This window comes from Parabacteroides sp. merdae-related_45_40 (assembly GCF_001915675.1).
In genome coordinates this window covers 1-50,433 of the sequence record NZ_MNQY01000119.1, presented here as the reverse complement: position 1 = coordinate 50,433, position 50,433 = coordinate 1, and the positions used below count along the sequence as shown (strand labels likewise).

Below are 50,433 nucleotides of genomic sequence, written 5' to 3'. Positions count from 1 at the left end.
CTATCTTCGCGACCTAAACAATAAACAAGTACACTGATTCATGAAAAAGTTGCTATTTATCTTCTTTACAGCAGGTCTTATACAGGGATTTAGCTCTTGTTCCCACAAAGACACTCCAGATAATGCACTTGCATTGATCCCACAGCCCCAAGAAATGAAAGTCGGGACGGATCATTTCAAACTGACTCGCCGGGCAGCTATCACACTCGACACATCCAATCCTCAGTTAATAGGGATAGCTCGGTACTTCAACAATAAAGTTGCCCCCGCAACAGGTTTTGAAATTCCGGTTGAAAAGCACGGCAACATTGAATTTAAGCTGACCGACAATACCGCTTTCGGTGCAGAAGGATATCGCTTGCAGGTAAAACATGGCGATATCATCATCACCGCCCATCAACCGGCCGGGATCTTCTACGGGATACAGACTTTATTGCAGATGCTTCCCCCCGAAATAAAAAACAGCCAGAAACAAAAAGGCATCGACTGGACGGTTCCCTGTACCGACATCACCGACAAACCCCAGTTTGCCTGGCGCGGACTTATGCTTGACGTCAGCCGCCACTGGTTCACTAAAGAGGAAGTAAAGAAATACATCGACGAACTGGCAGAATACAAAATGAATGTATTCCACTGGCATTTGACCGACGATCAAGGATGGCGTCTGGAAATAAAATCCCTGCCACGCCTGACAGAGGTTGGCGCCTGGCGCGCTCCGCGCGTCGGGCAATGGTGGCAACGCGCACCACAGCAACCTGGAGAAGAAACGACCTACGGAGGCTTCTACACACAGGAAGATGTGAAGGAAGTATTGGCATACGCTGCAGAACGCTACGTACGCGTCATTCCTGAAATAGACGTGCCGGGACATAGCCTGGCAGCACTCGTCGCCTATCCTGATCTGGCGTGTATGAAAGCACCATCGGCTGTCGGGGTCGGCAACAAGTTTTACGGCGAAGACGAAAACACACTTTGTGTCGGCAAAGATGCCACTTTCGAGTTTATGGACAAGGTCTTGACAGAAGTTGCCGCCTTGTTTCCGGATGAATACATCCATATCGGAGGAGACGAATGTTTCAAAGGTTTTTGGCACAAATGTCCGCGTTGCCAAGCTCGCATGAAAGCGGAAAACCTGAAGAACGAAAACGAACTACAAAGTTACTTTATCCACCGTATGGAAAGCATCTTGAAAGAAAAAGGGAAAAAACTGATCGGCTGGGACGAGATTATCGACGGCGGGCTGGCTCCCGATGCTACCGTTATGAGCTGGCGCGGTATGGAGGGCGGAATCAAATCAGCAAAAGCCGGTCATCATGTGATCATGACACCGACCGAACATTGCTACATCGACCTCTGGCAAGGAGAACCATCTGTCGAACCGGACACCTACTCCATGTGCCGCCTGAAAGATTCCTACAGTTTCAACCCAGTTCCCGACAGCGTGCCGGCCGAAATGATACTAGGAGGACAAGGCAATCTCTGGGCTGAATCCGTCCCCACTTTCCGGCATGCCGAATATATGACCTGGCCACGTGGATGGGCACTTGCCGAAGTCCTTTGGACCGGACCTTCCAAGACGGATTGGGACCGGTTCTGGCCACGTGTCGAACGACATTTCGTTCGTGCAGACCAGGCACAGATCAACTATGCACGCAGCATGTACAATGCCATCGTCACTCCTTACTATACTGAAGATGGTGTTTTGGAAATCAAACTGGATAGCGAACCGGGCAATCTTGACATCTACTATACATTCGACAATACGGACCCCGACAACTTCACTCCGAAATATGAAGCTCCGCTCCGAATACCCAAGAATGCGACTTGGTTACGTATTGTCACTTATCGGGACAACAAGCCGATTGGCAAAGTTATAACATTGACAATCAAAGAACTTGAAAAGCGGGCGGATAACACTCGCCATGTCGTCGGCAACTTGTAACATAAATGTAACATATATGTCGTAAATGCGAAACAGTTTTCTCGTTCCTTTGTAAATAAAATCATAGAGTCCAAAAAGTTAGGAATGAAATCAGGAAAGATTATTGCGCTTGGCCTGTTGGCGCTGCTTCCAATTGCGATGAAGGCACAGGAAGCTCAGGAAATAGAAAAGCTGAATGCTCGTATCGATTCACTTTCGCAGGAGACGACAACCCTGGATAAAATCGTCCGGAAACTCAGCAAATTCAAAGTATCCGCTTATATCCAAGGACAATTCCAATATGGTCAGGAAGATGCCACCCTGAAAGTCGGTGACAAGAACGAACATGAAGACAAAGGTTTCAACCGTTTCGGCATCCGCCGCGGACGGTTGAAATTCGAATATAATGACGGTATCGGAACCGGTGCTGTACAGATCGAAGCCAACGACAAGGGTGTCAGTTTCCGTGACCTTTACATCGGTATAAAAGATCCCTGGACAAAACGCTGCCAACTGATGGCGGGTGTTTTCAATCGCCCTTTCGGTCACGAAATCGGCTATTCGACTAGCGGATTAGAATCTCCCGAACGTGCCACCATCATCCAATACTTCTTCCCCGACGAACGCGATTTAGGCGCCATGCTGACACTCCGGGCTAAAGAGACAAGCCCGATCGGTTTTCTCCGTCTCGATGCCGGACTGTTCGCCGGTAACAGCATCAATCGGGAAACAGACAGCCGCAAAGACTTCATCGGCCGCTTGGGAGCCGAAAAGAAAATCGGCAACTGGGGAAAATGGGGAGCAGGCGTCTCCTACTACAACGGCGGAGTTTACAACCCGACGACAACCGCCTACGAACTCCAGGATAAAAAATTCATCGCAGTCGACAAAGGAGAAACCGGTACATACATGAAACGTGAGTACATCGGCTTGGATGCTCAGTTCTCATTCAAAAACAGTTGGGGAACGACAAGCTTGCGCGGTGAAGGACTGTTAGGTACACAACCGGGTATCGCCGGCAGCAGCAAAAGCCCCAACACAGGGACACGCCCGGCCAATGAACCGGAGAACTCCCTGTTCAAGCGTCCTTTCATCGGCTACTTTTTCTATTTGGTGCACGACATCGGAACCACTCCTTTCTCTGCCGTCTTGAAATACGACGTTTATGATCCCAACACCAAGTTGAAAGGGAATGAGATCGGCGTTGAAAACAGCTTGACCTCCAAGACCGACCTCGCCCAGAGCACACTCGGCATCGGCGCTTTGTACCGTTTCAACAAGCATATCCGCGTGCAAGCCTATTACGAGTTCAACTTCAATGAAAAGAGCGATTTCGTAAAGGGATATGAAAAGGACAGGGAAGACGACGTATTCACCTTGCGTCTGCAATATAAGTTTTAATACAAACGTAACATCTGTTTCACACGCTTGCAACACTCCTGTATTTACTTTGCATACAGAAATTTAATTCAAAACAGAGTAATGAGAAAGACAATTGTTATGGCCGCAGTAGCCGCCTGTATGTTTGTATCGAACGTGTTTGCACAGAGAATTAAAGGGAGCGACACTTGCCTTCCCTTAAGCCAGACGGAAGCAGAAAACTTCATCAACAAAAATAAATCGGCAAAGATAACCGTGACGGGCGGCGGCTCCGGCGTTGGTATCTCAGCCTTGATGGAAGGGACAACCGATATCGCCATGTCTTCCCGTAAGATGAAATTCGATGAAAAAGTCAAATTGCAGGAAGCGAAGAAAAGCACCAAAGAAGTGGTGATCGCTTACGACGCACTGGCGGTAGTCGTACACCCGTCCAATAAAGTGTCCAACCTGACGCGTGAACAGCTGGAAGGCATTTTCACAGGAAAGATCAAGAACTGGAAAGAAGTGGGCGGTGCCGACATGAAGATCGTAGCCTATTCGCGCGAAACGTCTTCCGGAACATACGAATTCTTTAAGGAAAGTGTCCTGAAGAACAAGAACTATATGAACGGCATCCTTAGCATGCCCGCAACAGGAGCCATCATTCAGTCTGTCAGCCAGACAAAAGGAGCCATCGGCTATGTCGGTTTGGCTTACATAAACAAAGAAGTAAAACCGATTCATGTCTCTTACGATGCAGGCAAAACATTCACCGAGCCATCCTTCGAGAATGCAAAAAACAAAGCATATCCGATCGTCCGTCCGTTGTTCTATTACTACGATGTAAAGAATGAAGGCAAAGTGAAACCCTTTATCGATTATATCTTATCGGCTGAAGGACAAGCAACGGTTAAACAAGTCGGTTATATCCCGGTAAAATAAGTCAAAAACCATATAGCTCCCACGCTTGACGCGGGATCGCGTTAAAGCCGGCCATATCAATCAGATGTATATGGCCGGCTTGTTTGCGGCCCCGCGTCAAGCGCGGGGACAAGAGGGAATGCACAATTATTATTTATCTGTGCAATAATATTGATTAAACCTGCACATTTTTTGGTTTATTGTGCTACCTTTGCCACATATATATTTTTTATTTACACATTTTACTTACATGAAGACATTAACAATTGGGGATCTGAAAGCCCGCATTCCAATCATCCAGGGTGGAATGGGCGTAGGAATCTCTCTCTCCGGCTTAGCCTCAGCCGTTGCAAATGAAGGTGGGATTGGCGTTATCTCCGCCGCCGGTCTCGGTCTCTTATATAAGAAACTTTCTCCCAACTACACCGAAGCCGGCAATCTGGGCCTTGCAGCCGAGATCCGGAAAGCCCGCGAGAAGGCCAAAGGCATTATCGGCGTGAATGTGATGGTCGCACTTTCAGACTTCGCCGAACTGGTGAAAACCAGTATTGCGGAAAAGGTAGACATCATTTTCAGCGGTGCCGGACTACCTTTGGACCTGCCGTCTTTCCTGAAGAAAGACAGCGTGACGAAGCTCGTCCCCATCGTTTCCAGTGCACGTGCCGTCCGCATCATCTGCGAAAAATGGAAAAACAACTACGACTATCTTCCCGATGCCGTTGTGCTGGAAGGGCCAAAAGCAGGCGGCCACTTAGGATACAAGGAGAACCAGCTGGAAGACGAGCATTTTTCACTCGAAGAACTGCTGCCTCAGGTAGTGGAAGAAGTTTCCCACTTCGAAGAAAAATATAACAAGAGAATCCCGGTAATTGCAGCAGGAGGCATTTACACGGGTGAAGACATCAAACGCGTGATGGACCTGGGAGCATCGGGCGTTCAGTTAGGAACCCGTTTCGTCACCACTACCGAGTGCGACGCTTCCGACGCTTTCAAGGAAAGCTACGTCAAGGCACAGGAGAAGGATATCGAGATCATCAAAAGTCCGGTCGGAATGCCGGGCAGGGCAATCCACAGTCATTTTCTCGAAAAGGTAAAAGCCGGGATGAAACAGCCGAAGGTCTGTCCTTTCAACTGCATCAAGACATGCGATATCTCGCGGAGCCCCTACTGTATCGTAACAGCCCTGTACAATGCCTTCAAAGGAAACTTCGAGAACGGCTACGCTTTCGCAGGAAGCAATGCCTGGCGGACAACCCGCATCATGTCGGTGAAAGAAACGATAAGCGAGCTGATCAACGAGTGGAAACGCTCTGACCAACCGACTCTTTCCTCCCGATAAACAAAAAGTTTCATCGGCTTGGAACTTTTGTTTCCCGCCGATGAAACTTTTGTTGCTTGCTGATGAAAATTTATTCTCCTGCAAGTAAAAATAAACTTTCACCTTGAGAAAAAAGTGAAAACTTTATCATTTATCCTCTTTTTTCTTCATATTCGTCTCGATAACGAATGCGACAATCAATCCCAAACCTCCAAACAAAAGGACGGAGGCGCCATAAGCTGAACTGATAGCTTCATATTCATTACGAAAATCCAAAGAATGACTATTAGCAGCAACAATTAAATTACAGAAAAAGCCTACAAGTATCCCTAAGCCGATTCCCATCAACAGACATCCCGTTTTTAAAGAGCTAAACGAAAAACGAGGCAAACTATACGAAGGGAGGCTCAGCCTTTTTCCCAAATCAGCAATATCCATTCTTTCACTGATCTTCTCAATGATCAACAAACGTTCTTTACGACGAACGAACAGTTCAAACAAAGCGTAAATACCTAAACAAATGAATCCGACAACCAGCGGAGCTGTAATAAAATCCATCATAACTGTATTGTTTTAAATGATTACTTAATTTCTTTGCTACTTTTGACGCATCTCTTTCCGAAAGGTTACAGATCGGGGGAAAAAAATATATTGTATTTTTGCCGATGCAAGTTGTAACCTATTCGCCCGGCTTGCGTCCATTATAATACGATGGAGTTGTATACCGACACATATTATATACAAAGGATACAAGCGGGAGATACGGCATGCTTTGCCTGCCTTCTGGATAAATACAGCCGTCCTGTTCATTCGTTAATCCTAAAGGTGGTCAGAAACCGGGAAGATGCGGAGGAACTGGCACAGGATGTGTTTATGAAGGTGTTTAAGCACCTCTCGTCGTTCAAAGGGGAATGCAGTTTCTCCACGTGGATCTACCGGATCGCCTACAATACAGCCATCTCGGAAACACGGAAAAAGAGACACGAGTTTCTGGCGATCGAGGAATCGGTTATTAATAATGTATCGGAACAAGAAGTAGCCGAAGCACTAGACAGGACAGACAGCTCCGACCAGATACAGATGCTCGATGCCGCCCTCGCCCAATTGCCACCCGATGAGCGGGCGATCATCCTGCTCTTTTATATGAAAGAAAAAACGATCGACGAAGTGGCGACGATCACCGGATTGACTGCATCTAATATAAAAGTGAAATTGCACCGCATACGAAAGAAACTGTTTTTTGTATTAAAAGGAATGGAGGAACAATAAAATGACAGAGAAGAATGACATATTGAAAGACCTGTTCAGCCGGATGCCGGAAGAGGAGCTTCCGGCTTCGTTCCGAGCCAACGCGATGAGACAGATCATGGCCGAAGCCGAACGGATACGCAAACGCAACGAACGCTGGGGATGGATTGCCGTCATCGCCGCCTCGCTGCTTATGGTCGGTATCGCGATCGCTTCATTCCTTTATATGAATATTTCCCCAATATCCGTACAGATCCCCAATATGAGCACACTCCCCTTCTATGCCTATATCGGGATGCTTGCCCTCATCCTGCTGGGAGCCGATTACAAATTCAGGCAACTATTCAAAAGGAGGCAGATGTCTCAGAAAGAAAAGATGTAAGTAGCGGTATTACAAGCCCAAAAGATTGTTTTTTCCATACAAAAAGTCTTGCAAGTCAGAAAAAAGCATTACCTTTGCCCCGATTTTTGAGAGATGACAACATAATGTCTAACTTACTAATTAAAACAAACTTAAGTATTAACAATTAGAGAATGGAAAATTTAAAGAACATTCAGCCCATTGAAGATTTCAACTGGGATGCTCTTGAAAAGGGCGATTCTTACGGTGAAGTAAGCAAGGACGATCTTGTAAAAACGTATGACGAGACTTTGAACACAGTAAAGGACAAAGAAGTCGTTATGGGAACCGTAACTGCAATGAACAAACGTGAAGTTGTAGTAAACATCGGTTTCAAATCAGATGGCGTTGTATCTATGGCAGAATTCCGTTACAACCCGGATCTGAAAATTGGTGACGAAGTAGAAGTCTACATCGAAAACCAGGAAGACAAAAAAGGACAGCTGATCCTGTCTCACAAGAAAGCACGCGCTACACGTTCTTGGGATCGTGTAAACGAAGCTCTTGAAAAAGACGAAATCATCAAAGGTTACATTAAATGTCGTACGAAGGGCGGTATGATCGTTGACGTATTCGGTATCGAAGCATTCTTGCCGGGTTCTCAGATCGATGTCAAGCCGATCCGCGACTACGATGTATTTGTAGGTAAGACAATGGAATTCAAGATCGTTAAGATCAACCAGGAATTCAAGAACGTTGTTGTATCTCATAAAGCTCTTATCGAAGCTGAACTCGAACAGCAGAAGAAAGACATCATCTCCAAACTTGAAAAAGGCCAGGTACTGGAAGGTACAGTCAAGAATATCACTTCTTACGGTGTATTCATCGACCTGGGTGGCGTAGACGGTTTGATCCACATCACAGACCTGTCTTGGGGCCGCGTTTCTCATCCGGAAGAAATCGTTCAGCTGGATCAGAAGATCAACGTGGTTATCCTTGACTTCGATGATGAAAAGAAGCGTATCGCTCTCGGCTTGAAGCAGCTGACTCCGCATCCTTGGGATGCTTTGGATCCGAACTTGAAAGTGGGTGACAAAGTAAAAGGTAAAGTTGTCGTTATGGCTGACTACGGTGCATTCATCGAAATCGCTCCGGGCGTAGAAGGTCTGATCCACGTTTCTGAAATGTCTTGGACACAGCACTTGCGTTCTGCTCAGGACTTCATGAAAGTTGGTGACGAAATCGAAGCTGTTATCCTGACCCTGGATCGCGACGAACGTAAGATGTCATTGGGTATCAAACAGCTGAAAGCTGATCCGTGGGAAGATATCGAATCTCGCTTCCCGGTAGGTTCTCGCCACATGGCTAAAGTTCGTAACTTCACTAACTTTGGTGTATTCGTAGAAATCGAAGAAGGCGTAGACGGCTTGATCCACATCTCTGACCTGTCTTGGACAAAGAAAATCAAACACCCGTCAGAATTTACTCAGATCGGTGCTGAAATCGAAGTTCAGGTTCTGGAAATCGACAAAGAAAACCGCCGTTTGAGCTTAGGTCACAAACAACTGGAAGAAAATCCTTGGGATGTATTCGAAACAATCTTCACTGTAGGTTCTATCCACGAAGGAACAATCATCGAAGTACTGGATAAGGGTGCTGTAATCTCTCTGCCTTACGGCGTAGAAGGTTTCGCAACTCCGAAACATCTGGTAAAAGAAGACGGTTCTCAGGCTGCTGTAGACGAAAAACTGCAGTTCAAGGTGATCGAATTCAACAAGGAAGCTAAGAGAATCATCCTTTCTCACAGCCGTATCTTCGAAGATGAACAGAAAGGCGCTAAGAAAGAAACTGGCGAAAAGAAATCATCTGCAAAACGCGGTGGAAAGAAAGAAGAAGAATCTGCAATGGTAACCGGTCCGGTTGAAAAGACTACACTGGGTGACATTGAAGAACTCGCTGCCCTGAAAGAAAAATTGGCTGGTAAATAATTACCGTCTTTTCAAATAAAACAAAAGGAGATGTCCATCCGGATATCTCCTTTTTTATTGCCTGAAAAAAGAATAGAGAAAGTGCTCTTAGTCTACCTCCTTGATCACTTCCTCTACCTGTTCCTGTTCACCGTAATATTGGCAACTTTCGCCGATACCCAACAAAGCATTCACTTCATGACGCTTGTCCAGGTCCGTAAAATAAGCGTCCACTACCTTATAAATATCGAACCCGTCCGTTGAACCGGCCGCCAGATTCAATGATTCTACCAATTTACCTGTAGCTTTGCGAATTTCAGCTTTACTAATCAAATGAAACTCGTTGTTGTGAATTAATTGACTCTTTCCCATGATGTTTGATTTAAAAGTTATACTTGTTCTTCATTAATAACCATTCCTCAAAGCGGTAAGTTTAATCTTGCTGCTTCGTTTCATGCACTAAATATACAAACATCCTCGGATCTTTCAACCTTTCAAGCCTTTTATTTTCAATAAACATGAAAAACAAATCCGATCCCGACCTCACGATATTCCATGATGAGCAAGGAGAAACCGGATCTCCAAACATAGAATAAGTTCTATTCTATTTGGTATTGTAAAAATTAATGCTGAAATTTGTTCACAGATAATATAAAAGATATGGGCACGAACGAAGATAACTACAATGTAACTATTCTGATCGCAGAAGACGAGGAAAGTAATTTCCTACTATTAAAAACCATCTTAAAAAGACACTGTAACGTTCTGCAAGCCAGAACCGGCCTGGAGCTATTGAAAGTTTTTGCTGAAAAAGGAGCCGATTTGATTTTGCTGGATATAAAAATGCCGGAAATGAATGGTATAGAAGCTCTGAAAGAGATTAGAAAGAAAGACACGAACATACCGATTATCATGCAGTCCGCCTATGCCTTCGAAAATGACATGGAAGCCGCCCGTGCTGCCGGAAGCAACGGATTTATCACCAAGCCCATCAATATCGTTGAACTAAAAAAAACGATCTCCAAATTCTTGCCGCAGATAATCTGGTAAGAAGCTGAAAGTCGACATATTATAAAAAAATGGAATAGCCATAACGATTGTTATGGCTATTCCACTTTTTTGCTTTTCCACAGATACCTTAACCAGCAAACCCTCCCCTTCATTTTTATCAAAAACCTTTCATTTTACGGAGATATCCGCATTAATTTTCTTTATAAACTCCTCCCGAACAAAACATTGAATCTCCGGTTTAAGAGGTGGGTAAAATTATTTTTCACAAGAAAAACTATACCCGACCGGCACTAATGGATTTTCATATAGAACGAAATATACTTTATTACAAACGAAACTAAAATGAACAGAAGTCAGCTTATCAATATCCTGGCTCAAAAAACAGGATTAAACAAAAAAGATGTCAAACGGACAATCGATGAAATGCAAAAACTAATTATCCAGGAAGTCAAAGGAGGCCAAAGAATCTGCCTGCATGGTTTCGGCTCATTCAAACCTCGTTTTCAATCCAGCCGCCCAGCACGAAACCTGAAAAACGGTACAGCCGTACAGCTGTCTCCCAGGACCATCATTCATTTCAAATGCGCTCCCCACCTGTTGGAGCAGATGAACAAATAAAGAATAAAAAAAGACTTACTTTTACAAGTAAGTCTTTTTTTATTTACTCAGCTATTGTCGGGGTGAGAAGATTCGAACTTCCGACCACACGCCCCCCAGACGCGTACTCTAACCGGGCTGAGCTACACCCCGTTTTTGTTTTACGGCTGCAAAGGTAACTATTTTTCGTTATACTCCAAAGCTTTCACGATAAAAATCCAGGGATTCGAGAATTTTCTCCTTACTCACCTGCTGATTTATCTGAACATCACCGACTTGAGAAAGCAAGGTGAAGTTGATGATTCCCGCTTCATTTTTCTTATCGTGCGTCATCAGCTCATATAAGGTATCATAATCCTTGCAATCGAACACGAAAGCCGGATAATACTCCTTCAAATAATAGACGACCTGACTCAGTTTCTCCATCGGGAAACCACATACTTTATGAGACAGGTACAATTCGCTGACAATACCGGCGGCAACAGCATGGCCGTGCAGCAAAGGACGGTTCTTCTTAAAGGACAAACTTTCGTAGGCATGACCGATCGTATGGCCGAAGTTCAGCGCCTTACGGATGCCGTGCTCTTTCGGGTCTTCCTCCACGATACGTTCCTTTACGGCTACGGATTGGGCGACCATCCTGTTCAGGAAGGCATAATCGATCTTCGCATCGAGGTCGAACAGCAGGACGGAAGCGTAAATATCCATCGAACTGATAAGCGCATGCTTGATCATTTCGGCATAGCCGGAAAGCAGGTTGTCGCGGTCGAGCGTACGCAGGAACTCACAATCGATAAAGACACATTCGGGTGGATAAAAAGAGCCGACCTCGTTCTTCAGGCCGTTGAAGTTAATCCCGGTCTTTCCCCCCACGGCCGCATCGACAGAGGCCATCAGGGTAGTCGGGATATTGACGGTCCGCAGTCCGCGTTTGAAAGTCGCACCGGCGAAGCCTCCCATATCGGTAATCATACCGCCGCCCAGATTGACCAAAAGCGAATTTCGGGAAGCTCCTTCGTTCGAGAGACGCGACCAGATATAGGCGACCTGTTCGATGTCTTTATGAGTATCACCCGCCTGCACGGTAATGACCGGGGTATCCTGCAAGGCTGGGATATCTTTTATCAGCGGATAACACTTTTCTTGCGTGTTCGTATCGGTCAGGATAAAGAGTTTATCATAACTCATAGAAGCAAAGAATGCCTGCAAATCGGCTTTGAGATCCTTGCTGATTACTACTTTTTGAGCGGCCATAATGTCCTTTTTATTATAATCGTTGCGACAAAGGTATTATATGTTATCCGATTATCAAAACAGGGAAAAGAAAATTCCATGCCTATGGAACAAAAGCTTCATAGGCATGGAACAAAAGTTTCCCCTGCATGAAACTATCATTTCCTGCAGGGGAAACGTCTCTTTCTTCTTATTTCAGACCGGCTGCGTCCAAGATATGTTCGATGGCTTCACCCAGTCCGGCCACATTCTTACCTCCGGCTGTTGCAAAATGAGGCTGACCGCCTCCGCCACCTTGTATCAGTTTTGCCGCTTCTTTCACCAGTTTGCCGGCATTCAAGCCTTCAGCCACCAACGGTTCGCTCAGCATAACCATCAACGCGCATTTCTCACCGTCTTTGATTCCAGCCACGAAGAAAACCTTTTCCTCCGTATTGCTTTCCCCCTTGATCTGGAAAGCCAGGTCCTTGATGGCATCCACGCTGGCCTCGCCACGGAAAGCGATCACTTTGACACCATTGCGCTCAACGGCTTTTGCGACCAGTTCTTTCTTGAGCAACTGCACTTTCTCTTTCACGTAGTCGCTTACCTGCTTCTTCAGTTCGGCATTCTCTTCGATGGCCTTCTTGATGGTTTGAGACAGGTTCGGCACATTGTTGAACATCGCACGCAGTTCACGCAGGGAATCCTGCAACATGAAGGTGTAGTTTTCAGCCGCTTCGGCCGTTACCGCTTCGATACGGCGCACGCCTGCCGCGATGGAGCTTTCGCCAACCACACGCAGGGAACCGATCATGCCGGTCGCAGGGATATGCGTACCACCGCACAATTCGATAGAGTTGCCATATTTGACCACACGAACTTCATCACCATACTTTTCTCCGAACAGAGCCATAGCACCCAATGCTTTCGCTTCGGCAATCGGCATATTGCGATGCTCTTCCAGCGGATAGTTGGCACGGATCTTTTCGCTCACCAGCTTTTCCACCTTACGAATTTCTTCGTCCGTCACCTTCTGGAAGTGGGAGAAGTCGAAGCGCAAAGAGTCGGGAGATACATAAGAACCTTTCTGTTCGACATGTGTTCCCAGCACCTCACGCAACGCCTCATGCAGCAGGTGAGTGGCAGAGTGGTTACATTCGCACTGGATACGTTTCTTCTCGTTGATCTTGGCAGTAAAAGTCGCCGTCACATCCTTCGGCAATTTAGTGACCAGATGTACAGGCAAGTTGTTTTCGCGTTTCGTGTCGATCACGTCGATCGTCTCGTCGTCAGCAATCAACCAACCGGTGTCGCCGACCTGTCCACCCATCTCTGCGTAGAACGGAGTCTGGTCCAGAACGACCTGATATAAGACCTTATTCTTCTGCTTGATCTGGCGGTAACGCAGAATTTCGGCATCGCATTCGAACAAGTCGTAGCCTACGAAATTGCATCCGCCCTCTTTCAGCACCACCCAGTCGCCGGTTTCGATGGCGGCAGCGTTACGGGCACGGTCCTTCTGCTTCTGCATCTCGACGTTGAACTCGTCGATATTGGCTTCCATGCCGTTCTCACGCAGGATCAACTCGGTCAAATCCAACGGGAATCCGTATGTGTCATATAATGTAAAGGCATCTACGCCGCTGATCACGTTCTTTCCGGCAGCCTTTGTTTCTTCCATCTTCTTATCCAGCAAACGGATACCGGTTTCCAACGTACGCAGGAAAGATTCTTCCTCTTCCTTGATCACCTTCTCGATCAACGTCTTCTGCGCGATCAGTTCGGGATAGGCGTCTCCCATTGTTTCGATCAGTACGGGCAACAACTTATACATGAAGGATTCTTTGCGATCCAGGAACGTATAGCCGTAACGGACGGCACGACGCAGGATTCGGCGGATGACATAACCGGCCTTTGCATTGGAAGGCAACTGGCCATCCGTAATCGCGAAAGCGATCGTACGGATATGGTCGGCGATTACACGCATAGCCACGTCCTGTTGTTTGTCCTTGCCATAAGCAGTACCCGCCATATCGGCAATCACTTTGATGATCGGCTGGAATACGTCCGTATCGTAGTTGGATGTCTTACCCTGCAAAGCCATGCAGAGACGTTCGAATCCCATACCGGTATCGATCACACGGGCAGGCAGCGGTTCGAGCGAGCCGTCGGCCTTTCGGTTGTACTGCATGAACACCAGGTTCCAGATTTCGATCACCTGCGGATGGTCTTTGTTCACCATGTCCTGGCCGGGGATAGCGGCACGTTCTTCTTCCGGACGGAGGTCGATATGGATTTCAGAACAAGGACCGCAAGGCCCCGTATCACCCATTTCCCAAAAGTTATCGTGTTTGTTGCCATTAATGATATGAGCTTTCGGCAGGAACTTCTCCCAATAGCCGGCAGCCTCGTCGTCGCGCGAAAGGCCTTCGGCAGGACTTCCTTCGAACACGGTGGCATACAAACGGTCGGGATTCAGTTTCAACACTTCGACCAGGTATTCCCATGCCCAGTTGATCGCCTCCTGTTTGAAATAGTCGCCGAACGACCAGTTTCCCAACATTTCGAACATGGTGTGATGATACGTATCGTGTCCGACCTCTTCCAGGTCGTTATGCTTTCCACTCACACGAAGACACTTTTGTGAATCCGCGACACGTGGATATTTACGGGGAACGTTCCCCAGGATTATATCTTTGAACTGGTTCATACCTGCATTGGTAAACATCAATGTAGGGTCGCCCTTCACCACCATCGGAGCAGAAGGCACAATCTGGTGCTGCTTGGAAGCGAAGAAGTCTTTAAATGATTCACGGATTTCTTTTGCTGTCAACATAATCTATTCTATATAGTCTCGTTAATATTCTGAAAAACAATTTGCAAAAGTACAGCAAATTATTATTTTTGCACGTATCCAAGCAAGAAAATATTTGATGAAACTATTTAAAAGCAGAAAAACATATTACTTATATAACCCCAACACGCTCAGTTACGAGCGCGTTTACCCCTCCGCCAAAGACCGTTTTTTCGGTGTGCTCCGCCACCTGAGCATCGGTATCGTGATCGGCGTAGGCATTTTCTTTATCTTTTCGCGCACGTTCGACTCGCCGGTCGAATCGCTTTTAAAGAAGGAGAACAAGCTGTTGCAGACACAATACGAAGTGCTTTCGTTGCGCCTGAACAATGCGCTGGAAGTCTTGGATGACATACAGCAACGCGACGAGAACTTATACCGGGCGATCTTCCAGGCGGAATCGATCCCCGAATCCGTCCGCAAGTCCGGTTTCGGCGGGACCAACCGGTATGAACACCTGATGAACCTGTCCAACCCCGAACTGGTCGTCTCGACCACCCGGAAGATGGACATGCTGAGCAAACAGCTCTATGTCCAATCCAACTCGCTGGAGGAGCTGATCACATTGGGCAAGAACCAGGAAGAACGAAGCAAATGTATTCCCGCCATACAGCCGATTGCCAATAAGGACCTGAAACGTACGGCATCCGGCTACGGTGTGCGTATCGACCCGATCTACCGTACTCCCCGCTTCCACTCAGGCATGGACTTTTCCGCCAAAGTGGGCACGGAAGTCTATGCAACCGGCGACGGAGTCGTTACCTTTGCCGCCTGGAAACAGGGATATGGAAACTGCCTGATGATCAATCACGGGCACGGATTCCAAACGCTTTACGGCCACCTGAGCAAGTTCCGGGCGCGTGTCGGACAGAAAGTAAAGCGCGGAGAAGTGATCGGAGAAGTGGGAAATACAGGGAAATCCACCGGCCCGCACCTTCACTACGAGGTGATCGTCCGCGGCAAATACGACAACCCGTCCAAGTACTACTACATGGACCTGACTCCGGAAGAATACGACCGTATGATACAGATTGCCGAAAATCACGGCCAGGTAATGGATTAAACATTGTTTAATACGATGGCATTAAATAAAGATAAAAATCTAAAGCTCTATTTCTCCATCAGCGAGGTGGCGCAGATGTTCGACGTCAACGAGTCTACCCTGCGCTTCTGGGAGAAGGAATTCGACCAAATACGTCCACGCAAGACAGGCAAAGGAACCCGCTCCTATCGGCAGGAAGACATCGACGCAATACGCTTGGTCTACCACTTGGTGAAAGAAAGAGGGATGACACTGGCGGGTGCCCGGCAAAAGCTGAAAGAGAACCCGGAGACAACGATACGCCACGAAGAGATCGTAAACAGGTTGAAACAGATCAAGGAAGAATTGCTTGCCATGAAGGAAGCATTCGAAGCGTTGGAAGCTTCCAAATAGCCCTTACACCATAAAAACGACTTTAAAGAATTAGCTTGTTACGCCGGAAAATCGTACCTTCGCAGCAATTTAATAAAAACAAGAAACATGGAAATTACGGGAAGAATCATCGCCGTACTGCCGGTTCAAGGCGGTATCAGCAAAAACGGAAACGAGTGGAAAAAACAGGAATATGTCCTGGAAACACATGACCAATACCCTAAGAAAGTATGCTTCCAGATTTTCGGTGCAGACCGCATCGATCAGGCAGCCATACAGCCCGGAGAAGAACTTACAGTATTTTTTGACATAGACAGCCGTGAATATCAGGGACGTTGGTTCACAAATATCAATGCATGGAAAGTGGAACGCCCGATGGCCGCCGCTCCCCAGTCGGCACCGGGAGCCATGACTCCTGAAAACGTAGTGCCGGCATCCGCACCTGCTGCATCTGCTGTTCCTGATTTCGGTCCGGCCAATCCGATTGACGATCTGCCATTCTAATAAACAAAAAGATCCTATCCTTTTGCGCAAAAGGATAGGATCTTTTCTATCGAAAGCTATACCTTTTAGGGCAAAAGGATATGGCTTTTTCGACTTAGTCCGCTACACGAGCCACAGACTGGATATTCTTTATCTTGGAAAGGACTACGCACATCCGCTGGATATCCTCCACATCGTGTACTTTCATCTTCACCTTTCCTTCGAACACTCCGTCTTTCGCCTCAATCAGCAGGCGGATGATATTGACATTGAAGTCATCGGATATCGTGCGGGTGATCGTGTTCAACACGCCAATCGAGTCGATACCCTTAATCTCAAGTGTCGCCTCGAACGAGGAATGATGGCTGCTCCATTCCGTATTCAGGATGCGTTCGCCAAAGCTGCTTTTCAGGCGCATGGCGATCGGACAGGAACGTTTGTGGACTACCACGTTGCCGTCATCATTGATAAAGCCCAACGACTCGTCGCCGGGAATCGGTTTACAGCAATCGGCAATGACGTAATTGCGTTCGAAAGCTTCCTCCTTCAGGATATAAGGCTTCTTCTTGTCATATTTCGGTTTTTCTTTCGGTTGTTCCTCTTCCTCTTTCTTCCCGGTAGTCGCTTTCGTTGCTACCCGGAGCGCCTGTTTGACGTACTTAAAGAGAACGTTGTCCGTTTTCTCTTTCAGCAATTTGTGGATATTTTCCGGCAGGATCACATCCCCTTTCTCTACTGCATAGTAGAATTCTTCGCGTTTAGAGAAACCGAAATACATACATAGTTTGTCGATATTGGATGTGTTTGCCTCCAAATTATTGCGTTTGAAAGCATCGATCACCTTAATTTCTCCTTCTTTTGCCGCCTCTTTACGAATCCTTTTCAGGTAAGCGTCAATCCTGGCACGTGCCCTTGCTGTCGTGACGAAATTCAACCACTCCGGTTGCGGGTTCTGCGAACGGGAGGTCAGGATCTCTACCTGGTCGCCACTTGCCAACTGATGGCTGAGCGGAACCAAACGATGGTTGACTTTCGCACCGATACACTTGTTCCCGATATCCGAGTGAAGGGCATATCCGAAGTCCAGGGCCGTAGCCCCCTGGGGCAACGTCTTGATGTCGCCTTTCGGGGTAAAGACAAATATCTCGGAGGTAAAGAGATTCAGCTTGATCGTATCAAGAAAGTCCAAAGCGTTCGGGTCCGGGCTTTCCAGTATCTCGGTAATGGTCTGCAACCATTTGTCGAGCTCCGTATCTTCTTCTATGTTATGCTCCTTATACTTCCAATGGGCGGCAAAGCCTTTCTCGGCAATCTCGTCCATACGGCGGCTACGGATCTGTATTTCCACCCATTGCCCGTCAGGTCCCATCACGGTCAGGTGCAACGCCTGATAACCGTTGGCTTTCGGACGGCTCACCCAATCGCGGATACGGTCCGGCCGGATGCGGTAGATATCCGTGATAGCGGAATAGATATCCCAACATTGGTTCTTCTCATCCACCCCCGGCAGCGGGTCGAAGATGATACGGACGGCATATATATCGTAGATGTCTTCAAAACTGACGCCTTTGCTTTCCATCTTGTTCCAGATGGAATAGGCGGATTTCACACGGGCACGCATTTCATAGTTGAGCCCCATCTCCTTCAACTTCCTGTCCACCGGCACGGCAAAATGCTCGAACAAAGTGTTGCGGGCTGCTTCCGTAGATTTCAATTTCAGATTGATAAAGGCATATTCCTGCGGATGCTCATACTTGAAGCTCAGGTCTTCCAGCTCCGTCTTGATGGTGAAAAGCCCCAGACGGTGTGCTAAAGGGGCATAAAGGTAAAGCGTCTCACCGGCTATCTTGAACTGCTTCGCGGGCAACATGGAACCCAAAGTACGCATGTTGTGGAGACGGTCGGCTATCTTGATCAGGATCACCCGGATATCGTCGCTCATCGTCAGCAACAGCTTACGGAAATTCTCTGCCTGTGCGGATGCCTGTTCGCCGAAGATACCGCCGGATATCTTCGTCAGACCGTCCACGATCTGGGCGATCTTCTCGCCAAACATGTCCTTAATATCCTCGACCGTATATTCGGTATCCTCCACCACGTCGTGCAACAAAGCCGAACAGATGGAAGTGGAACCCAGTCCCATCTCGCGGCAAACGATACGCGCCACGGCAATCGGGTGCATGATGTAAGGCTCTCCCGAACGACGCTTCACGCCGGCATGTGCCTGATTGGCAAAATTGAACGCCTTGGTTATGCGTTCCACCTTACGCCGGTGATTTGAATTAAGGTAATCCTGCAACAGCGCGTTAAAGCCGTCCTGAATCATCTGCTCGTCGGCCGAGAGAGCGGGTTTCGCCTTCTGGTCGGGCTGCATGCCTGCTGTGTCTTTTGTATCATTTATGTCGCTCATATCGAATGCCCTTCCGTTTTTTAACGTGTATGTAGGCAAATATATATAAATATTTGCTTATATATCCCCGAATGCGACAGAAAAAGTCAAACGACCGGGATTTTCAAGACCTGGCCCGGCCGGATATCGGCACTGGTCAGCCCGTTGGCCCTCTGCAAGTCGTCTGTGGAAACTCCCGGATACTTCTTGGCAATGGAATAAAGGGAATCGCCGGACTGTACTTTATAAGTCAAACTTTTGCCTGAAACGCGGGCTGTCTGGTTGCTCTTGGTAACGACAGGGGTTGCTTTCTGTCCCGCTTTGACAGTTCCGTCCTTTTCGGTCTTCTTTGTCTTGGCGGGAGCAAATGCGACACCTCCGTTATCGACGTGCAGACGCAAACGGCGACCTTTGGCAACACGGTTGGAACCGAGTCCGTTCCACTTACGGATATCCTTCGGAGTAACGCCGTAGCGGTTCGCGATGGTATAGATATTCTCACCGGAGGCTACCACATGGGTAATTTTCTCAAGCGTAAGATTCTTTGATCCGTCGGCAGCGTTGACCGGTATGCAGTTGGCCAGCAACTCCTCTATACGATGCGTATAGACCGAATCCTCCTTGTCGACAAACGCATAAGTCTGCGATGCCGGAAGTTTCAATACGGAAGGTTCCGTATTTCCCGGAATGATATCGCGTTTATATTGCGGGTTGAGCGCACGAAGCTGTTCGATGTCGATCCCCAGCACATCGGAAACCTGTTGCAGGTGAAGCATGCTGTTCACCATAACCGTATCGGTCGCCAACGGCAGACTGGTCTGCATCGGGCAAATATTATGATCGCAATAGTAATTCATGATATAATTGGCTGCGATAAACAGCGGTACATACGAACGGGTTTCACGAGGCAAGTAGCGGAAGATCTCCCAAAAATCGGTCTTTCCCCCGGAACGGCGGATCGCCTTGTTCACATTGCCCGGACCACAGTTATAGGAAGCCAGCACCAGGTTCCAGTCGCCATAGATGGCGTACATATCTTCAAAATACTTACAGGCCGCCTCTGTCGCCTTCTCCGGATCACGCCGTTCATCCAACAGGCTGTTGATCTCCAAACCATATATCTTGCCGGTCGGAAGCATGAATTGCCATAACCCGCAAGCCCCCACACGCGAAAGGGCAACCGGATTCAGGGCACTTTCGACGACAGCCAGATACTTCAGTTCCAAAGGCAGGTTATGCTTGTCGAGCACCTGTTCGATAATGGGGAAATAGAAATCCGCCATACCTAACATATAGCGTACCAGGTCACGCTTGCGTCCGGCATACAGGTCGATACAATCCCTCACCACCTCGTTGTAAGGCAAACGGATCACACTCGGCAGACGTTCCAAGCGTTCTTCGTAGACCGAATCGGGAAAATAGACATTCTCCGCATCATCGTGACAATACTCATCCACTTTCGAAAAATATTGCACATGCCAGGAATGGAGCAAACTATCCACGTTTGCATCGAGACTTTCAGGTATCAAGCCCACTACGTCAGAGAGCGAGTCTGCCGATAATGTCGAATGCTGCGGTTCGCCGAATATAGGGTCTTGTGCGCGGGAGACCTGCATCAGGCTGAACAGGCAGAATAGAATAAGTAGGTTTTTATTCATGATGTCAGAACTTAAAACTGCAATTCAATCCATACGAGCCCGGCGTATAGCGGGTCTTCGGGGTTACCTCCGGCGACCAGTGCAGACTCAGGTCCGGAGAAATGTCAAAGTCAAACAGCTGGGCATCCACATACGCATCAATAATACTGATCGCATATACCCCGACCGTAATGATAATGCTCAAATCCCTGTAACGGCGGAAATAATCTTTCCGGCGCTTCAGGTTTTCCTGGAACTGTGCATTCGAGACATACGTGCTCTCCTCACCGTTTCTGACAAAGATCGTCCAACTCTCCTGCCAAGGTCCCTCATACTTTTGTCCATCCTTCTCTGCCGCCAATACCTTTTGGTAATCCTCCATGATATCGAAGTAGGCAGTCGAATAGTCCTTATAATTCTTATTGTTCCAAGTGATGGCATACATACAGCCCATAAAGGCCCCATATACCAACGGGAGCTTCCAATACTTCCTGTTATATATCTGTCCCAGACCCGGCACCAAGGCATACAGCAACGCTTTGTTAGGATCGGGTTTGAACTCCTTCAGCTTCACCTTCGGTTGGGGAAGCGAGTCGGCAGCCGAAAGCACAGCCTTCACTGTCGAATCGGCCTTGGCCGTTTCTCCGGGAACCACAGCCGTTACGGTCGAATCGGAAGATATCACCGTATCCTGCTTTGCCATTATCGTCCTCTGCGCATGGCCGGTCCATACCGAACCGCACAGGAGGGCTATTATCCACAAAATTGCTTTCCAGTTTCTCATTTCAACTTATCCAACAAGCCGATCAGTTTTTCCAATTCATCTTCAGATGCAAAGGGGATCGTTATTTTACCTTTTCCTTTTTCGTTGCATACCAATTGGACCTTCGTATTAAAGAAACTGGACAGATGGTCCTTCAGCAAGTTGAACTCCTCGGGAAGTTTCGGTTTCCGCTGGGCAGGCTTTTCCTTCCTGGCCTGTTCGAGAGCCGCCGCATCCACTCCGCCACGTACTATTTCTTCGACGTTACGGACAGACAGTCCATCCGCCAATATCTGTTCGTAAAGAGCCAACTGCACTTCCGGGTCCTCGACAGGAAGCAGCGCACGTGCATGCCCCATATCGATCTTCTTATCCTTCAGCCCCACCTGTATCTCGGCAGGGAGCTTCAAGAGGCGGAGATAATTGGCAATCGTCGCCCGCTTCTTGCCGACACGCTCGCTCAGCTTTTCCTGCGTCAGGCCGTAACTGTCGATCAGCTTCTGGTAAGCCAGGGCTATTTCTATCGAGTTCAGATCTTCGCGCTGGATATTCTCGATCAGAGCCATCTCGACGACATTCTCGTCTGCTGCGGTTTTGATATAGGCGGGGATACGTTCCAAGCCAGCCATCAGGGAAGCGCGATACCGACGTTCGCCGGAGATAATCATATATTTATCCGTTCCCGTTTCTTTCAACGTAATCGGCTGAATAACACCTAACGAACGGATAGAAACGGCCAGTTCCTCAAGCGTCTCTTCTTCAAAAACAGAACGGGGTTGATCCGGATTGGGCTGAATCTTACTCAGCTCTATTTCACTAATAGACGACGAACCGCCCGTTTTCAGGTCATCCATCGTTATCAAAGCATCCAATCCGCGGCCAAGAGCCGATCTTTTCATTACCATAAACTTTCGAATTTATGATTTATGATGTATGATGTATGATTTGAAAAGACAAACAAATCATACATCATACATCATAAATCTATTTGTTTTTATCTATCAGCTCTTGTGCAAGCTGCATGTGATTCAAAGCTCCCTTCGACTCGGCATCGTAAAGCAGCACGGGTTTGCCGTAGCTGGAAGCTTCGCTTAATTTGACATTACGCTGAATAACGGTCGTGAAAACCAGGTCCCGGAACGGACGTTTCACTTCTTCGTATATCTGGTTGGCCAGACGGAGACGCGAGTCATACATGGTCAGCAGGAAGCCTTCGATTTCCAAAGCGGGATTCAGCTTCGATTTGATAATCTTTATCGTATTCAACAGTTTACTAATACCTTCCAACGCAAAATACTCACATTGCACGGGTATCATCACCGAATCGGCTGCCGTCAAGGCATTGACCGTGATCAATCCCAAAGAGGGAGAACAGTCGATCAGGATATAATCGTACCGTTCTTTCAGCGGGACCAGTATTTGTTTCAATATCTGCTCCCGGTTCTCCATGTTCAGCATTTCAATCTCCGCGCCTACCAAGTCGATATGCGAGGGGATAATATCCAGTCCCTCCACTTCCGTATTGGTAATCGCACCTTTCGGATCGTCGCCGTTCACCACACATTCGTAGATCGACTGCTCCACGCTGCGGATATCCACGCCCAGTCCCGACGAAGCGTTAGCCTGCGGATCCGCATCGACCACCAGCACCTTTTTCTCAAGTGCCGCCAGCGATGCAGCCAGATTAATCGTTGTGGTAGTCTTACCTACCCCACCTTTCTGATTTGCTAAAGCGATAATCTTTCCCATACTTTGTCTATTTATTCGGGGGCAAAACTAAACATTAAAAACCTAACACAAATCAGTTTATCCAAAACAATGCCTGTTTTGTTGAAAAGTCACCTTATCTGTTGATAACTTGCAAATATAAACAGAATATTCAATAACTTGTTTCAAATGAGCGCGATGGTGGGTATTTTTTAGGAATGATAACGAATCCTATAATAAAGAAAGAAAAGAGTTATAATCCAAGATACGTGTTTCATTGTGCTTACCTAACACAAGCAAATCCTTATCGCCCGATATGATATAGTCGGCAGGAATCGTATCGGCTAATGACAACAAATATAAATCTTTTACATCTCTGATAGGAGATACCGCCGGTTTTCTATATCAACACAAAAACAATACAAACTCATCAATTCTAATGTATCAAGAACATCTTTCTCTCCAATATACTTTTTCAGCTTTGGTCTTTGAACCACGGCTTTATATTCCCCTATCAATTCTTTGCACACATATTCCATTTTCACAAAGATACAAACATACACTCAAAACTCTACCATCAAAATACAGCAGCTATCTTTTTATATTGTTCAACTTTTCAAGCAAGGAACTATTCTTACGAGCCACTTGTATATTCCACCTTGCTTACACTTAGATTTTGTTAACAACAGTGGAACGATACGAAGTGGCTTTTTCCAGAAAACGGCAAATTCAGGCTATTATAGCAATAGAGACCAGCAGATTGAAGATATCATGTATATTATTGATAAACTTGGACTTACACAATTATATTTAGGTACATATGTACATTATATAAAAAATGGATTTCAGCCTTATTTTAGAGCGTTTTTATGTTTATAAGTGATTGGGGATAAAAAAGATAGAGACTGTTTTCAGAATGGCTAATGAAAACGTACGTTTTTTTTCGCCACTTTTCAGCTACAAAAATACAACTACTTTTTAAACCTGCAATCCTTTCTCCCAATAAATTTTCCTTTTCTATATTCTTTCTTATCAATTAGATAGCTTAACGCGTACAAAAAACCGACTTTCCGATACGAAGCCTTCCGACTGCTCCCCAAAAATGACTAATTAAAACGTACGTTTTCATTAGTCATTATACAGGATTTTGGTTAACTCTTGTAAAACAAGAGGTTTGAGTACATAGAAGAAACAAACAGATATACTATTTATTAATTAAACATTTTAGAATTATGAACAAAAAGTTTTCTACTCTTTTAGCAGGAGTTGCACTGTTTGGGGCAACAAGTGCTTTTGCAGGAAACAATGTTCCCTCTTTAATTGAAGGAACAAATGATGGACTGTATCAATTGAAGACTGGTAACCTCTACTTGGCAGTGAATACGAAGGGAGAACTGGTTACAGTTGATAATGTTACAGCAGATAACGTTGCAAGCACATTGTGGTGCACAACTGTTACTGTTGAAAATCAAGGAAAAGCTCCTATTTATGACTTCGTAAACAAAGGTGCTGAAGCTTTATTGTCTGTAACAATGGATGATTTCGCTAAAAATGCAATGCAAACAACCAAGAACTCATTTGTTGGAGGTGAAATTGCAGGTTGGGCATTCTCTGGAACATATGCTAATGCTTTGGAAACTAACAGACCGTTGTATTCTTATTTCCAAGAAGACTCTGTTGTCGGCTTAGTTTTAGAGGGCTCTAATGTACGTTTGAAGAAAGCTGGTGGTAAGGCCACTGATATTTCAGGAGCTAAATTTGCCACATTCACTTTGGTAGAAGCTGACGGAATCGCTTTGAATGCAAAGCAAATCAACACTAAATTAGGTATTCAGGATGCAGCTAACGGCGTTAAATTGACATTCAATCCGGATCGCAACAACACATCTTTGGAAAACCCGTTCAGTGATGTCGCTTTCATCGCTAAAGATACTAAGGACGGATCTTTTGTTAATGTAACAAGAAAAGCTGATAACCAGTATCTGCATGTCGATACTGCTTATACGAATGTAAACAGCGATAAATTCTTGGCATTTAATTACAAAAAGGCTTTGAGTACGGATTTGGCTGATCAAGGTAAGTTCTTGTTTACTTATTTCCCGTCTCACGACTCTTTGGTAATCCAAGTTAAGCAGGCAACTCGCTTAAGCGCATCTGTTAAAGATTGGAAGAAAGCGTTAGCTACAGCAGGAAACAAAACGATTATCACAAATAATAAGACTGCTAAAAACTATGTTACAGTTCAAGACCTGGTTAAAGCAGATGAAATTCGTATCGTAACTATCGCTGACGTAAAAGAAACAGATATCACTTTAGGCTTCACCGGTTGTGTTCAGGCTGGTACAGACAAGGTTTCTTTGGAAGACGGTCTGTATGTAATCCAGAATGCAGAAACTAACAAATATCTGGCATCTCCGATCCATGTTGATGGTGCAGCTTCAGAATGGGTAACTGTTGATAAAGCAGAACAGAACGTAATGCACATGCCGGCTTACCAGTGGGTTGTTTTGAAGACTAAGACTTCTGAATATTTCTTGTCTACTTCTCCGGTAAATGTTACAAACCGTGAATATCCGTCATTGAAGAACCCGACTTATAATACAACGGACAAGGTTCTGAAAAACGGTGCTTCTTGGCAGTTGACTCAGGCAGAAGGTTCTAAACTGTATTATTGCAAGGCTTTGTCTTCCGACTCTTTGGTCATCACAAAGATTACAGACAAAAACATTTTGGGTGACAAATATTTAGGATACAAATATTTGACTGATGATGAATTGATGATCACAAACTATGCATTCAACTACTTCAACCCGTACACAATGGACAAATACATCGCACAGGTTGAAGGAGACACAACTTTGAACGCATTGCAGGAAGAAGCTACTTTCTTTGAACTGGTTAAGCAAAATAACAACAAGACTGTAGCTTACGGTTACACAGTAGATGCAACAGTACAGGCAAGAATCGAAGGTCTGGCTCAGCTTGAAAGAGCTACTTATCAGATCAAAGCTGGTAAGAACATGATCGCTGTCGGCAAAGAAAACCGCTATGTCTTGACAGAGAACTTAGCTCCGGCTACATTCTATTTCAAAGAAAACAACGAAACAGAAAAGGGTTGCTACTATGCATTTATCGATGCAGACGATGTAAATAAGGACAACAAAGGAAATGTTCTTTCTTTCAACAACAAATTAGGTGTTGCAGACCAGAGCTTGAAAGCTTTACTTCAGGAACAGGTTATTGAAGAAGTAAGAACTTCTGCTTTCAGAATCGGTTTGGCTGACCAACCTCTGTATCGTCGTTTCAACCACGTTGAATTGGATGGAGCTGTAGAAGGTAACGAAGATGCTACTAAACTGTTGAAGTTCAAAGAAGCTTATGTCGGCGATTATCTGATGGATGAAACCAACAAGAACTTCATGCGTGAAGATATGGACTATTTAGGCATTGGAGCAAAGAATATTGCCAAAGCAGGTCTGTCATTCAATGTCCGTCCGTTCAATATCGGAAAATCTGCTCAGTATCAGATTAAGCCGCAGTATTTGGTATATGTAAGTGAAACAGAAAACAAAGGAACTGAAGGAAAACCTTGTGACGCAACCAACCACAAGCATATGAATGCCAATGGTGAACCTTGCGGTCCGGAAGATTGTATCCATGCAACTCCTGCCGTTCCTGGTTTCAACCGTTACAAACTGTTGGTAAGCTTCGCTGACTCTGTAGAAGCCAAGGATGTTGTCAAGGGTGAAGAACTGTATCACTTCGGTAAATACCATCGCGTAGGTTTTGTTGATGCCGTTGAACAGGATAGCGTTCTGTATATCTTGGGTGAACATTTCGAAAACGTTGCAACTAAAGACTTGAGCATGGAAGACATTAAGAAAGTTGTCAAAGGCATCAATCTGAAGGTTGCTGTTACGGAAGACACTCACCACAACTATACTTGGTCATTCCGTTACATCGATCCGGCCAAGGCTGCTAACGAAGTTGAAGAAGATCGCGCATTCTTGATCGAATCTAACAAAGGTAACAAAGACATCGCTCCGTCAAAAGCAGCATGGTTGAAGAACCAGAACAACTGCTTGGTATTATCTGATCCTGAAGAATCTGAATTCGAAGAAGCAAAGACAGGCGGTGACAACGCTCTTATCTTCAACATCGAAAAGGGTTCTGCTGACGATATGGCTACCGACAACGAAGAAATCGCCACATCTGAAGTAACAGTTATCGCTGGCGAAGGCAACGTAACGATCGCTGGTGCTGCCGGTAAGAAAGTTGTTGTAAGCAACATCTTAGGCCAGGTTGTAGCTAACACGGTTATCACTTCTGACAATGCAACAATCGCTGCTCCGGCAGGTGTAGTAGTTGTAGCTGTAGAAGGTGAAGAAGCTGTTAAAGCTATCATCAAGTAATCGAGACTGAACAATACTATCGTAAGGGTGGTTATTAGACCACCCTTATACAAATGACATTTTATAATCAAATAATTCTTCGGTTGCGTACCGTAAAACGGCAACTAACCTGCGAGAGGCGAACAAGCAACCGGATTTAATATTAATAATACTAAAGTATATTGAAATTAAAGTTCAAGTTGCCTTTCCCCTGCGAAGGACGAAGGCATACAAAAAAACAAGCCCCAGCAGTACGAAAACTGCCGGGGCTTCGTTATTTATTAAAAACAGATGATAATCATCATTTATATTATCCATCTTATAAAAAAATTCATCATGAAAAAAAACAGAAGCTTTCAAAAGAAGCACAAGAAATAGCAGAATTGTACACCCGCCTGGAAATCCTCAAGTCTAAACAGATAGAGGGAGTCAAAACGACACGTTACACGACCGACGCCATCCGCGCCTGTCAAGGACGCATACGCAAACTGCTCCAAAAGGTCGGAGGGATCGAAGAAATACAGATAAAGGTAGACGACGCACGCACACTTGCCGAGTATTTCAGCGGAATACGCTACCTCCCTGAATTTGAGAAAAACACGGAAAAGGCAGCCGGGCTATTCAAGGCCATGCAGGTCATCTTCAACTTCAGCGTCGTGGTCAAGACGTTGGCCACCTATTATTATTCAAAAGAGAAGAGAGAACGGACAAACAGTTAATTTATTCTAAATAAAAATGTTAAAAAGCAATATGCTCCGTCAAAAACAAAATTCATATACACCTAACAACCAGTATTATATATTTCAAAAATCCGCTTTTGGCATAGTTGCCTGCACACTGGGATAAGCTTACCTTTGTCGCATAAACAAACCGGCAATCCATTTTGCCTTAAATTAATAATATCATGGAAAAACAAGTACATGTATCTTTTTACGCCAGCCTGTTCCGGACAGAGTGCAAAGTCTTAACTCTTGAAGAAATCATCATCCTGATCCGGCGCCGCCGCTGGAAAAATGAGATCCTCGCCTACCGCACCGCACTGGCGGAAGGGCGTGCCGAAGAAGCCCGGAAGCTGAAGGGCGGATTGCCGGGGTTCACCCCTTCGGGGGTATTCAAGGGCGGACATAAGGCGAGTGCGATCGAAACATACAGCCAGGTCGTCGGACTGGATTTCGACCATGTGAAGGACCTGCCGGCACTGATCCTCACCTTCCGGGCGCTGAGCTCCACGCTGGCGATGTTCGTCAGTCCCGGCGGAGAAGGGCTGAAGGTCTTCGTACGCGTAGACTGCCCGGCGGAACGCCACGGCGAAGCCTATCCCCTTGTCGCCGCCTTCTTCGAGAAGGCAGGCGGTGTGGCAAGCGATGCCAAGTGCAAGGACATCAGCCGTTGCTGCTACGTGGGCGACGACGGGGAGGCGTACTACAATCCGGACGCGGAAGTCTTCCACATCCCCGAAAAGCAGTCGGCCGAAAAGGGTGTCGACGCGTTTGTCGCACGTTTCCTCGACCGCATCCCGCCGTTGGCAGGAGCGCGTAACCAGACGGTCTACCGCCTCGGCTGCGAGGCAAACCGGAGGGGCTTTTCGTACACCGAAACAGCCGCATGCTGCACGCTGCGCCTGCAAGCGGCAGACTTCACGGCGACAGAGATCGAACAGGCGTTACATTCTGCTTATCAAGGAAATATGAACGAGCATGCGACCTATGGCGGAGCAAAAGGACAAATTGACCGCGAAATTTCCCCTACAGTTTTCAAAACCCGACATCCCTTAGAGACGGAAGAAATCGAGACAAGCGGCGAAGTCCTGCGCGAGCGGACCCCGCTCATTCCCGACGAGGTGTACGGATGGCTTCCCGATCTGTTCCGCGAAGCGGTCGCCTTCTATCCCCAGCACCGCGAGCGCGACATGGCGCTCCTCGGAGCATGCACGGTGGCAAGCGCCTGCCTCCCCGAAGTGTCCGGCAAATATCACCGCAAACGGGTGTTCCCCCACATTTTCACCGTCGAGGTGGCTCCCGCGGCCAACGGCAAGGGGTGCATCAACGACATGCGCCATTTGGCCGACTTGTACGAAGAACTGATCAAGACGGAAACGGGACAGGCCGAAGCCGAATATATGCAAGCCCTGGAAGAATGGGAGCAGAAGAAGGCGGAGGCACACCAGAAGCACCGCTCCGTCGTGGTAAAGGATGCTCCGAAACCTGCCGCCAAGGCCTACCTCAACATCCCGACGCAGGTCACCAAAGCCAAGATGCTTGTCCACCTGCGCGACAACGGCAACATCGGCGGGCTGATGGCTGACAGCGAAATCGACACGATCCTATCGGCCAGCAAACAGGACTACGGGATGTTTGACGACCTGCTCCGCAAGGCGTTCCATCACGAACCGGTCTCTTCGTCGCGCAAGACGGACAACGAGATGATCCGCATCGACTCTCCACGGCTCGCCCTGCTGCTCTCCGGGACACCGGGACAGTTCTCCCGCCTGATCCCCGACAGCGAGAGCGGACTCCTGAGCCGCCTGCTGCTCTATACGTGCCGCAGCGAGGCGGTCTGGCAGGATGTCTCGCCCGAAGGCGACAAGATGGATATGCCGAAGAAGCTGTCGGAACTCTCCGAACAACTGATGAACATCGCCAAGACGCTTCGCCGGCGCCCGTTGCAGGTATGCCTGACGCTGTCGCAGTGGGCCCGGCTGAACCAGTGTTTCAAGAAATGGCTGCATGAAGCGGACCTGTTCGGCGACGAGGAGTTTCTCAGCGTCATCAAACGCCACGGGCTGATCGCCTTCCGCCTCTGCATGATCTTCACCGCCACCCGATGCGGCAAGGAGGGCTACGGGATGGACTCGCAGTATTGCACCGAAGAGCATTTCAAGGCTGCGCTCGCCATCGTCGAGACTTGCCTCGAACACAGCCGCCTGCTCCTGACGCAGCTGCGCCACAACGAAAGCGCTCCCGAACTGTCCTGCCCCCGCAAGGGACGCATCCTGCTGGAGAAATTGCCGGAGCGCTTCACCCTGGCTGAAGCTTACACCATCGGTGAGGCGGAAGGGATGGACAAAAGGCTGGTCAGACGCCTCATTTATAAGCTGAACCCTCTGTTCATCAAGAGAATAAGCCACGGTGAGTATCAGAAAAACAAGCCCGTCACCCCCCAAAAAGTGTAGGGAAAATATCGCGGTCAAATTGTCCTTTTCCCTCCGCAGCCGATTTCAGAAAGAGAAAAACCCTATACCTTTTCCCCCCAAAAGCCATAGCTTCCACGGAAAAAAGGTATAGGGTTTTGCCCTGTGGGGTATAGTTTTTTTTATATCAAAGCCAAGCATACTTGCCGGCTTTCCCCGGCTTTCCCCGTTTTTCCCCTCTCCTCCCCCTCTTGCCACACCGTTCCGCCACATTCCGCAGGGACGACAGGGGCGGTTGTATCTTTGTTATGTGATTAAGAAACAAATGTTTTACCTAAAAATCCTGATGTTATGCCAGCAAAGTACAAATTGGTCCTGCGCAAAGACATGCGCAAAGATGCTGCCGAAGGTTCGAAACTGTATTACGCCAGTGCCAATACGACCGGCACGTGCGACGTGTATGAATTGTGCGACCTGATCTCGGCCCAGTCCACCGCCTCTTCGGGCGATGTGAAACTGATCCTCGACGAATTGGTCAACGTGATGCGCCGCAACCTCGGCAAAGGCGAGGTTGTCAAAGTAGGCGAGCTCGGTAGCTTCCAGTTGCAGTTCGGCAGCACCGGCACGCTGACCGAGAAGGAGTTCAGCCATGCGCTTATCAAAAGCCGCCGCATCGTCTTCCGCCCCGGCAAGCTGCTGAAAGATGCGATCAAGAACTACACGTTCGAGAAGATCGCTTCCGGTGCTCCAGACGAGGGCAGCGCAGGGGGCGAAGATGACCGCCCGGGAGAACTTTGAGAGGTGAAAGTTGAGAGTTGAAAGTTGAAAGTGATGCTTCGCGTTCGTACAAATAACTTTCAACTTTCACCTTTCACCTTTCAACTTTCACCTTTCAACTCTTCAGGGTTCTCCGAGATGTCCCACAATGTAATCCTTTTGTCTGGGGGTGAGGTATTTCTTGCCAGGATGCCAGCCCGATTTTTCCAGTTGACCGACCAGCTCGTCGCTGACGCGTATCCATTTCAACAATTGCATGGTCGCGCTCTTCTGCGAGATATTCGGGAAGTACATCAGGGCCAGTTCGCCCCATCCCCATACTTTGTTTTGATTCAGTGAATTTTCCATCGTTTTTCTTCTTGATTATAATATGTAAATATAGTCATTATCAATCTGAAATACAAATAAATACCGATATATAATGGATAAAAAGATCAACTTTTTACATACTTGCCGGGAGGCTGCCGCCGAAGCGGAAAAGCTGTTCGGCATGAACGCCAGGATCATCCTCGCACAGGGTGCGCTCGAAAGCGGATGGGGAACCTCCATGCTTGCGACGGAACATCATAATTTCTTCGGACTGATGGGGTACGGCGCTTCCAACGCGTATTGGCACGGACAGCGGGCCACGTTCGAGACGGCCTACGGCACGCACCATTTCAGGCATTACGAAGCCACACACCTCTCTTTCCTCGACTTCGCCCGCCTGATCCGTTCCGCCTATCCCCGCGCCTACCATTTCAGCTTCCAGCCCGAAGCCTACGCCAAGGAGATCGCCTACAGCCCCTACATCAGCGAACAAAACGGTGACAACCGCGACCTCTACCGCCGCAACATCATCGCGCTCGAAGCAGAGATCGGGAAACAACTGGAACTGTTTCAATGGACAATGAACAATGGACAATTAAATCATAAATCATAATTCATAAATCCCATCATGAACAAACTAAAACAAATCCTTGAATTTATCAGAGCCTTGTTGGGCTTCTTGTTGAACCTGAAAAAGAAGAAAACGGATGAGAAGAATGAAAAGCCGCCTCGCCCGATACCGGGCAAGTTGCCGGACGATGTGCCGGACGATACGCCTTCGGACAGCATTGGCATTGTATCTGGCCGCCCTCGGGATAATGGCCCTGTGGGCGGACCGTTCGGAGGTGGTGCTGGGATGTATAGGAGCCCTCTTGACACTCTCGGAGTACGGACAAACGGCACGGGACAAGCCTCCTCCTTCGTGGGATGGGCGCTGATTGCATACGCGACGGGGATGTCTTTATGGGGAGCCTGAACGGGTGTTAGCGGATGGACACTTTACGGACCGTGTCGCCGATGCGGACGATGTAGTAACCCTTGGCAAGGTCCACCGTATATTCGCCGGAGGGTTGCTTCATCGGTATCTCTTTCACCCGGATGCCTACCACGCTGTAGACTTCGAGCTTGCTACCGGCCGGAGCATTCTCGACGACGATCTTGTTATCATAGGCGCTGATCTCAACCGAATCCGGTTCTTTGTCTTTGGCGACGGTCGTCCGGGACACGGTCGTATTCGCTTGTTGTGCCATCACCTCAAGCGGACAACCGGCCCATGCAGCCAGCAACAAAACGAATGTAATCAATACCTTCATATACCAAACCCTAAGATCGTACAAATGTAGGAATATTTTTTGGGATAATACACAAAGTTCTGTATTATTAATGATCGATGGCCATTCCATGTTTCGACACACCTTCCTGCGGCACCTCTTTTTCGATTAAACCGGTATCACCGTTCCTTCATTTCCCAATATCGTGCCGGGGAATACCGCTTCGGCTTCCCGGTGAAGTTCGGACAGGTCTTCGTAGCGGGCGGAATAGTGACCGATGACGAGGCGTTTCACATGGGCATCACGGGCGATCTCCGCTGCCTGACGTGCGGTGGAATGGAAGGTTTCTTTGGCACGGGCGAGATCGCATTCGGCAAAAGTCGCTTCATGATAGAGCAGGTCCGCCCCTTCGATAATCGGGATGATCGAGCGGTTATAGGCCGTATCGGAACAGAACGCATAACGCTTGGGAGGAGTAGCCGGACGCGTCAGGCGGGAATTGGGAACGACCTCGCCTTCGGGCGTGACATAGTCCTGCCCCTGCTTGATATCTTTCATGCAACGGACGGGAACCTGATAGAAATCCGTCATCTCGCGGATGATATGCGCCTCCTTCGGTTTCTCGGCAAAGAGATAGCCGCAGGTGGGAATCCGGTGCTTCAGCGGGATGGAGTAGACCGACAGCGAACGGTCTTCCATCACCAACGAATGGCTGCGGGTATCGACAGGATTGAAACGCACTTCGAACTCCATGCCCCGGCAGAACAAATCCATCACGGGACGCAGGTAAGTCTCGACCTCCTTCGGACCGTGCACGACCAGCTCGCCGGTGCGTCCCAGCATGCCGAGTGTGGAGATCAGTCCCGGCAGACCGAAGCAGTGGTCGCCATGCAAATGCGAGATGAAGATATGGGCGAGACGGCCGAAACGGACGCGCATCCGCCGCATCTGCACTTGGGTACCTTCCCCACAATCAATCATATACAATTTGTCTCGTAAATCTACGATCTGTGATGTTGCCAGATGCCGCGTGGTAGGTAACGCCGAACCGCATCCCAATATGTTTATGTTAAATTCTGCCATAAGGTCCTTCGGATAATTCGGGTGTAAAGATAATACAAAAGCATTGGCGTACTGTGAAAAATAACAAAAAAAGCGGGGAGATTGTTCCGAGGGTCACAGGTATTCCATATATTTGTTTGCTGTCCTTATGGAAGCTATTTAGAGTCAGTAGAAAAGACTTAAGATATTTTCATCTAAGCCTTAACTAACTTTTTCTTTTTGTTTAAAACGGTTAAATGTAGAAACGGCCAAGCGTGAGCTTCGCCGTTTCCTTTGTTTTATGGGACCAGCCTGTAGCATCGCATCAATAGGCATGCGTGTCTTTCTCCTGCATTTCCTCCCCGCTGATCTTCCGCAGATCCAACGCACGCCAGGCATAGAAAATATAGCCTAAGACGAAAGGCACGAGGATGGAGACATAACTCATCACTTCCAATGTGAACGGACTGGAGCAACTGTTGGCGATCGTCAGCGAACTTTGCAGGTCGGCTACCGAAGGATAATAAGCCGTATTGTTCCAACCGGCGCAAAGCAGCAGCGCCAGCACCGTGAGTACCGTGCCTGTCCCGCAGAACCAGATGCCCTTTTTCCATGTCCCTGACAAGATCGTACGGGCAATGCCATACAAGACACCGGCCACGCCCGCCAACAGCACGACCGATACGGCAGGCATCTCGACCAGGTTCATAAAGTATTTATAGGGCTGCATATACACCTCTTTTGTCTCCGGATCGACAGCAAACCCGTCGGCAAGCAACAGATGCACCAGGAAGACAAGGAAGAAGACAAGGAACAGCACCGTCTCGATCAGCAAATGCTTGCGGCTGCGTTTCACAATCTCGGCATCGTCGATATTGTTGATGAAATAAAGCAATGCCTGGATGCGTGCCAGGAAGAACACCGCCAGTCCGAGACATACGTTCCAGAACACGAAAGCAGCCTCAAGTCCGTGCCAGGGGGTCGCCCAGGTGGAGATCACCGGCATCGCGACATCGGTCAGCTGTCCTTTGTTGACGACAAACTCGGCTCCGCTAAAAAACGTACCGACAGCCGTACCCAACAGGATCGGGCCCAAGATGCCGTTCAACAGCAGGAATACCTGATACGTCTTTTTGCCCAGGAGATTCCCCTTCTTCGACTGGTATTCATACGATACGGCCTGCAGAACGAAGCAAGCCAGTATCAGCATCCACACCCAGTAGGCTCCGCCGAAACTGGTCGAATAGAATAACGGGAAAGAGGCGAAGAACGCACCTCCGAAAGTGACCAGGGTCGTAAACGTAAACTCCCATTTGCGTCCGGTCGAGTTCAGCAACATCTTTTGTTGCAATTCTGTTTTGCCGATCGTGAAAAGCAAGGACTGTCCGCCTTGTACGAAAAGCAGGAAAACCAATAGCGCTCCTAAGAGGGAAACAAGGAACCACCAGTAATGCTGTAACAATATATATGTACTATCCATAACACTCATTTCTTAATTCTTAATTCATAATTCTTAATTCACCGAAGGTCCTTTCTTGATCGCCTTCACCATAATACCGATCTCCGCGATAAGCAGGACGGTAAAGAGAAACAGGAAGACGAAGAAGGTCGTCTGTACCGATGAAGTGGCCAGCTTGGACACGGATGCGCCTGTCGGCAGGATGTCCTGGATAGCCCACGGCTGACGTCCCACTTCGGCCACGATCCACCCCGCCTGCCCGGCGATGTAGGCCAGAGGAATCGTCCACAGGCTCGCCCATTGCAACCAGCGGGCATCGGCAAACTTGTTCTTTTTGCTCCAGATCAAAGCAACGATGAATAGCAGAATAAAATATCCGCCCAGGAGCACCATGACGCGGAATGAATAGAAAGTGAGGCCGACATGAGGAACCAGGTCGGCAGGATCTTTAATGTACCCGTATCCGAAATAAGCGAAGTTCTCGTCCAACAGGCTACGGGCTTGCTCCGCAGCCACCTGGTCTTTGTCCTTTACCGCCTTGCGATAATCAGCAAGAGCTTGGATGGCAATCCTCCCCTTCTCGATCTTCTCGGCAGCAGAAAGGGCAACCGTTCCTTTATTGGTCGTATAACCGCCTTCTATCAGGTTGACGATGCCGGGAACGTATGCATCTACATCGCGTTCGGCAAGGAAGGAGAGCAGTTTCGGAATCTTGATATCGAAGATGAAAGGATTTACATTATCTTTATAACTCGTCTTGTCGGGATTCAGCAGGCCGATGGCAACCAGACCTGTTCCGTTGCCCCCTTCGTACAAGCCCTCCATCGCAGCCAACTTCATCGGCTGTTTCTGGGCGACCTGGTAAGCCGAACCATCACCCGTCCATACAATAAGTATGGAAGCGACCAGTCCGAAAATCGCACCGACCTTGATGCTTTCGAGCGAGAACTCCGTCTCCCGCTTTTTCAACAGATACCAACTGCTGACACCCATCACGAAGACGGCTCCCACGATCCATCCGGAAAGTACGGTATGGAAGAATTTGTTGATGGCGACAGGAGATAAGGCCACCGCCCAGAAATCGAACATCTCGTTGCGCACAGTGTCCGGATTAAAATGCATACCTACCGGATATTGCATCCACGCATTGGCGATCAGGATCCAAAGGGCGGAAAGAGTTGCTCCTATGATCGTCAGCCAGGTGGAAGCCAAGTGGAAGCGTTTGCTCACCTTGTCCCAACCGAAAAACATCACGGCTATAAAAGTCGCTTCCATAAAGAACGCCAGAATTCCTTCGATAGCAAGGGGAGCTCCGAAGATGTCTCCTACAAACCAACTGTAGTTAGACCAGTTCGTTCCGAATTCGAATTCGAGGATCAGCCCGGTGGCAACACCGATAGCGAAGTTAATACCAAACAGTTTCATCCAGAACTGCGCTGTCTTTTTCCAGAACTCGTTACCTGTTTTGTAATAGATGGTCTCCATGATGGCCTGTATAACGCCGAGCCCCAGTGTCAGGGGCACGAACAGCCAATGATACATGGCAGTGAGAGCGAATTGCGCTCTTGACCAGTCAATCAAAGATGTGTCAATGCTTGCGATCATAAATTATATAATTTAAGGAGTAATTGCTCTATTGATCAATTCACCCGAAACGTGTTCTTCCTTAGCCGAATCTCCATCCAACTTTCCTAAATAATTAGGAAAGAAAAACAGTTTTAAGATAAAAAACATGATGAAGAGCTTGACCAATATGATTAGCCACAACGTCTTACCCAGCTTCATTTCGCGAAATCCTTCCAGATAAAAATGATATATTCGTATGTATACAGGCTCCCTTTTCATATCGGTATCGTACTTTAATAACAAGAGATTGGATGAATAAGTTTTCTTTCTATACAAATATAGGGAAAGCGTCAAAATGTTTTCCCCTAAAAGCATAGATATTATTTATGGAAAAATAGACTTTATCTATAACCTCTGTTAAAAAAAACTATTTTAAAGAAGAAAGCCGAAAGGAAGACTTGCCGTTACTTCTGCATTGGCTATATTTGTGCCAGTTTGTGTTTTTATAAGACAAGAAATCACATCGAATATTATAATTAAGTGCTAATCTATAAAAAATTATTACTATGTCGAACATTTCAAGAAGATCATTTCTTCAAAGAGGAGCCGCAGCTGCTGCAGCTTTCTCAATCGTTCCGGGTTCCATCCTGGGAAAATCTCACGGATATGTAGCTCCGACTGATAAGTTGAACATTGCCGCTGTCGGTATCGGCGGTATGGGACATGCCAACATTAATAATGTAAAGAACACAGAAAATATCGTAGCACTCTGCGATGTTGACTGGAAGTATGCAAAAGGCACTTTTGAAGAACATCCGAATGCAAAAAAATATTGGGATTATCGTAAGATGTATGACGAAATGGGTAAATCCATCGATGCTGTCATCATCGCAACTGCCGATCATACTCATGCCATGATCACGGCTGATGCCATGACATTAGGCAAACACGTATACTGTCAAAAACCGTTGACCCATTCAGTATACGAATCTCGTTTGCTGACCAAGCTGGCAGCTTCTACTAATGTAGCAACCCAGATGGGTAACCAAGGTTCTTCTGCTGAAGGAACCGACTTGGTTTGCGAATGGATCTGGAACGGTGAAATCGGTGACATCACAAAAGTAGAATGTGCTACAGACCGTCCTATCTGGCCGCAGGGTTTGAATACTCCGGAAAAAGCAGACAAGATTCCTTCTACCCTGAACTGGGATTTGTTTACCGGTCCGGCAGAATTGAAACCGTTCAACAAAATCTACCACCCTTGGAACTGGCGCGGATGGTGGACATACGGTACAGGAGCCTTAGGCGATATGGCCTGCCACATTATGCACACTGCATTTAAAGCATTGAAATTAGGCTATCCTACAAGCGTTGAAGCCTCCTCTACCCTATTGCTCCGTGATTGCGCGCCTAACGCACAGCACGTTAAATTCATTTTCCCGGCTCGTGAAAACATGCCAAAACTGGCTATGCCGGAAGTAGAAGTGCACTGGTATGACGGCGGTATGATGCCGAACCGCCCGGAAGGCTTCCCTGAGGGTAAAGAACTGATGGGTCCTGGTGGTGGTTTGACAATCTTCCACGGAACAAAAGATACGTTGGTTTGCGGTTGCTACGGCCAACAACCGTTCTTGCTGTCCGGTCGTGTTCCTAACGCACCAAAAGTATGCCGTCGCGTCAAGAACCATGAAATGGACTGGGTTCGTGCTTGTAAAGAAAGTGCATCTAACCGCGTACAGACAAAATCAAACTTCTTGGAAGCTGGTCCGTTCAACGAAATGATCGTGATGGGGGTATTGGCAGTCCGCCTGCAAGGTTTGCACCGTACATTGAAATGGGACGGCAACAACATGCAGTTCACCAACATCGGCGATAACGAAATGATCAAGACTTGTATCAAGGATGGTTTCACAATCAAGGACGGACACCCGTCATTTGCAAAAGACTGGACAGATCCTGTCAATGCAAAACAGTATGCTGCCGAAATGATCAAGCATAACTATCGTCAGGGCTGGAAGTTGCCTGATATGCCGAGATAATTAGTTTTAAACAAATAAATAGAATGAAAAAGTCAGTATTATTAGCAAGTGCCGCAATTATGATGTGTTATTTCACATCTTGTAGCGGTGGTAAAAAAACAGAAGAAGCTGCTGCTCCTGCAGAAGAGGCAAAGACAGAAGCTGCCGTTCCTGAATACAAACTCATGAACGATCTGCCTACTGTCGACCTGTCTACTTTCCCGAAAGATGCCGATGGCAAAGTCACTTTGTTCGACGGTAAATCTTTCAATGGATGGAGAGGCTACGGCCGTACGGATGTGCCTGCTGCCTGGGAAGTGGTAGACGGTACGATCCATATCAAAGGATCCGGTGCAGGTGAAGCTGGTGCTAAAGATGGTGGCGACTTGGTTTTCGCTCACAAATTCAAAAACTATGAATTTGAATTCGAATGGAAAGTAGGTAAAGGTTCAAACTCCGGCGTACTGTATATGATCCAGGAAGTCGAAGGACAGCCTTCTTATATCTCTGCTCCTGAATATCAGGTACTCGACAATGCAAACCATCCGGACGCCAAGTTGGGTAAAGACGGCAACCGCCAGTCTGCTTCCCTGTATGACATGATCCCGGCTAAGCCTCAGAACTCTAAACCGTTCGGCGAATGGAACAAAGGCAAGATCATGTGCTACAAAGGTACGGTAGTTCACTATCAGAACGATGAACCGGTTGTTGAATATCATTTGTGGACACAGCAGTGGAAGGAAATGTTGGATAACAGCAAATTCAGCAAAGACAAATGGCCGTTGGCTTACGAACTGTTGCTGAACTGCGGTGGTGAAAACAAAGAAGGTTTCATCGGTTTCCAGGACCACGGAGACGACGTTTGGTATCGTAACATCACTATCAAAGAACTTGACTAAGCAGTCGTTCCTTTTATCAAAATAAGAAAGCCCCGGTATCCAAGCGATACCGGGGCTTCTTTCATTTGTCCGATACAGGGCGGCAGGGATTATTTTGCCATCACCTTTATGTTGCTATAACTGTTTCCTTCGAAATTGATACGGCCGTTTTTACCGTTGTTGACATCGAGGGTGTAGTTGTTTTTGTTCCTTTGGTCATCGCGGCTATCGAAACCGACCGAGTTTTCGTCCTGGTTACGACGTTGGATATTGAATCCGCCTTGAACCTTGCAATTGCCGTATTTCATATTGTTGGCAACAACACGGAAGGAGGCGTTCACATCGATATAAATGTTCAGATTACCGTAGCGGGCATCCACATTGACCTTGTCGAAGTTGCTGGCAAGATCCTTGATGGTAAGCGTGCTGTAGCTCAGTTCGTCGACGGTGATGCCCTGTTTCAGCTCGTCGATCTTGCAATTTCCGTACTTCAGTTCCATATAGCCGTTGTCCAGCCTGTCAATATGGATGTCGCCGTATTTGGCTTCAGTGTTCATCTTCCGGACATTTCCGAGACTGAGGTTGGAGTACTTGCTGTCGATATTCAGTTGCGAGCCGTTGCGGATAGAGGATTTGCCGCAATAGGCCAGGTCCAAAGTGGCGTTGTCGACATCGGAGATATCCATATTGCCATATTGCACGTCGATGCTGAGAGGTCCCGTGAAATTACCGCCATTGAGATTGCCGTATTTGACATGCAGATCGCATTTTCCCTTATTGTTTTCCGGCATGATGATATTGCCGTACTTCTGTGTCAGGTCGCACGTCAGTTCAGACGGCATATTGACATAGTAGTTGATGGTGAAGGATTCGTTAGAGCCTCCATTCCCGTTTTGCGACCTCAGGCTTGTAACGGCCGAAACCGTATTGCCCATCTTTTCCATCCGTATGTTGACACGGTCGATGATAGCCTGCGCCTTTTCGTCATTACGGGCTTTCGCCTCGATCACGACACGGATGGAGACTTCGCTCTTGCTCCAATGCGTAACCGTAATGTTTCCGTAACGGTTGTCAACTTGCAAGATGTCGTTTTTACCGACATTGAAGCTTTTGTTGATTTCCTTTTTCTTGATGCTTTCCTGTTTGGCAGCCCAACCGGATACGCTGCAAAACAAAACCAGGAGCATCAACAGACCGGCCCGTAAAAAGCAGGATTGTCCCTTCTTGGTGTGTTGATAAGCTGTTTTCATGTGTTGATAAATTGTTTTATGTGTTGATTAACGTGTTTATTGTTTACTATTCCTGTTGAAATCTTCCATACTCTCCATCTGTTTCAACATGATGTTCAGACTTTCCAAGCTGGTGCTGTAATGCAGGTTCATGGCATAAAGGCCGGCATTGGAGCAAGGCAGAGTCGGAAGGACCGTTTCTTCGAACATATAATTGTCTGTCAGGACACGTTTTGTCTCTTTCAAGAGTTCCTCCGCTCCGGGAGTCTGTTGCAGTTTGTACATCGCCTGCATCTGTGAGATGATATCACTCATCTGCATATTGTAGTAGAGACGAAGTTCCTCTATCTCCTCTTTCACCTCGCAGGCATGCTGGCCTGTGACCACCTGCCTTGGCTGAGTAGGCAAAGGCGTGCCACCCGGCAGTTTGAAGAGGAACAGCAGGGCGATGCAAGCTGCCGCGGCAAAAGCGCAAAGGCTATATAACGTAGCCCGGCTTTTGCGCGGAACAGCCAGCTTCTGCTCGAAGCGTTCGAAGTGGCCTTCAGGTAACAGGTCGTCTTCAAATGCTTCCCGGTTCGTGTCTATGAAATTCTTCAGTTTATCCATTTTCTTTATTTGCTGCTATTATGTCCAACAATTTACGCTTTGCCCGGAGATACTGGCTGCGTACGCTCGACGGCCGGATCTTCAGGATAGAGGCAATCTCTTCCATATCATATCCCTCAAAGAGGTAGAGCGAGAGGATCACGCGATAGCCGACCGGCAGTTTCTTGCAGGCTTCCTTCACTTGGGCAACCGAATAACGGATTTCTTCCTCATCCGGCCCGTCGTCGTCGGGTTCGGTGTAGTCATCCGAGAGTTCTTCCCAGTCAGGCGTCTGTCGGCGCACGTAATCAATGGCTGTATGAACAGCTATACGGTGCATCCATGCTTCGAAACATTGTCCATCCCGATACTGGTCCAGGCGGGTGAATATTTTCAGGAAAGAATCCTGCATCGCCTCCTCCGCCTCCGACACGTTACCGACAATACGCAGACAGGCGACATACAGCCGCTGTGCAAATTGCTTGTAAAGGGCGAGCTGTGCAGTCCGGTTACCACGCCGGCACTCCTCGATCAGATGTACATTTGTTTCTTCCATTTTCATATATATAAACGAAGGCACCCGGAGAAACGTTGCATCTTTCCGGCAAGAAAAAGCAAAAAAGATAGCACATCCCTGAAAAAAATCTATAGCTTTCCAAGAAAAAGCCTATAACCTTTTACATCAAAAGCTATAGGGTACACAAAAAGAAAGGCATCATCCCGATGCCTCTCTCTCTGAACTAAATGATAAAAATAAAAGTTATGTGGGAAGGTTATTATTCTTCTGTATCTCCCGTATCTTTTGATTTGTAATCCAACTCGACGGTATTATAGTCGTTCGAGGCGAAAGATTTATATTTGATCTTCAACTTCACCGTCTTGCCTTCCGTACTCGGCAACTTATCCAGCTTGAAGGACACCAAGCCGGCCGAAGGTCTGAGGGACGAGTCGATATTGCCATAAGCGTTATGACGGAACTCCAATTCATACGGATCGGCACTGTTTGTCTGTACCAGGTTCAGGAAATGCTTGACATTGTCGTTGTAACCTCTTTGAATATAGAAATCGAACGTGATATATCCGTCCTCGATCCACACTCCGTTCTTAGACCAAATGCTACCGCCATTCAAGGCCAGCATGTCCGTTCCGTAATAGGAATCATTTTCCGATCCCAGGTCAGGAGCGATCGGTTTGGTCAGAAGGGTATCCATTCTTAACAATTGAACAGACTGGTCATAGCCTTCAGTCTTCTTCTCGTCGTTCTTATAGACAACGAACGCACGAATTTCTTTCAAATTCTCAGGCACATATGAGTTTGTCGGGAACAGCGTCGTACTGTCGTCGAGCTGCATATAGTAAGAATTATCACTCAATGGTTTTACCGTTACAATAGCCTGGACACTATCTCTCCAAAATTCGCTGTAAGCGTCGTCATCATCCAAACATGAATAAAAAACTGTAGAACCTAACAAGATTCCAACCAATAGCATAAAACTTTTCAACGTCTTCATAACATGTATCTAATTTGTTTATTTTTCTTTCTAAAAAGGAAGATGATAAACACTCTGCAAATGCTGCAAAGACTGTTTACAAAAAATGTTAATGCTTCAGTGATTGATAGATAAGCTCCGCTGTACGCCGAGAAGCGCCCGGTTTTCCAAGCAGGCGGATCATCTCGTCATAGCCGTCGAGCATGCGTCTACGGTAGGCATGATCGTTCAAGACACGTCCTAACTCATCATGTATCTGGTCATACGAAAATCGGACACCGAACAGCTCCTGCACCACTTCGCGTCCGGCTATCAGATTGACCAGCGAAATGTATTTCGTATGGAAGAAATGGCGGAAAATAAAACTTGCCAGCCGGCCGGCCGCGACATAATAACAGACGACTTGCGGCACACGGAAAAGCGATGTCTCAAGCGTAGCCGTCCCCGATGTGACCAACGCCGCATCACTATGACTGAGGAGAGGATAGGTTTTGCCGAACACGATCTTCACATCCGCGTCGCCGATATATTGCCTGTAATATTCCGGTTCCAAGCCGGGAGCACCGGCAATCACAGGCTGGTGGCCCGGATAGGCGGTTGCCACCTTCAGCATGGTCGGAAGGTTGTCTTTGATCTCCTGACGGCGGCTGCCTGCCAACAGCGCCAATACGGGGCGTTCGTCCAACTGTTCGTCCTCACGGAATGTATCAGGTCCGGCCGCCTGTTTCTCCCTATAGCAGGCAACCGAATCGACCGAAGGATTGCCCACATAGTCCACCGGATAGTCGAGATTGCGGAAAAACTCCACTTCGAAAGGCAGGATGCAGAACATCCGGTCCACGTAGCGACGGAAATCCTTGATACGATACTGTTTCCAAGCCCATATCTTAGGTGAAATATAATAGTAGACAGGCAGTCCCAACTGCGTCTTTACATATTTGGCTATCTTCAAATTGAACCCCGGATAATCGATCAGGATCACCACATCGGGCCTGTACTGCCGGATTTCCTCCTGGCAGGCTTTCATGTTGTTCAGGATCGTACGGAGATTGAGCAGTACGGGGATAAAGCCCATGAAAGCCATATCCCTGTAATGTTTCACCAGCGTCCCTCCGACTGCCTGCATAAGATCGCCGCCCAGGAAACGAAAATCCGCTTCGGCATCCTGCTTCTTCAGTGCTGCCATCAGGTTGGAGGCATGCAGATCACCGGAGGCTTCGCCCGCTATTAAAAAATATTTCATATTTTTTCAGTTGAAAGTTGAAAGTTGAGAGTTGAGAGTTGCAAAGATCAAGAGAATAAAGTAAACTGGAACCGGGATAATTTCACGTTATCTATTTCCAACTTTCAATTTTCAACTCTCAACTTTCAACTGATTTTTTAGCACAGCTAAAAAATCATAGTCCGTCACATCTATCTTGCAAGGAACAAGCGAGGCGTAGCCGCTGTCGAGCGCCAACGTGTCGTTGTCGGCATGGATCGGCTTGGCATTCTCGAATGCACCGGCAAGCCAGAAGACAGGTTCGCCCGCTGCGTTTTCCGACCGTTTGAATTCATTGGTCCAGCGCCCGTCCGCCTGCCGGCATACCTTCATCCCTTTTACGTTCGGGACATTGGGAACGTTCAGGTTCAGATAAGTGCCATGCGGCAATCCTTCTTTTATGATCCGCCGTGCAAGCATGCGCCCTAAACGGCAGCTCTCGGCAAAGTCGGCATCCGCACGATGATCCAAGAGCGACACGCCCATCGAAGGAATACCGAACACGCATCCTTCGGCAGCTGCCCCCATCGTACCGGAATACTGGATGCAGATGGCATGATTGCCACCATGATTGATCCCGGAGGCCAACAGGTCAGGCTTGCGCTCCAACACCTCGTTGATGGCCAGTTTCACACAATCGACCGGAGTCCCGGTACAGCTATAAACCGTCAGTCCTTTTTCTTTCCTCACCAATGTATACTTGATCGGCACGAGCGAAGTGATCGCGCTTGCCATTCCCGAACGGGGCCCGTCGGGAGCGAAAACCACAATGTCCCCAAGGTCCCGGAGGCACTCGGTGAGCTCTTTTATCCCCTTGGCTTCAACGCCGTCATCGTTTGTAATCAGAATAAGCGGTCTATCGTTCATCATATCGTTATTTAATTGCACACAAATATAGTGAAAAAGCGCAAAGTAACGCAGACTTATCCTTTATAGATAATGACATCTGCGTTACTCTGCGCTTGTCCGTGTAGTTTGCGTCCTGTTAAGCTCTAATTAAAGAACCTGAATGCCTTCTTCACGGGCTGCTTCTTCTCCGGAAGGAGTGATCAGCTTGTAGCCCTTACCGTGAATGTTGATGATTTCGATTCCCGGATCATCCTTCAACAGCTTGCGAAGTTTCGTGATATATACATCCATGCTACGGGCATTGAAGTAGTTATCGTCTACCCAGATAGTCTTCAGTGCATAATTACGTTCCAATATTTCATTTGCATGTGCACAAAGGAGACTCAGAAGTTCGCATTCCTTAGTTGTCAGCTTCGTAACCTTGTCGCCGATAGCCAGTGTCTGTTTCTGGGTATCGAACAAGAAGTTTCCTAACTTGTAGAAAGGAATATCTTTCATTTTCTTGCCTTTCACGCGGCGAAGGATCGCTTCGATACGGAGCAAGAGCTCTTCCATGCTGAAAGGTTTCGTCAGATAATCATCCGCACCGATTTTGAAACCTTCCAGGATATCTTCCTTCATAGTCTTGGCCGTAAGGAAGATAACAGGGATATCAGGGTTGATAGAACGGATTTCCTGAGCCAGCGTGAAGCCGTCTTTTTTCGGCATCATCACGTCAAGTACGCAAAGGTCATATTTGCCTTTGGTGAAACCTTTGTAACCGGCTTCTCCATCGGAGAAGAGGTCAGTCACATAACCTTTTGCCTGCAAGTATTCTCTTAATAGCATACCCAGGTTTTCGTCGTCTTCGCAAAAGAAGATTTTTAGTTTTTCTTCCATAACTAACTTTTTATAAGAGGTAAAGTAATAATAAATTTTGTTCCTACATTTCCGGTTCCCACTTCGGCACGTATCGTACCTTTATGGTCCTCTACTATTTTACGGACGTAAGCAAGTCCGAGTCCGAACCCTTTCACGTCGTGTACGTTTCCTGTCGGCACGCGGAAGAAGCGGTCGAATACTTTCTTGAGGTATTCTTTCTTGATCCCGATGCCGTTGTCCTCGATCGATATCAACAACTTGCCGTTCTCGTTCCAGGTGCGGCACATCAGTGTCAGCGGCACTTCGAGGCGGCGATACTTCACGGCGTTGTCCAGCAGGTTGAACAGTACGTTCGTGATGTGCATCTCATCCACGTAGATGTCCGAATCTTCCGCCTGCAGGTCGATGTCGATCGTGCCGTCATACTTCTCGACCTTCAGGGCGAATGTATTGGCAACGCTTGCCAGTAAATCGTTCGCATCCACCTCCTTCAGCTTGAGGGCTGCTTTCTGGCGTTCGAACAGCGACATTTGCAGCACCTTTTCCACCAGGAAGCCCAATCGTTTCGTCTCGTCGTTGATCACCCCGGAGATATGCTTGAACACATCGGGGCTCTTCGTGATGTCCGAGTCCTTCAGCATCTGTGCGGCAAGCGAGATGGTCGAAACCGGTGTCTTCAGTTCGTGCGTCATATTGTTGATAAAATCATTCTTCATTTCCGAAAGTCGCTTCTGACGGAACACGATATAAATGGTAAAGATAAACGTTACCAAAAGTATCAGCGAGAAGATGATTGACGGTACGATAAATGTTACAGAACTTGAAATATAATCACCCTTCGTCGGGAAATACACTTTCAGGTAATTCTGCTTCGAAGGAGGATCGTTGGGGAACAGCACCTGTTGAATCACGTCTGATACAGGAGGAATATCCCCGTTCTGATAGACGATCTTTCCGTCTTTGTTAATAACAGCAAAGACGAACGGCAGGTTCAATCCGTTGTTAACAAATTCTGATTTTAAGTAATTATTCAGCTTTTTAAAATCTATCCTTTCTTCGATCGGCTTCAGGTTTGCCGTATGCAAGATATTCAAGATCACTTCGTTAAACAACCCGCTTTGGTACTGGTAACGACGTTTCAGCGTTTGCTGCAAATCTTTTGACGTACTAACGATGCTGTTAGGTACTTTATTGCTGCCCAGCGAAGAAAGCGGTTCAAACTTGCGTGTCCGGATATCGCTATGAAACTCGATATGTTCTACAGTTCCATCGGCATTAGTGAACTGCATCTTGTATTTTTTCTCAGTGATGATCCCACCGCCAAGACTGCTCTGTTCGTTCTGGTATAGGTAATTGTTGGCCTCGTCACGGCTGAGATCTTCTTCCAGATACCGGGCCGTTTCATCAAGCTCCAGATTTTTCGAGACTTGGTGCATCGATCGTTTGACTGTTTCATTGAACTGCTCGCTACTTTTCTTGAGTATGATACTTACATATTTTACTTGCAAAAAAAGCAAACCGGCAAAAGCAAAAGCCATCACCACCGCAAGCAACCAAATCGTAGACTTCCTCATATCAATAAATCTCTCGTTTTAATATCACAAATAACGCGCCTTTTAATTTAATATTTACACAAAAAAGGTAAAAACAGAATGCCTAAAATGTTAAAAATGCATTACCAAAGGATTGCAATTCTCTTTCTATCTATTTTTAAACTAACGCCTTACATCCCTTTCACAGACGTATCATCATATCTTGCACGTTCCGTACTAATTAGTAAGAACAGCTGTACAACATGAATTGTTGTAGCCGACACTTAAAAACTTTTCCCGAAAGCATTGACTTTTAATTATTAACTCTATCTTTGCCTCCCGTAAGAGTTACGTGAAATGATACAAGAAGGTATTACACAGATAGACATCAAACAGGTATTACGGCAAAAGGCGCCTTCGGTTGCCCGTAAGATTCCCGGTTTTATGGTTGACTATCTGATCCGTACTGTTCATCAGGATGAGCTGAACGAGATCCTCCGTCGGTATCACGATAAAGACGGGGTAGCGTTCATGCAGGAGTTGATCGGATATTTTGACTTGAATCTGGAACTGGTAAACGAAGAGAATATTCCTGCCGAAGGGCGGTACATATTCGCTTCCAACCATCCGCTGGGCGGACTGGACGGGATTTGCCTGTCGGCCATTATCGGCGGACGTTTCGACGGGAAGATCCGCTACCTGGTGAACGACCTGCTGCTCTACCTGTCTAACCTGAGGTCGATCTTCGTCCCTATCAACAAACATGGGGCGCAGGGGAAAAAGAACGCCGAACTGATCGAAAAGGCATACGCTTCGGACAACCAGATCATCACATTTCCCGCCGGTTTATGCTCACGCAAACAAAACGGGAAGATACAGGACACCGAATGGAAGAAGTCGTTTATCCAAAAGGCCGTGGAATACCGGCGGGACATCGTACCGGTGTTTTTCGAAGGACGTAACTCCAATTTTTTCTACCGTCTCGCCAACATGCGGAAAGCATTGGGCATAAAGATGAATTACGAAATGATCTACCTGCCCGACGAGATGTTCAAAAGCAAGCACAAGACATACAGCATCCATTTCGGGAAGCCGATTCCTTGGCAAGCTTTCGACAGTAGCCGTAAACCGGCTGAGTGGGCTGAGTGGGTGAAGGAAATCGTCTATAATCTAAAGAAATAATTGATTTTATTATATGCAAGACATCATCAAACCGATTGACCGTGCTCTCCTGAAAGCTGAACTGACCGGGGACAAGAAGCTGAGGAGGACCAACAAATCCAACAATGAGATATACATTATCACAGCCCACGACTCTCCCAACGTGATGCAGGAGATCGGGCGACTCAGGGAAATCGCTTTCCGATATTACGGAGGCGGGACCGGCTTTCCGGTCGATATCGACGAATACGATACGATGGACGACGCTTACCGCCAGCTTATCGTATGGAGCCCTGAAGACGAACAGATTTTAGGCGGCTACCGCTTCCTCTGCGGTTCGGATGTAAAATTCGACAAAGCCGGCAAACCTGTTTTAGCAACTTCCCACCTTTTCAATTTCTCCGATAAGTTCAATAAAGAATATTTACCGTACACGGTCGAGCTGGGCCGTTCGTTCGTAACGCTGGAATACCAGTCGACCCGTAGTGGCAGCGCGAAAGGATTGTTCGTATTGGACAATCTTTGGGATGGCCTGGGGGCTCTTTCCGTGGTGGACCCCAGCTTGCAGTATTACTTCGGGAAGGTAACGATGTATAACACCTACAATTCCGAAGCCCGCAACATGATCCTGTATTTTCTGAACATGCACTTCCCCGACCCGGAGAAACTGATCACTCCGATCTGCCCATTGGAAACAGGCACGGATCCAGAAAAAATGCAGGAGCTTTTCAAGTATGACAACTTCAAGGACAATTATAAGGTCTTGAACCAAGAAGTCCGCAAGTTCGGCATCAATGTGCCGCCGTTGGTCAATGCTTATATGAGCCTCTCCCCTAAGATGCGTGTATTCGGCACCGCTATCAATCATGAGTTCGGGGAGGTGGAAGAGACCGGCATCCTGATCGCCATCAATGAAATTCTCGAAGACAAAAAGAAACGTCATATCGAAACCTATCTGAACGAGGAAGGCAAATCGGCCGACTTGATACGCAATAGTTAAAACGGGATATAAAAACATACGAAGAGCCATGTACGCCAGATGATGCATCATCCGCATACATGGCTCTTTTATGTTTAGCCTTAAATCACTCTTCGTTCTTCTGTTTCTCCCACTCTCCGGCAATCTCCTCAAGAGCCTCGTACCAGTCCTTTCCGAAACGGCGGACCAGCGGTTCCTTCAGAAACTTATAGACCGGGAGTTTTTCTTTCTTACCCAATATCTCTGCGGCTTTGCAGATACTCCAGCGATTGTAATTAACCGCTTCGAACGTGTCGTACTTTTCCACACGTATCGGGTAAAGGTGGCAGGAAACCGGTTTATAGAAAGAGAGCTTACCTTCGCGATAGGCCTTCTCCACCGCACACTTGCAAGTTCCGTCCGCATCATAACAGGTAAAAACACAGTCTTTCCCGTTTACGATAGAAGTCACTAAGTCTCCCTCTTCATCAATATAGGCAACGCCTTGTTTCTTGATGAT

Annotated in this window: 46 protein-coding genes and 1 tRNA gene; 22 read left to right on the top strand and 25 right to left on the bottom strand. The window is 47.3% G+C overall.

Annotation, left to right across the window (positions count from 1 at the left end; all coding sequences use genetic code 11):
* The first annotated feature begins 40 nt into the window (after positions 1-40).
* From BHV83_RS16010 to BHV83_RS15995, 4 genes are all read left to right on the top strand, one after another.
* The gene (locus tag BHV83_RS16010) at positions 41-1,942 is read left to right on the top strand and encodes a beta-N-acetylhexosaminidase (protein WP_005634162.1); all 1,902 of its coding nucleotides are present in this window, start codon (positions 41-43) and stop codon (positions 1,940-1,942) included.
* 84 nt (positions 1,943-2,026) lie between these two features.
* Positions 2,027-3,322: a putative porin gene (locus BHV83_RS16005; RefSeq protein WP_005634164.1), complete on the top strand. Its 1,296-nt coding sequence runs from the start codon at positions 2,027-2,029 to the stop codon at positions 3,320-3,322.
* Positions 3,323-3,403: 81 nt separating this feature from the next.
* Positions 3,404-4,222 (top strand): phosphate ABC transporter substrate-binding protein, encoded by an 819-nt coding sequence (locus tag BHV83_RS16000; protein ID WP_005634165.1) that lies wholly within the window; start codon positions 3,404-3,406, stop codon positions 4,220-4,222.
* A 229-nt stretch (positions 4,223-4,451) separates the two neighbouring features.
* Positions 4,452-5,540, top strand: coding sequence for an NAD(P)H-dependent flavin oxidoreductase (locus BHV83_RS15995; protein WP_022322466.1), 1,089 nt, complete (start codon positions 4,452-4,454; stop codon positions 5,538-5,540).
* 126 nt (positions 5,541-5,666) lie between these two features.
* Here the strand turns inward: BHV83_RS15995 and BHV83_RS15990 are convergent, their stop codons facing one another.
* Entirely contained in the window at positions 5,667-6,080 is a 414-nt protein-coding gene (locus BHV83_RS15990) for a DUF6249 domain-containing protein (protein ID WP_005649478.1), read from the bottom strand.
* 150 nt (positions 6,081-6,230) lie between these two features.
* On the opposite strand from BHV83_RS15990, the gene BHV83_RS15985 reads away from it, so the two are divergent.
* The 3 genes from BHV83_RS15985 (at position 6,231) to rpsA (ending at position 9,095) form a co-directional block, all read left to right on the top strand.
* On the top strand, positions 6,231-6,788 hold the full coding sequence (locus BHV83_RS15985) for an RNA polymerase sigma factor (protein ID WP_005634172.1): 558 nt from the start codon (positions 6,231-6,233) through the stop codon (positions 6,786-6,788).
* Position 6,789: 1 nt separating this feature from the next.
* Positions 6,790-7,149, top strand: coding sequence for a hypothetical protein (locus BHV83_RS15980; protein WP_119216542.1), 360 nt, complete (start codon positions 6,790-6,792; stop codon positions 7,147-7,149).
* A 152-nt stretch (positions 7,150-7,301) separates the two neighbouring features.
* The gene (gene rpsA / locus BHV83_RS15975; protein WP_005649481.1) at positions 7,302-9,095 is read left to right on the top strand and encodes a 30S ribosomal protein S1; all 1,794 of its coding nucleotides are present in this window, start codon (positions 7,302-7,304) and stop codon (positions 9,093-9,095) included.
* Between the two features lie 87 nt (positions 9,096-9,182).
* Here rpsA and BHV83_RS15970 read toward each other — a convergent pair whose 3' ends face one another.
* Positions 9,183-9,446, bottom strand: a complete 264-nt coding sequence (locus tag BHV83_RS15970) for a hypothetical protein (protein WP_005634177.1) — start codon at positions 9,444-9,446, stop codon at positions 9,183-9,185.
* 288 nt (positions 9,447-9,734) lie between these two features.
* On the opposite strand from BHV83_RS15970, the gene BHV83_RS15965 reads away from it, so the two are divergent.
* Together BHV83_RS15965 and BHV83_RS15960 are read left to right on the top strand one after the other, a co-directional pair.
* Positions 9,735-10,124 carry a response regulator gene (locus tag BHV83_RS15965; protein ID WP_005634180.1) on the top strand — a complete coding sequence of 130 codons (390 nt, stop codon included), beginning with the start codon at positions 9,735-9,737 and terminating at the stop codon, positions 10,122-10,124.
* A 276-nt stretch (positions 10,125-10,400) separates the two neighbouring features.
* Positions 10,401-10,703: an HU family DNA-binding protein gene (locus BHV83_RS15960; protein ID WP_310648514.1), complete on the top strand. Its 303-nt coding sequence runs from the start codon at positions 10,401-10,403 to the stop codon at positions 10,701-10,703.
* Between the two features lie 57 nt (positions 10,704-10,760).
* On the opposite strand, the gene BHV83_RS15955 is transcribed toward BHV83_RS15960, so the two are convergent.
* From BHV83_RS15955 to alaS, 3 genes are all read right to left on the bottom strand, one after another.
* Positions 10,761-10,835, bottom strand: a tRNA-Pro gene (locus BHV83_RS15955).
* 36 nt (positions 10,836-10,871) lie between these two features.
* Positions 10,872-11,936, bottom strand: coding sequence for a 3-dehydroquinate synthase (gene aroB, locus BHV83_RS15950; RefSeq protein WP_122205415.1), 1,065 nt, complete (start codon positions 11,934-11,936; stop codon positions 10,872-10,874).
* Positions 11,937-12,105: 169 nt separating this feature from the next.
* Complete coding sequence (gene alaS, locus BHV83_RS15945; protein WP_122205416.1) at positions 12,106-14,733, bottom strand: alanine--tRNA ligase; 2,628 nt, start codon at positions 14,731-14,733, stop codon at positions 12,106-12,108.
* Positions 14,734-14,830: 97 nt separating this feature from the next.
* Here alaS and BHV83_RS15940 point away from each other — a divergent pair, with 97 nt between their 5' ends.
* The 3 genes from BHV83_RS15940 to BHV83_RS15930 all read left to right on the top strand — a co-directional run bounded on the left by BHV83_RS15940 (position 14,831) and on the right by BHV83_RS15930 (position 16,669).
* On the top strand, positions 14,831-15,814 hold the full coding sequence (locus tag BHV83_RS15940) for a M23 family metallopeptidase (protein WP_005634192.1): 984 nt from the start codon (positions 14,831-14,833) through the stop codon (positions 15,812-15,814).
* 15 nt (positions 15,815-15,829) lie between these two features.
* Positions 15,830-16,186, top strand: a complete 357-nt coding sequence (locus BHV83_RS15935) for a MerR family transcriptional regulator (RefSeq protein ID WP_005634196.1) — start codon at positions 15,830-15,832, stop codon at positions 16,184-16,186.
* 87 nt (positions 16,187-16,273) lie between these two features.
* The gene (locus BHV83_RS15930; protein ID WP_005634197.1) at positions 16,274-16,669 is read left to right on the top strand and encodes a DUF3127 domain-containing protein; all 396 of its coding nucleotides are present in this window, start codon (positions 16,274-16,276) and stop codon (positions 16,667-16,669) included.
* A gap of 94 nt (positions 16,670-16,763) precedes the next feature.
* Here the strand turns inward: BHV83_RS15930 and BHV83_RS15925 are convergent, their stop codons facing one another.
* The 5 genes from BHV83_RS15925 to BHV83_RS15905 all read right to left on the bottom strand — a co-directional run bounded on the left by BHV83_RS15925 (position 16,764) and on the right by BHV83_RS15905 (position 23,186).
* Positions 16,764-19,058, bottom strand: a complete 2,295-nt coding sequence (locus BHV83_RS15925) for a RelA/SpoT family protein (protein ID WP_046451622.1) — start codon at positions 19,056-19,058, stop codon at positions 16,764-16,766.
* Positions 19,059-19,144: 86 nt separating this feature from the next.
* Positions 19,145-20,695: a lytic transglycosylase domain-containing protein gene (locus BHV83_RS15920; protein ID WP_122205417.1), complete on the bottom strand. Its 1,551-nt coding sequence runs from the start codon at positions 20,693-20,695 to the stop codon at positions 19,145-19,147.
* A 4-nt stretch (positions 20,696-20,699) separates the two neighbouring features.
* Entirely contained in the window at positions 20,700-21,458 is a 759-nt protein-coding gene (locus tag BHV83_RS15915) for a DUF5683 domain-containing protein (protein ID WP_005644521.1), read from the bottom strand.
* Positions 21,455-22,342 (bottom strand): ParB/RepB/Spo0J family partition protein, encoded by an 888-nt coding sequence (locus tag BHV83_RS15910; RefSeq protein WP_005634207.1) that lies wholly within the window; start codon positions 22,340-22,342, stop codon positions 21,455-21,457. Before BHV83_RS15910 ends, BHV83_RS15915 begins: the two co-directional genes overlap by 4 nt.
* A 79-nt stretch (positions 22,343-22,421) precedes the next feature.
* Entirely contained in the window at positions 22,422-23,186 is a 765-nt protein-coding gene (locus BHV83_RS15905; RefSeq protein WP_005634208.1) for a ParA family protein, read from the bottom strand.
* A gap of 1,190 nt (positions 23,187-24,376) precedes the next feature.
* Between BHV83_RS15905 and BHV83_RS15900 the strand changes: the two genes are divergently transcribed.
* The 4 genes from BHV83_RS15900 to BHV83_RS15885 all read left to right on the top strand — a co-directional run bounded on the left by BHV83_RS15900 (position 24,377) and on the right by BHV83_RS15885 (position 31,463).
* Positions 24,377-27,556, top strand: coding sequence for a DUF6383 domain-containing protein (locus tag BHV83_RS15900; RefSeq protein ID WP_286757742.1), 3,180 nt, complete (start codon positions 24,377-24,379; stop codon positions 27,554-27,556).
* Between the two features lie 161 nt (positions 27,557-27,717).
* Positions 27,718-28,254 carry a hypothetical protein gene (locus BHV83_RS15895; RefSeq protein ID WP_259324872.1) on the top strand — a complete coding sequence of 179 codons (537 nt, stop codon included), beginning with the start codon at positions 27,718-27,720 and terminating at the stop codon, positions 28,252-28,254.
* A 185-nt stretch (positions 28,255-28,439) separates the two neighbouring features.
* Complete coding sequence (locus BHV83_RS15890) at positions 28,440-30,707, top strand: DUF3987 domain-containing protein (RefSeq protein WP_286757741.1); 2,268 nt, start codon at positions 28,440-28,442, stop codon at positions 30,705-30,707.
* A 309-nt stretch (positions 30,708-31,016) separates the two neighbouring features.
* Positions 31,017-31,463 (top strand): HU family DNA-binding protein, encoded by a 447-nt coding sequence (locus BHV83_RS15885; RefSeq protein WP_022322918.1) that lies wholly within the window; start codon positions 31,017-31,019, stop codon positions 31,461-31,463.
* A gap of 102 nt (positions 31,464-31,565) precedes the next feature.
* On the opposite strand, the gene BHV83_RS15880 is transcribed toward BHV83_RS15885, so the two are convergent.
* Positions 31,566-31,790 carry a DUF4248 domain-containing protein gene (locus BHV83_RS15880; RefSeq protein WP_005634231.1) on the bottom strand — a complete coding sequence of 75 codons (225 nt, stop codon included), beginning with the start codon at positions 31,788-31,790 and terminating at the stop codon, positions 31,566-31,568.
* Between the two features lie 73 nt (positions 31,791-31,863).
* Between BHV83_RS15880 and BHV83_RS15875 the strand changes: the two genes are divergently transcribed.
* A complete protein-coding gene (locus tag BHV83_RS15875) occupies positions 31,864-32,364 on the top strand; it encodes a glucosaminidase domain-containing protein (protein ID WP_005634233.1) in 501 nt (166 codons plus the stop codon).
* A gap of 15 nt (positions 32,365-32,379) precedes the next feature.
* On the top strand, positions 32,380-32,727 hold the full coding sequence (locus BHV83_RS15870) for a hypothetical protein (RefSeq protein ID WP_022322919.1): 348 nt from the start codon (positions 32,380-32,382) through the stop codon (positions 32,725-32,727).
* 7 nt (positions 32,728-32,734) lie between these two features.
* Here the strand turns inward: BHV83_RS15870 and BHV83_RS15865 are convergent, their stop codons facing one another.
* The 5 genes from BHV83_RS15865 to BHV83_RS15845 form a co-directional block, all read right to left on the bottom strand.
* Entirely contained in the window at positions 32,735-33,064 is a 330-nt protein-coding gene (locus BHV83_RS15865) for a T9SS type A sorting domain-containing protein (RefSeq protein ID WP_036657975.1), read from the bottom strand.
* A 126-nt stretch (positions 33,065-33,190) separates the two neighbouring features.
* On the bottom strand, positions 33,191-34,105 hold the full coding sequence (locus BHV83_RS15860) for a ribonuclease Z (protein WP_039849703.1): 915 nt from the start codon (positions 34,103-34,105) through the stop codon (positions 33,191-33,193).
* Between the two features lie 283 nt (positions 34,106-34,388).
* Positions 34,389-35,543, bottom strand: a complete 1,155-nt coding sequence (locus BHV83_RS15855; protein WP_122342571.1) for a cytochrome d ubiquinol oxidase subunit II — start codon at positions 35,541-35,543, stop codon at positions 34,389-34,391.
* Between the two features lie 33 nt (positions 35,544-35,576).
* Complete coding sequence (locus BHV83_RS15850; RefSeq protein WP_122131632.1) at positions 35,577-37,127, bottom strand: cytochrome ubiquinol oxidase subunit I; 1,551 nt, start codon at positions 37,125-37,127, stop codon at positions 35,577-35,579.
* A gap of 12 nt (positions 37,128-37,139) precedes the next feature.
* Positions 37,140-37,367, bottom strand: coding sequence for a DUF4492 domain-containing protein (locus BHV83_RS15845; RefSeq protein WP_036723905.1), 228 nt, complete (start codon positions 37,365-37,367; stop codon positions 37,140-37,142).
* Positions 37,368-37,654: 287 nt separating this feature from the next.
* On the opposite strand from BHV83_RS15845, the gene BHV83_RS15840 reads away from it, so the two are divergent.
* Both BHV83_RS15840 and BHV83_RS15835 read left to right on the top strand, forming a co-directional pair.
* Positions 37,655-39,127 (top strand): glycoside 3-dehydrogenase, encoded by a 1,473-nt coding sequence (locus BHV83_RS15840; protein ID WP_005634249.1) that lies wholly within the window; start codon positions 37,655-37,657, stop codon positions 39,125-39,127.
* 23 nt (positions 39,128-39,150) lie between these two features.
* Entirely contained in the window at positions 39,151-40,005 is an 855-nt protein-coding gene (locus BHV83_RS15835) for a 3-keto-disaccharide hydrolase (RefSeq protein WP_005634251.1), read from the top strand.
* A gap of 89 nt (positions 40,006-40,094) precedes the next feature.
* Here BHV83_RS15835 and BHV83_RS15830 read toward each other — a convergent pair whose 3' ends face one another.
* The 8 genes from BHV83_RS15830 to BHV83_RS15795 form a co-directional block, all read right to left on the bottom strand.
* Positions 40,095-41,234 (bottom strand): hypothetical protein, encoded by a 1,140-nt coding sequence (locus tag BHV83_RS15830; protein ID WP_022322923.1) that lies wholly within the window; start codon positions 41,232-41,234, stop codon positions 40,095-40,097.
* Positions 41,235-41,270: 36 nt separating this feature from the next.
* Entirely contained in the window at positions 41,271-41,822 is a 552-nt protein-coding gene (locus BHV83_RS15825) for a hypothetical protein (protein ID WP_005644548.1), read from the bottom strand.
* Entirely contained in the window at positions 41,815-42,363 is a 549-nt protein-coding gene (locus BHV83_RS15820) for an RNA polymerase sigma factor (RefSeq protein ID WP_022322924.1), read from the bottom strand. The genes BHV83_RS15825 and BHV83_RS15820 overlap by 8 nt, the downstream gene beginning before the upstream one ends.
* 214 nt (positions 42,364-42,577) lie before the next feature.
* Positions 42,578-43,312, bottom strand: coding sequence for a NigD1/NigD2 family lipoprotein (locus BHV83_RS15815; protein ID WP_022322925.1), 735 nt, complete (start codon positions 43,310-43,312; stop codon positions 42,578-42,580).
* An 88-nt stretch (positions 43,313-43,400) separates the two neighbouring features.
* On the bottom strand, positions 43,401-44,534 hold the full coding sequence (gene lpxB, locus BHV83_RS15810) for a lipid-A-disaccharide synthase (RefSeq protein WP_005634263.1): 1,134 nt from the start codon (positions 44,532-44,534) through the stop codon (positions 43,401-43,403).
* Between the two features lie 111 nt (positions 44,535-44,645).
* Entirely contained in the window at positions 44,646-45,422 is a 777-nt protein-coding gene (gene surE, locus BHV83_RS15805; RefSeq protein WP_005634265.1) for a 5'/3'-nucleotidase SurE, read from the bottom strand.
* A 126-nt stretch (positions 45,423-45,548) separates the two neighbouring features.
* Entirely contained in the window at positions 45,549-46,280 is a 732-nt protein-coding gene (rprY, locus tag BHV83_RS15800; RefSeq protein WP_005634267.1) for a response regulator transcription factor RprY, read from the bottom strand.
* A gap of 2 nt (positions 46,281-46,282) precedes the next feature.
* The gene (locus tag BHV83_RS15795; RefSeq protein ID WP_005634269.1) at positions 46,283-47,836 is read right to left on the bottom strand and encodes a sensor histidine kinase; all 1,554 of its coding nucleotides are present in this window, start codon (positions 47,834-47,836) and stop codon (positions 46,283-46,285) included.
* A gap of 315 nt (positions 47,837-48,151) precedes the next feature.
* Here BHV83_RS15795 and glsA point away from each other — a divergent pair, with 315 nt between their 5' ends.
* Together glsA and glsB are read left to right on the top strand one after the other, a co-directional pair.
* A complete protein-coding gene (glsA, locus tag BHV83_RS15790) occupies positions 48,152-48,976 on the top strand; it encodes a lyso-glycine lipid O-acyltransferase GlsA (RefSeq protein WP_286757738.1) in 825 nt (274 codons plus the stop codon).
* Positions 48,977-48,989: 13 nt separating this feature from the next.
* Positions 48,990-49,955, top strand: coding sequence for a glycine N(alpha)-acyltransferase GlsB (gene glsB / locus BHV83_RS15785; RefSeq protein WP_005634273.1), 966 nt, complete (start codon positions 48,990-48,992; stop codon positions 49,953-49,955).
* 85 nt (positions 49,956-50,040) lie between these two features.
* Here glsB and BHV83_RS15780 read toward each other — a convergent pair.
* Positions 50,041-50,433: DUF3109 family protein (locus tag BHV83_RS15780; RefSeq protein ID WP_286757737.1), on the bottom strand; the 393-nt coding region annotated here is incomplete at its 5' end.

Coding starts and splice junctions, on each gene's coding strand:
- BHV83_RS16010 (WP_005634162.1), top strand. CDS start 41: ATGAAAAAGTTGCTATTTATCTTCTTTACAGCAGGTCTTATACAGGGA.
- BHV83_RS16005 (WP_005634164.1), top strand. CDS start 2,027: ATGAAATCAGGAAAGATTATTGCGCTTGGCCTGTTGGCGCTGCTTCCA.
- BHV83_RS16000 (WP_005634165.1), top strand. CDS start 3,404: ATGAGAAAGACAATTGTTATGGCCGCAGTAGCCGCCTGTATGTTTGTA.
- BHV83_RS15995 (WP_022322466.1), top strand. CDS start 4,452: ATGAAGACATTAACAATTGGGGATCTGAAAGCCCGCATTCCAATCATC.
- BHV83_RS15990 (WP_005649478.1), bottom strand. CDS start 6,080: ATGATGGATTTTATTACAGCTCCGCTGGTTGTCGGATTCATTTGTTTA.
- BHV83_RS15985 (WP_005634172.1), top strand. CDS start 6,231: ATGGAGTTGTATACCGACACATATTATATACAAAGGATACAAGCGGGA.
- BHV83_RS15980 (WP_119216542.1), top strand. CDS start 6,790: ATGACAGAGAAGAATGACATATTGAAAGACCTGTTCAGCCGGATGCCG.
- rpsA (WP_005649481.1), top strand. CDS start 7,302: ATGGAAAATTTAAAGAACATTCAGCCCATTGAAGATTTCAACTGGGAT.
- BHV83_RS15970 (WP_005634177.1), bottom strand. CDS start 9,446: ATGGGAAAGAGTCAATTAATTCACAACAACGAGTTTCATTTGATTAGT.
- BHV83_RS15965 (WP_005634180.1), top strand. CDS start 9,735: ATGGGCACGAACGAAGATAACTACAATGTAACTATTCTGATCGCAGAA.
- aroB (WP_122205415.1), bottom strand. CDS start 11,936: ATGGCCGCTCAAAAAGTAGTAATCAGCAAGGATCTCAAAGCCGATTTG.
- alaS (WP_122205416.1), bottom strand. CDS start 14,733: ATGTTGACAGCAAAAGAAATCCGTGAATCATTTAAAGACTTCTTCGCT.
- BHV83_RS15940 (WP_005634192.1), top strand. CDS start 14,831: ATGAAACTATTTAAAAGCAGAAAAACATATTACTTATATAACCCCAAC.
- BHV83_RS15935 (WP_005634196.1), top strand. CDS start 15,830: ATGGCATTAAATAAAGATAAAAATCTAAAGCTCTATTTCTCCATCAGC.
- BHV83_RS15930 (WP_005634197.1), top strand. CDS start 16,274: ATGGAAATTACGGGAAGAATCATCGCCGTACTGCCGGTTCAAGGCGGT.
- BHV83_RS15925 (WP_046451622.1), bottom strand. CDS start 19,058: ATGAGCGACATAAATGATACAAAAGACACAGCAGGCATGCAGCCCGAC.
- BHV83_RS15920 (WP_122205417.1), bottom strand. CDS start 20,695: ATGAATAAAAACCTACTTATTCTATTCTGCCTGTTCAGCCTGATGCAG.
- BHV83_RS15915 (WP_005644521.1), bottom strand. CDS start 21,458: ATGAGAAACTGGAAAGCAATTTTGTGGATAATAGCCCTCCTGTGCGGT.
- BHV83_RS15910 (WP_005634207.1), bottom strand. CDS start 22,342: ATGGTAATGAAAAGATCGGCTCTTGGCCGCGGATTGGATGCTTTGATA.
- BHV83_RS15905 (WP_005634208.1), bottom strand. CDS start 23,186: ATGGGAAAGATTATCGCTTTAGCAAATCAGAAAGGTGGGGTAGGTAAG.
- BHV83_RS15900 (WP_286757742.1), top strand. CDS start 24,377: ATGAACAAAAAGTTTTCTACTCTTTTAGCAGGAGTTGCACTGTTTGGG.
- BHV83_RS15890 (WP_286757741.1), top strand. CDS start 28,440: ATGGAAAAACAAGTACATGTATCTTTTTACGCCAGCCTGTTCCGGACA.
- BHV83_RS15885 (WP_022322918.1), top strand. CDS start 31,017: ATGCCAGCAAAGTACAAATTGGTCCTGCGCAAAGACATGCGCAAAGAT.
- BHV83_RS15880 (WP_005634231.1), bottom strand. CDS start 31,790: ATGGAAAATTCACTGAATCAAAACAAAGTATGGGGATGGGGCGAACTG.
- BHV83_RS15875 (WP_005634233.1), top strand. CDS start 31,864: ATGGATAAAAAGATCAACTTTTTACATACTTGCCGGGAGGCTGCCGCC.
- BHV83_RS15870 (WP_022322919.1), top strand. CDS start 32,380: ATGAACAAACTAAAACAAATCCTTGAATTTATCAGAGCCTTGTTGGGC.
- BHV83_RS15865 (WP_036657975.1), bottom strand. CDS start 33,064: ATGAAGGTATTGATTACATTCGTTTTGTTGCTGGCTGCATGGGCCGGT.
- BHV83_RS15860 (WP_039849703.1), bottom strand. CDS start 34,105: ATGGCAGAATTTAACATAAACATATTGGGATGCGGTTCGGCGTTACCT.
- BHV83_RS15855 (WP_122342571.1), bottom strand. CDS start 35,543: ATGGATAGTACATATATATTGTTACAGCATTACTGGTGGTTCCTTGTT.
- BHV83_RS15850 (WP_122131632.1), bottom strand. CDS start 37,127: ATGATCGCAAGCATTGACACATCTTTGATTGACTGGTCAAGAGCGCAA.
- BHV83_RS15845 (WP_036723905.1), bottom strand. CDS start 37,367: ATGAAAAGGGAGCCTGTATACATACGAATATATCATTTTTATCTGGAA.
- BHV83_RS15840 (WP_005634249.1), top strand. CDS start 37,655: ATGTCGAACATTTCAAGAAGATCATTTCTTCAAAGAGGAGCCGCAGCT.
- BHV83_RS15835 (WP_005634251.1), top strand. CDS start 39,151: ATGAAAAAGTCAGTATTATTAGCAAGTGCCGCAATTATGATGTGTTAT.
- BHV83_RS15830 (WP_022322923.1), bottom strand. CDS start 41,234: ATGAAAACAGCTTATCAACACACCAAGAAGGGACAATCCTGCTTTTTA.
- BHV83_RS15825 (WP_005644548.1), bottom strand. CDS start 41,822: ATGGATAAACTGAAGAATTTCATAGACACGAACCGGGAAGCATTTGAA.
- BHV83_RS15820 (WP_022322924.1), bottom strand. CDS start 42,363: ATGAAAATGGAAGAAACAAATGTACATCTGATCGAGGAGTGCCGGCGT.
- BHV83_RS15815 (WP_022322925.1), bottom strand. CDS start 43,312: ATGAAGACGTTGAAAAGTTTTATGCTATTGGTTGGAATCTTGTTAGGT.
- lpxB (WP_005634263.1), bottom strand. CDS start 44,534: ATGAAATATTTTTTAATAGCGGGCGAAGCCTCCGGTGATCTGCATGCC.
- surE (WP_005634265.1), bottom strand. CDS start 45,422: ATGATGAACGATAGACCGCTTATTCTGATTACAAACGATGACGGCGTT.
- rprY (WP_005634267.1), bottom strand. CDS start 46,280: ATGGAAGAAAAACTAAAAATCTTCTTTTGCGAAGACGACGAAAACCTG.
- BHV83_RS15795 (WP_005634269.1), bottom strand. CDS start 47,836: ATGAGGAAGTCTACGATTTGGTTGCTTGCGGTGGTGATGGCTTTTGCT.
- glsA (WP_286757738.1), top strand. CDS start 48,152: ATGATACAAGAAGGTATTACACAGATAGACATCAAACAGGTATTACGG.
- glsB (WP_005634273.1), top strand. CDS start 48,990: ATGCAAGACATCATCAAACCGATTGACCGTGCTCTCCTGAAAGCTGAA.